Below are 57,671 nucleotides of genomic sequence, written 5' to 3' on the forward strand. Positions count from 1 at the left end.
GAACTCCGCAATTCGAAATATCCGATAGCCGTAGTGTGCAGGAGATTACGGAAATGCTATATACGAAGGGTTTGCAGCCCATTTTTAAAGACTGGGATATCCTGACCGAATCAACAACGTAACGCTTGTATTATCAATTATTAATCACTAAATGGACCCCTGCGAGATTCATGCGGAGGTCCATTTTTTATTGTATAGAGGGTGTTTAGTTTCCGGCAGAGAGCTCATCGAGAGACATTTCGAAACTCGGTGCCATATGAGTCAGAAAATAATCCACTTCCTGCAGGTCAAGCCCACGAAGTTTTGCTGCTGTCTGCTCCTTCGCGGCGGCAAATTCTCGGTTTCCTGCAGCAACTTCCCATACGCATTTCAAATAAGCATCCAGCCGATCAGCGGCTTTCACATAGCTGTGCAGCAGAATGTCCTCCGAATCGGGAGGGCTGTCTTCCGGCCGTATAAGCTGAGTGTAGATGCTTTTCAGCTCTGATGGAATCATTCCAGTTAAGCGATCAGCCGCAACTTTCTCCATTTCCCGGAAGCTGGTGAGCAAGCGAGGATTGTTGTATTTTACCGGCGTGGCGATGTCACCTGTGAACACTTCGCTGGCATCATGGAACAGAGCTATGGTTGCTGCTCGTTCCGCGTTTAGTGAACGTCCAAAATGAACATTACCGATGGAACAGAGCATATGTGTGAGCAATGAAACATGAAAAGAATGCTCAGCGACGTTCTCCGGTGCGGTGCTGCGCATCAAGCTCCAGCGCTGAATATACTGAAGACGATATAGATAGGCAGAAAAATGGTAGCTCAATTTTAAAGTAACCCCTTTCATGCGGTGCTAGGTATGATATTATTATACTAATTGTATCAAACTTTAGATAACCTGGAACTGCCGAGAGGAGCTTGAATGAAGATGCAGCATTTTGAAGACAGTATTTATAACCTTATCGTAGAAACTTCCACGAATTTGCCGGGAGATGTACGCCGGGCAGTTGCAAAAGGTCGCGCGCTGGAAGACAGGGCTACCCGGTCCGGTCTTGCTTTAACCACGATTGCGCAAAATATCGGAATGGCTGAGCAGCAAGTGTCTCCGATCTGTCAGGATACGGGAATGCCTACATTTATCATTCACACCCCTGTGGGAATCAATCAGATTGAGATGAAAAAAGATATTCATAATGCCATTGTACGAGCGACCAAGAATGGTAAACTTCGTCCCAATTCTGTAGATTCATTAACAGGTGAGAATAGCGGAGATAACTTGGGTGCAGGCACACCAGTCCTTCATTTCGAACAATGGGAAGAGGATAAAATAGACGTTAGACTTATTCTGAAGGGTGGAGGCTGCGAGAATAAAAATATTCAATACAGTCTCCCGGCAGAATTAGAAGGACTCGGCAAAGCGGGTCGGGATCTTGACGGAATCCGTAAATGTATTTTACACGCGGTATATCAGGCGCAGGGACAAGGATGTAGTGCCGGTTTTATTGGCGTGGGTATCGGCGGTGACCGTACGACTGGCTACGAGCTGGCTAAGAAGCAGCTGTTCCGCAAAGTGGAGGATGTTAATCCAATAGAAGACCTTAGTAAGCTGGAAGACTATATTATGGAGAATGCTAACAAGCTTGGAATTGGCACGATGGGCTTTGGTGGTGAAGTATCGCTGCTGGGCTGTAAGGTTGGCGTAATGAATCGTCTGCCAGCTAGCTTTTTCGTATCCGTTGCTTATAACTGTTGGGCCTTCCGCCGCCAAGGGGTGCTGGTTGATCCATCCGCAGGCAATATAGAGGATTGGTTGTATGAGAGTGGTACAGGGATATCTGTAGATGATGAAGGGGCACATGAATCTGAAGCGGTAATTGCTGAGGGAGCTAACAGCCCAGCCTCTGAGTCGCGGGAAGTACGTCTTACAACGCCGGTAAGTGAAGAGGATATCCGTAGTCTGCGTGTTGGAGACGTGGTTATTTTATCCGGTGAAATGCATACAGGCCGTGATGCTTTGCACAAATATTTAATGGATCATGAGTCTCCGGTAGATCTGGAAGGGGCTGTGATTTATCATTGTGGTCCTGTGATGATGAAAGATGAGGAAGGCTGGCATGTAAAAGCTGCGGGCCCAACTACGAGCATTCGTGAAGAGCCTTATCAAGGCGATATCATCAAAAAATTTGGAATCCGTGCAGTCATCGGAAAAGGTGGTATGGGTCCAAAAACGTTAAAAGCGTTGCAGGAGCACGGCGGGGTATACCTCAATGCGATTGGTGGAGCCGCCCAGTATTATGCTGAGTGTATTAAGAAGGTCAACGCTGTTGATTTTATGGAATTTGGTATTCCTGAGGCGATGTGGCATCTCGATGTGGAGGGTTTTGCAGCGATTGTGACGATGGATGCTCACGGCAACAGTCTGCATGCGGATGTGGAAAAAGATTCTGCAGCTAAATTGACTCAATTCAAGGAGCCAGTGTTTAAATAAATGGGGTTACAACCGGTGGATAAGTCATGAGGAGGGCAGATTCTCTGAATGGCTTTTCCATGGGTTTTAATCAAATTATAAGGATTTATATGTCCAGACTATAAATGATCCTTAAGGAACGCCGAAGGCGTTTTTACCTGTCTAAAGGAGGACAACGAATGGCACCACATTATATTAGAAATGGGTTTCTTAACGTTACGCCGTATTTTATTGCGGAAGATGCAGACCAATTGATAGATTTTGTTGTGCACTGCTTTGATGCCAAAATTATTGATATGCTGCGAAATGATGAGGGAAGGATTAGGCATGCCGAGGTCAGAATCGGTGATTCCATCATTGAGATTTCCGAAGCGAATGAAAAGTATTCACCGGTACAGCTTGCCATTCATCTTTATGTAAGAAATGTTGATGAGACCTACCGCAAGTGCCTGGATGCCGGGGCTTCTATTATTGAAGAACCACTGGATAAATCCTATGGAGAAAGAGGAGCAGGGGTTAGAGACCTTCAGGGTAATCAGTGGTTTCTTGCCACCCGTACAGAATAAACTCATGTGTTTTTACAAAAGTAATACAAAGTAACAGTCCAGAGTTAATCAACTCGGGCTGTTATTTTTATATAATCTACTCTGGGGGGCTTATGTCACGGTCATAGTCGTACTGGTATTTTGAAGAAAATGAAGTTAGGATAAAAGATACAATGATAAAGGGAGAGGCAAATTTCAGATGAAACCGTTTCGCGCTCGTCTTACGTTTATACTTATGGCCTTAATCGGTATTTCCATGATTGGTACTGGATTTACGATGGCTCATCTGTTTAAGAGCTCCCATATAACTGCTCTGGAAGAGAATATGTCCCGGGAAATAAGCTTGCTCTCAGGCACACTGGAATTTGTTGATATGAATTCTTCGAATGCGATCCCGTATTACACTGAACAGGCGGAGCATATTTCTAAACTTTTAGATTCTCGGATAACGTTTATTACAAAGTCGGGTAAAGTAATTGGCGATTCTGAGAAAAACCCCTTGGAAATGGACAACCACTCCAATCGTGAAGAAGAGATAGGGGCTGCGAAAGAGGGAACTGGACGGGCAATCCGTTACAGCGAAACTCTAAAGCATGAGATGTTATATGTGGCTGGAAAGGTAACTTCTGATCAGGGATTTGACGGCTATATTCGGGTCTCAATGGGACTTGATGCTGTAACGCAAGGTCTTAAGCATGCTTGGATGATCATGGCTGCAGGTCTAATTATCTTGTTCTTGTCAGCAACTATTGTGAGCTATAAAGTAGCTTCAAGCATGACTTCCCCGCTGGAGCAAATCACAAGAGTCGCCCGGCGGATTACCGATCTGGATTATGATGCCAGAGTTCATTTGAAGCGTAAAGATGAAGTTGGACAGCTGGCTACAGCGATTAATGCGATGGCAGACAGTCTTCAAGACCAGCTTAAGACGATTCGTGATAATGAGGATCTGCTGCAAAGCGTGCTGGATAATATGACGGGCGGCATCATAATGATCAATGCGGAAGAAGAGATTGCGCTGCTTAATCGGGCTTCAGAGCGAATGCTTGATGTCAGTAACGGTGAAATGGCGGGTCATTCGTACAAAGAGTTAAAACGGCATTATGAGCTAACCCGTCTGCTTGAAGAAGGGGTGTTAAGCCGGGAGCCGATTCATGAAGAACGAAGTATTTATAACCCAAGAGAGCGAATTGTACGGATGGACGCGGTTCCGATGATCCAGGATGGTACGTACAGAGGTATGCTTTTCCTATTGCAAGAGGTTACGGAAATTCGCCGTTTGGAGCGGATGCGTAGTGAATTTGTAGCTAATGTATCGCATGAACTCAAGACTCCGGTTGCAGCGGTCAAAGGGTTTGCCGAGACCTTACTGGGAGGCGGAGTTAAAGATGAGAAGACGGCGAGATCCTTCCTGCAAATTATTTATGATGAGAATGAGCGTTTAAATCGCTTGATTGGAGATATTCTGGAATTATCTAAAATCGAATCTAAACGGGTGCAGCTCGATTGCTCACCGGTTCATATCATTGAATTCTTTGATTCCGTGCTGGGAACCATCAGTAAAGTCGCTGAGAAGAAAAACATTAGTCTTAATGTAGAGGTTCCAGAGGAGCTATTCATTGAGGCGGATGAGGATAAGCTGCGTCAAATCTTTATGAATCTGTTCTCTAATGCGATTAATTACACACATGAAGGCGGAAACGTAAAGGTCTACGTTAAGAGTCTACTGAAACCAGACGGCTCCGAAAATGTTCAATTTACTGTTAGCGATACAGGTATGGGGATTCCTAAAAAAGATCTTCCGCGTATTTTTGAACGTTTTTACCGGGTGGATAAGGCAAGATCCAGAAGCTCCGGTGGAACGGGATTGGGGCTGTCTATTGTGAAGCATTTGGTAGATATGCACCATGGAGTGATTTCAGTTGAAAGTGATCTGGGAATCGGCAGTTCCTTTGTGATTGAATTGCCTTTGCTGCAGGAAGAAAAGACCGATTAGATTTTTGTAAATTCACTTTTTCAATTTTACACTAAGTTAACATTACGGTGATATGATGGTTTTGTTGCTGTTTTGTAAAAATCAAACTATATGGAAGACGGGGGAACCTATGGCTCAACGATTGCTTGTCATTGAAGACGAACCGACACTAGCCCGGCTGCTGTCCTATAACTTAACGCAGGAAGGTTACGAGGTGACGGTAGAGGATCATGGAACGGCAGGATATGATCGTGCGACGAGGGAACCTTTTGACTTGATCGTATTGGATCTGATGCTGCCAGGAATGAATGGCATTGACATCCTTGATAAATTGCGTGGACAAGGTATCCGCACACCTATTATCGTATTGACTGCTAAAAATGCTGAAGAAGATGTGGTTAGAGGGCTGAAATCCGGTGCTGATGATTATATAACCAAACCTTTTGGAGTATCCGAATTGCTTGCAAGAGTGAGCGCTGTATTGCGGCGGATTTCCGGTCTTGCTGAGGAGGCTCCACAAGAGACACCTATATCTGCTTCTACGATCATTCTGGGACAACTAGAAATCTATCCTGAGCGGTATGAAGTTTCCCTAGGTGGACATAGCATTAACCTGCGACCTAAAGAGTTCGAGGTATTGTTATATTTGGCTCGTAAACCAGGGGTAGTGCTGACAAGAGATGATCTTATGAACGCTGTATGGGGCTTTGATTATATTGGTGGACAGCGCACCGTTGATGTGCACGTAAGTTCACTTCGTAAAAAGCTTGAGCTAGATCCAGAATCTGTCCATATCGATTCCATTCGAGGTGTAGGTTATAAATTAGTTGTTAACAAAAAGAGAGCTCCGGTCATTTAGCATGACTGGAGTTTTCTTCTTTATCCCGTTCATAAACAAGATTCAGGTGAGATTACACGCCGAATTGTAGGGAATACTATCACGTGGACTAATTCATCTTCACCAATTTTACATTGCGTTAACATTTCTCTCCAACTGTATTTACATTAAAAGCTTATTATGGAGAACGAAGATGATGAGAAGGAGACGTAAATACTAATGAAATCCATCATTGACATAGAGAAACTTGATCTCTACTATGAGTCATTTCACGCACTGAAGAATGTGAATCTGCAAATTCCGGAGAAACAGGTTACTGCTTTTATTGGACCTTCCGGTTGCGGAAAATCCACTCTGTTGCGCACGCTGAATCGTATGAATGATATGATTCCTGGTACACGTATTGAAGGAACTGTAAACATCGGCGGCAAAAATATTTATAGTGACGAGGTAGAGGTAGAAAGCCTGCGTAAGCAGGTGGGCATGGTATTCCAACAGCCCAATCCTTTTCCGAAGTCGATTTACGACAATGTAGCTTATGGTCCTCGCCTGCACGGCATTCGTTCAAAGAGCGAACTGGATGAGATTGTAGAGCAAAGTCTGCGTCATTCCGCGCTGTGGGAGGAAGTTAAAGATTTTCTGAAAAAATCTGCCCTTAGCTTGTCCGGCGGACAGCAGCAACGGCTGTGTATCGCCCGAGCTTTGGCAGTACAGCCGGATATTCTGCTCATGGATGAGGCAACGTCTGCACTTGATCCTGTGTCTACGCTCAAGATAGAGGAGCTTGTACAGGAATTAAGAAGTAAGTATACAATCGTTATGGTTACTCATAACATGCATCAGGCGGCACGTGTATCTGGTCGAACCGTGTTTTTCTTGAATGGTGTAATTGTAGAGGCGGCGGATACAGAGGTGTTGTTCTCTACTCCTAAGGATTCCCGCACCGAAGATTATATTTCTGGACGTTTCGGCTGATACGGGCTACAAGGGCGCTCGTCCTTGGAAATGGCAAGCTGACCATACATTAATGAGGAGGATCGCTCTTACTATGATTCGCAGAAAAGAATTTGATAAAGATTTGGAAGAGCTGCGCAGTCTGCTGCAGCAGATGGGTGAACATGTAATAGATGCTCTTGGTGGAGCAATTGTTGCTTTACAGAATCTTGATACTGTGCGCGCTCAGGAAATCATTAAAGCAGATTTGCAGCTGAATGCCATGGAAGATAAAATCATGGAAATTGGCTCACGGCTAATTATTACACAGCAGCCTGTAGCAAAAGATTTGCGCCGCATTATCGTTGCTTTCAAAATATCTAGCGATTTGGAACGTATGGGTGACTTGGCTATTGATGTTGCGAAAGCAACTATGCGCATCCATGGACAGCAGCTGATCAAGCCGCTTGTAGACATTCCACGTATGGCGGAAATTGTGACGACCATGATTGATGAGGCTATCCAGTCTTATCTGGATGAGAACACGGATCTGGCTTATAGAATGGCACAAGATGATGATCAGGTCGATCAATTATATGGTTCGATGATCAATGAGCTATATAGTTATATGGTGGCAAAACCGGATTCTGTATCCCAAGCTATGTTATTAACGCTGGTAGGCCGTTATATTGAACGGATTGCCGATCATGCGACTAACATTGGTGAGAGTGTTGTTTATCTGGTCACAGGCAGCCGTCCGGACTTGAATCAGTAATTTGCACTTACACAGCTTTTGTTATATCTTTAGTTAAACTAAGTAGCCGCCCTTTTAAAAGGGCGGCTACTTGTTGTATATCCTTAACATATCAGCTTATCCCACTGTTTAGGTTGGTAAAGCCGTTTCTACTTGTACAGGGCATATGGTAAGATGTAAGGAGTAAGCATGAAAAAGGCGAGGTGCACTATGGACAAGTTGATACTTATAGATGGAAACAATATTATTTACCGTGCTTTTTTTGCGATGCCCCCGCTGACGAATACAGCAGGGCAACAGACAAATGCGGTGTACGGATTTACAACGATGCTGCTTCGTTTAATCGAAGAACATAAACCGACACATATGATTGTCGCTTTCGATGCAGGGAAAGTTACTTTTCGGCATGAAGGTTATCAAGATTATAAGGGCGGCCGGCAAAAAACACCGCCGGAACTCTCCGAGCAGTTCCCTTTGTTGAAGGAATTGCTGACTAATTTAGGTGTACCGCAGTTTGAAATTGGCAATTATGAGGCTGATGATATTATTGGCACCATTTCACGCCAGGCGGATGAAGCGGGACGGCAGGTTATGATCGTGTCGGGAGACAAGGATATGTTGCAGCTGGCCTCTGAACATACGACCGTTGCCTTAATCCGCAAAGGGGTCACCGAAGTTGAGCTTTATGGGCCGGAACAAATCCGGGAGAAATATGACCTAACCCCTGAGCAGATCATTGATCTTAAAGGGCTGATGGGCGATGCAAGTGATAACATCCCGGGAGTACCCGGCGTAGGTGAGAAGACAGCTTTGAAGCTGCTGCATCAATTTGGATCAGTGGAAGGTGTCTTAGCTGGAACCGGTGAGCTAAAGGGTAAAATGAAAGAGAAACTGGAAACCCATGCGGAAGATGCGGTGATGAGTAAAAAATTAGCGACCATCTATCGCGAAGTACCGCTTGAGCATTCGTGGGAAGACATGGTCTTCAATGGAATTTCAGCGGATACAGCCGGACCAGCACTTGCCAAGCTGGAATTTAAATCATTGTTGGAACGTTTGTCGCTTAGCGCTTATGCTCCTGTTGCCGAGGGTGAGGAGAGTGCAGCTGAAGTAGAAGCTGCGGCACTTGATATTACGATCGTAAGTGAAGAAGAACTTAAGGGGCTCAGTGAAGCTCTGGCTGGTATTTCGGCGCTGCATGTGGAATCGTATGGAGATAATCCGCATCGTGCCGAGGTAATCGGAATAGGATTGTCCTCTCTGGAGCGGCATTACTATGTGCCGTTTGAATTACTGCATAAACCGGCCGCTGCGAAGCTGCGTGATTGGCTAGGAGATGAAAAGGCTCCGAAAAGTGGATATGATCTTCACCGCGCTGATTTGGCTCTACACTGGCAGGGAATTGCTTTTGCAGGTGCAGCCCATGATGTGCAGCTGGCGGCTTATTTGCTTGATCCTACGGAGGCTAATCAGAATCTAAATGATCTCACTGCTAAATACGGCTTGCCGCGGCTCTCTCCTGATGAAGAGGTATTTGGTAAAGGTGCCAAATACAAAATCCCTGAGCTTGAAGTTTTAGGAAATCACGTTGCACGAAAGAGTGCAACGGTTCTTGGAATCGCACAGAAGCAACAGCAGGAGCTGGTGGAGACCGCAATGACAGGGCTATTCGAGGATCTGGAAATGCCTTTGTCACGGATTTTGGCGGATATGGAGAAACAGGGGATTGCAGTCAATGCTGGTGATCTTAAAGAGCTTGGAAAAGAATTCGAGGCGCAAATTTCCAAATTGGTCAGTGAAATATACGAGATTTGTGGCACTGAGTTTAATTTGAACTCACCAAAGCAGCTGGGTGAAATCTTGTTTGTAAAGCTAGGTCTGCCTGTCGTCAAGAAGACGAAGACGGGTTATTCCACGGATGCCGAAGTGCTTGAGAAACTGGCGCCATACCACGATGTGGTGCGTTTGATTCTGCAATATCGCACAATTGCAAAGCTGCAATCTACCTACGTAGAGGGGCTGCTTAAAGAAATTTCCCCGAACACAGGGAAGGTGCATACATTCTATCGGCAGACAATTGCCGCTACAGGACGGCTTAGCAGCCAATTCCCGAACTTGCAAAATATCCCGATTCGTCTAGAGGAAGGACGCAAAATCCGCAAGGTATTCGTTCCGTCCGAACCGGGCTGGTCCATCCTGGCAGCCGACTATTCGCAGATCGAACTGCGAGTGCTGGCGCATATTTCAGGTGATGAGCGGATGAAGGAAGCCTTTCTGCATGATATGGATATTCACACGAAGACAGCGATGGATGTGTTCGGTGTGACCGCGGAACAGGTGGACAGCAATATGCGCCGTGCCGCAAAAGCCGTTAACTTTGGGATCGTCTACGGGATCAGTGATTACGGTCTCTCGCAGAATCTGAATATTCCGCGTAAGGAAGCCGCGCAATTTATTGAACAGTATTTTGAGGTTTATCAGGGTGTGCGCCGCTATATGGACGATATTGTAGTGGAGGCACGAAAGTATGGTTATGTGACCACATTGCTCGAACGTCGCCGTTATCTGCCGGAGATTAATGCGAAGAACTTTAATCTGCGCTCTTTTGCGGAGCGGACAGCAATGAATACACCTATACAGGGAACAGCAGCGGATATAATCAAGCTGGCGATGGTGCATATGGACAAGGCATTATTTGATCGTGGGCTTAAGAGCCGTATGCTGCTTCAAGTACACGATGAGCTTGTATTCGAGGTGCCAGAGGATGAAATGGAGCTTATGAAGACGCTTTTGCCGGAAGTAATGGGTGGAGCCCTGAAGTTATCTGTGCCGCTTAAGGCAGAGGTCAGCTTTGGAAGTAACTGGTACGAGGCGAAATAGACTCCCTTTAAGGTGTGCATATCAGCTATAATGTAGTTGAGGTGAAGACATCATGCCGGAATTACCGGAAGTAGAGACAGTCAAGAGAACACTTAATGAGTTAGTTAATGGAAAGCAGATAGAGAATGTAACCGTCCGGTTGGCGCGGATTATTCAGCGTCCGGATGATATTCAGGCTTTTGCCCACCTGCTGGCAGGTCATAGCATTGTAAAAGTTGAACGAAGAGGAAAGTTTTTGCGTATTGTACTGGATGGTCTGGTGCTTGTGTCACATTTACGGATGGAGGGCCGTTACGGACTTTTTTCAAATGATGACCCACTGGACAAGCATACACATGTGATTTTTCATTTTACGGATGGAACTGAGCTGCGTTATACGGATGTTCGCCAGTTCGGGACGATGCATCTTTTTCAGATGGGAGAAGATCTTCAGCTGCCGCCTTTAAATAAGCTGGGGCAGGAGCCGCTGGAGCCTTCTTTTACACCGGAGAGGTTTAAGCAGATCGTGTCCGGTAAAAGCACCAAAATTAAATCGCTGCTGCTTAATCAGGAATATATCGTCGGCATCGGCAATATTTATGTAGATGAGTCGTTGCACCGTGCGGGTATCCATCCTGAAGACAGCGCCAAAGCGCTCACGGACAATCAATTGGACAAGCTGCATCATGCAATTGTAAGCACGCTGGCCGAAGCGGTTAACGCCGGAGGTTCATCTGTTAAGTCATATGTTAATGGCCAAGGTGAGAGCGGTACGTATCAGCAGCAGCTATTGATTTACGGTCGTAAAGATCAGCCGTGTAGTAACTGTGGAACGATGATTGAGAAGACGGTTGTAGGCGGTCGTGGTACGCATTATTGTCCAAATTGCCAGCGTCCGACTGTTCACTGAATTTGTTGAAATAATAAGGTTGGCACCCACTACTTGTCCCGCCCATATACTGTGTGAAGAATGCTTAATAGAGAACGGAAGCTGAAACGATAAAATTTCAGTTTTCCGGTTCTTCACAGGAGGGATTGCGGGTGCTCAGCCCATTATTTTCACTGCTATTGCTAGCGTTTGCCTTGAGTTTGGATGGTTTTGGTGTAGGAATTACATATGGGCTGCGTAAAATGAAAATACCACTGCTCTCCGTTCTGATTATCTCGCTCTGTTCGGGGGTAGTTATCTGTGTATCGATGCAGGTTGGGGTTTTGCTTGCCAAGGTAGTGTCTCCGAATGCAGCTTCTATAGTTGGTGCAGTTATACTTGTGCTAATGGGATGCTGGTCGCTTGTTCAGATGCTGATGCAAAAAGAGAAAGATGCAGATGGCGGACGTAAAGCTGAAACGGTAGATAAGGGCTCATTTTCCGAGCAGGCTTGGGCAGAGGTAGCTGCTGATTCTGAAGCGGGTACAGAACCTGTTATGAATGATGAACCGTTGAAATCAGCTGTTTTTTCACTTGAGCTTCGCCGTTTGGGGATCGTAGTACAGATCTTGCGTACCCCGTCTTCTGCGGATATGGATGCCTCAGGAAGCATCTCTTCGATGGAAGCGATGATACTGGGGATTGCGCTCTCTCTGGATGCTTTTGGGGCTGGACTTGGCGCAGCGCTGCTTGGCTTCAATCCGATATGGACATCACTTACAATAGCTTTGTTTAGTGGTACATTTCTATTGCTGGGTATGAAGACTGGACTTAGATTTGCCGGGAACTACTGGATGAAGCATGCTGCCGCATTACCAGCGTTATTATTAATTGCAATGGGAATACTGAAGCTATTATGAGGTGAGTACATGATTATAGGCTTAACCGGAGGAATCGCATCCGGAAAAAGCACAGTGTCTGCACTGCTTGTGAACAAGGGAGCGAGGCTGGTTGATGCCGATGTGATCGCCAGAGAAGTTATGCTTCCCGGGCATGAAGTGTTGGCTGCTGCTGCTAAGCAATTCGGAAAAGAGATCCTTTTTCCGGATGGAACACTGAATAGGGCCAAATTAGGTGAAATCGTCTTTCAAGATCCTGTGGCCCTGCAAACCTTGAACAATTTGACGCATCCTGCCATCCGGCAGGAAATCAAAGACCGTATGTACAGCATGGAGCAGGAAGAGCCGAAGCGGCTTATTATTGTGGATATTCCGCTTCTTTTTGAATCAGGGCTTGAGACCCTGTTCCATGAGATTGTAGTAGTGTACGTTCCCCGTGAAATGCAAATTGCTCGATTAATGGAACGTAATAGGCTCTCTTTAGAAGAAGCAGAAGCGCGATTGAATGCACAGATGGATATTGAACAGAAACGTAATAAAGCGGACTACATCATCGACAACAGTGGCGATCTTGCGTACACTGAGCAACAGGTTGCTGTGTTTTGGGACAGGCTGGGTTTATCATGAAATGGCTACGTAAAAAAAGAGTACTGCTTCTGCTATTTGTGGGTTTTACGGCAATATTGTTTCTGAGCACTAACTGGATGTCGTGGTTTTATCCCATCCATTTTAAAGATGAGATTCGCAAGCACAGCATCACTTATGAGATAGACCCGTTTCTTGTAACCGCGATTATTCGTGTAGAAACGAACTTCAAAACTGGACGAGAATCCAAAAAAGGCGCACTAGGGCTGATGCAGCTTATGCCGGATACCGCGAAGTGGGCGCTGGAAAAGGCCAAGCTTCCAAACGTATCTATGGAAGAACTCAAGCATGAGCCTTCGGCTAATATTGAACTGGGTACATGGTATCTTTCAACTTTATCCCGTCAGTTCGAAGGTAAACGTACAGCAATTATCGCAGCCTATAATGCTGGGCCCGGAAAAGTTCAACGCTGGTTGGACGAAGGGGTCTGGGATGGGACAGATGCAACCATTAAAGATATTCCCATTGGTGAAACCAGGCATTATGTACAGCGCGTTAATTATTACTATGATCAGTACACGGACATTTACAAAGAATTTTAATTTCTACCGTGTTATGTATAAAAAGAAGTATTAAACGACCTGTAGGTCGTTTAATACTTCTTCAAAAAGCTTATGTTGGTCAGGTTATTTGTATTGACCTGCCAGTTGTTGTTCTGCCAGGGTTACAAGACGTTTAGTGATGTAACCACCGATCGAACCATTTTCATAAGAAGTTTTATTGCCTTGGTAACCATCTGGGGAAAGCGTGATTCCTAGTTCTTGGGCAACTTCGTATTTAAGTTGTTCCAAGGCACCGCGGGAATTTGGAGCTACAAGGTTATTGGAGTTGTTGCTTTGGCTCATTGCTGTTCACCTCCTCTGTTGGTAACTGTATTATGTGCCGGACTTGCCATTATCATTACAAGAAAAAAACGGTGATTTCTGGAAATAATAAAAAAGCCGTTCAAAAGCCGGATTTATAACGTGCCGGGACCCATACCATTATGTAATAGGAAGTGATGAAGCTTATGAAATGCCCTTACTGCGATCACACAAATACTAAAGTGCTGGACTCGCGACCAGCGAATGAAAATAAGTCAATCCGTCGTAGGCGTGAATGTGAGCGTTGCAGCAAACGTTTCACTACTTTTGAAATGATTGAAGAAACGCCACTCATTGTAATTAAAAAAGACGGCAGCCGTGAGGAATTCAGTCGTGATAAAATACTCCGCGGTCTCATCCGTGCTTGTGAGAAACGGCCGGTTTCTGTGGAACGTCTAGAAAAGATCGTGTCCGAGGTTGAGAAATCTCTGCGCGGCATCGCCGTTGCGGAAGTGGAAAGCCAACAGATTGGTGAATTCGTGATGGAGCAGCTCTACCCAGTAGATGAAGTGGCTTACGTTCGTTTTGCGTCCGTATATCGCCAGTTCAAGGATATTAATATGTTCATGAAGGAACTCAAGGGGCTGCTATCCAAGAGTACGGGAGAATTAGAGGGATTATAGGGTTTTGTCCAGTTAGAGCGTTACAGCCAATCCTAGGGTCTGTTAGGAGTGCTTGTACTGGTTTGTTTCCTCTGAGTTTTGAGCGGGGAATTTGAGTGGAAAAATGAATTTTAAAAAAAGTGTTGACATAGAGGGCGATTTTTTATATTATATAGAAGTCGCCTACGACGCTTGAGTTTATCGGAACAACTCAATTACGACCAAACTAAAATTAAAAAATGTGTGATTTCATACATCTGAAATTTCAGTTTGGGGCCATAGCTCAGCTGGGAGAGCGCATCGCTGGCAGCGATGAGGTCAGGGGTTCGATCCCCCTTGGCTCCACCAAACTTCATATGGACTCTTAGCTCAGTTGGTAGAGCAGTAGACTCTTAATCTATTTGTCCAGGGTTCGAGCCCCTGAGAGTCCATCCTAAAGAAACGGCAGAAATGCCGTTTTTTTGTTGTTTGGGGAAGAGTGACTTTTTATTTGGTTTTGATCGTGGTATAGTTTGGGTAGATAAAACGTACAATGCAAAGAGAGTCGTGCGGAAACACGACTCCCAGTGCAATAGCCGCTTTTCAGGGCGGCGGCTTCGGAAGTTTAGTCAGGAAATAGACCGCATTCCTTTGCGAGAGGGCGGTCTATTTCTTTTTGAGGTAGTTGAGCAATGCAATAATGAACATGCCGAACATGAACATCAATGACAATTGCTGGCTCCAATTACAGACAATCCATATCTAAAGAAACAGCAAGATGCTGTTTCTTTTTTTGTTCCCATTTATTAATTATCATTAAATCCATTAAACTCCTGAAGCATTTGAATAAAGGTTTCAAGCTGTTGATTATCCCATTGAGCTATGCGCTCATAAAATATGAATTCCTTATCCTGCAGCGCATCAAAGGTTTTTTGTCGTCCAAGTTCAGTGAGTGTAAGAAGGATGGCTCGACGATCATTAGGAGAGTCTTCTCTTCTAACATAACCCAAATTTTCGAGTTGCTTGATGAGACGGCTGACTGAACTACGATCCATAGCCGTTGATTCTGCCAACACAGAGGCGCTTGTTGGTCCATAAGAGTACAGCCAACGGACTATATGGAAAGCAGCAGGCTGTATAGATGAATCGAAAGCGGCAGCAGTTCTGACATTTAGGGCATGCGAAGCGCTAATGAGAGCACTAATTTGTCCACCTAGCTTCAGTTCTAATTGTCCTCTCGACGTGTCTTTACGTTCGGCATTCATTGTTTTGACCACCTAACCTTGTATTTTAAAGTTGTCATACATCTATTTAGTTGACATATATCAATCATAATCATATAGTTGATATATATCAATTATATGATTTGGACAATACGCTGTCAAAATGAAATTGCCCCTGATGAATTCCTGATATAAAGGAGAATGTAGATGATGACAAAGCCGATTATTGTAATTACTGGAGCTACAAGCGGTTTGGGACAACTCGTTGCACTTGAAATGGCAAAGCAGGGTGCTCATCTTGTTCTGACTGCAAGGAGTAAAACCCGTTCGGAAGTAACTGAAAAAATGATAAAGGAGAGCGTACCAGCAGCCGAAATTAGTTTTTTCTACGGAGATTTATCTTCAATGAGGGATGTCACTAGGTTAGGACAAGAAATATCTAGTGTTTTTCCGAAGATAGACGTGTTAATAAATAACGCAGGGCTTCATGGGTTTGAACAGCGGATAACTGCCGATGGATTCTCAGAAATGATGGCTGTGAACTATTTTGCACCATGGTTATTGACGCAAACCTTAGAACGTTCTTTGAGAGCAGCAGGAAATGCAAAAATTATAAATGTTGCTTCGGAAGCTTCACGCCGGCATGGAGTACTAAAGTTGCCAGGAGATTTGCTCAATACAGCTTCCTTTACTTACAGGGGATCATCTGAGATTTATGGGAAAACCAAACTGTTAAACATTATGTTTACCAGTGAGCTTGCACGCCGCTGGGCGGGAACGGGAATCAGTGTTCATGCATTGAATCCGGGTTTTAACGTTACAGGTCTCGGGCGTGAACTTTGGTTTTCTTCGATGCTTAAGCACTTATTGAATTTCTTTCGTATTGGCGATCCTCGTAAAGGAGCGGAGATCATTATTCGTTTAATGAGCGATCCTAAGTATCAAGAGAGCAGTGGGGGATATTTTAACGTTGGGACAGGCAATCCCATTGTACCCGTCCAACCGGGAGGAGATAGGGTAATGGAAAATAAATTATGGAACGATACACGAGACATTTTGCAGCAGAAAGGTTTCTTTGGAAACTGATTTAATTAGTGAAACTAACCTCATGTCCGTTCGAATCACCCATTCATGATCCTGCGGACTGTATAGCTCTTATTTTCTTTATTTAGTGAAATTAGTCGAGTGATCGGACCGTAGCGCACTTATTTCCTCTCCAGTAGCAGTATTTTGTTTTGAAAAGACTAAATAAGTGCGTAGGAGTCCGATAGCTTGGGAAAATGCCCCATAATGAGAAAATAAGAGCACCTCGGTCCGTTGTATCTCAACATTCCGCCAGTCCGACATTTTATAGTACTACGATCAGAAATAGACCGATCCCTTGTGAGAGAGGGCGGTCTATTTTACCGTTCCCGTTAGTTACCGTATTCCTTCAAAAGCGTACCTCACCAACTGCTGCACATAAGCATCGTCTATGGGTTGGCCGGTCACCAGCAAGCGGTAGAATATCGGCCCGTAAATAAGATCGGTAACAACTTCAATATCGAGATTATCCTTCAATTCCCCGCGCTGAACACCCCGTTCCATAAGCAGCCGTGCCTCAAGCCGGCGAGGCTGGAAATATCGGGTCCGATAAGCTTCCGCCAAGCCTGAATCCATCTGTCCTTCGCCAATGATCTCCGTAATGATTTTACCCTCTCGACTAATCAGGAACCGGGATAAGTTCGTTGCATGCATGAGAATATCATCGAATACTGAACCTGTGTCAGGTACGGGCAGTCTGTCCGCAGCGGAGGATAGGAATCCATCCATCACCACGGCAGCCTTGTTAGGCCACCATTTATATATCGTAGCTTTGCTGACCTTGGCACGATCCGCTATTTTTTCCACCGTAACTGCTCCAAAACCATTTTCCAATAACAAATCATAGGAAGCGGAAAGAATAGACTTCTCCGTCTCAACATTACGCGGACGTCCTCGTTTACTCTCCATCTGAAATCACCCTTTCGTTAATCTGTCTCCAATCAAAATATAAACTATACGTTCAGTATACTAAAAAAATCTGGAAAAATAAATGACCATCGCCTATTTACAAAACGATACGTTCAGTATATTATTTAAACATGAATTAGTGAACTGAACGTATAGTATTTAAATTATTATGACCATCTGAGGAGGATTCACATGCAAAAAGAACAAGCGGCGAAAGAGAACCACATTTCAAGTTGGATGATGTTTATGTTAGCAGCGGCATGCGGGCTTATCGTGGCCAATCTTTATTATGCTCAAACCCTTGTCGGACCTATCAGTGTCTCGACAGGACTTTCTTCTACAGCCGCAGGCTTGATCGTCACTTTAACTCAAATCGGTTATGTTGTAGGTTTGTTATTTATCGTGCCGCTGAGTGACATTGTTGAGAATCGGCGTCTCACGATAATCACGTTAATGGTTGCAGTGGGTGCATTGCTGGTTGCAGCTTTCGCAGCTAATGCGCCTTTGTTCCTGACAGCATCTTTGTTTATAGGAACCGGTTCTGTGGTAGCTCAAATCCTGGTGCCTTATGCCACCTATTTAGCGTCTGAAGAGCAGCGTGGCCGTGTGGTTGGTAATGTTATGAGTGGACTCTTATTAGGTATTATGTTTGCCCGGCCCGTGGCAAGCTTTATCACCAGCATCTGGGGATGGCAAGCCGTGTTTATTTTTTCAGCGGTCGTTATCACGTTGTTATCCATTCTTCTGTCGCGATTTCTTCCTCAACGTAAACCTGCACCTTCGGTAAGCTATGGTAAATTAATTGTCTCTTTAGGCACCCTTTTAAAACAAACGCCTATATTGCGCCGACGTGCCTTATATCAAGCTTGTTTATTTGGAGCTTTTAGTCTCTTTTGGACGGTGGTTCCGTTGCGGTTGGCGGATGATTTTGGAATGTCGCAGCAAGGGATCGCTTGGTTTGCTTTAGTAGGTGTTGGTGGGGCTGTAGCCGCGCCGATTGCTGGAAGACTGGCAGATAAAGGTTGGAGTAAATGGTTAACCGGACTGGCCATGATCATTGCCACCTTGTCTTTTTTACTAATTCATCTTTTCCATAGCCACTCAACTTTTGCTCTCATTCTGCTCTTTATTTCCGCGATTACATTGGATATGGCCGTATCGGGAAATCTTGTACTCGGACAGCGTGTGATTTATTCATTGGGAAGTGAAGCGAGGGGACGTCTTAATGGGATCTTTATGGCGATTTTCTTCGTGGGTGGAGCCGTTGGATCATCTTTGGGTGGTTGGGCTTATGCCTATGGGGGATGGACCTTCGCCTCACTCATCGGAGTGATCCTGCCGCTATTGGCTTTGGTTTACTTTTTCACTGAAAAAAGATCAACTAAAGCTGTTGAATAAAGCCTTGCTTTAAGAGTGGGGGTTAGGCTTACGGCAGAATAGACCGCTACCTTTGGTTAGGGCGGTCTATTTCTTTTTGAGGTAATAACGCTTGATAAACGTTAGTTATGCTCCGCTAACTGCACCTCAAACCCGTCCGGGTCCAGGATATAAAAGAACCGCAGGTGGGGATTGGGTGCGATTGGTCCGCGCGCTACTGGGATACCTTGGCTTTTTAAACTCTCCATTGCTTCATCAAGTGACTCCACTTCGAAACCCACAGAAACGCCACATTCCGGCTTCAAAGCCGGGTCACTTCCCTGAATAAGCTCGATCTTGGGTTGCCCCTCCAGACCTAACATGACGATCTGTTTTCCACTGCTCTCAAATCTACGCTCAATGGGTAGCCCCAGTATCCGGTTATAAAAATGAAGGGAAGCCTCCAGATCGCGGACCCGAAGCGTAATCCAATTCATACTCAATTTCATGTATAGTCTCCTCTGATGAATATTCTATATCGTATATTATACGCTATCATCTTGCCAGGAAACAGGGAGAATGGGAAATCAAGAACGTTTAATGAGGATAAAAGCCCGCAAAATCAGCTGTGCAACCAGTGGTTGACAGTATGTAAGGGGAGATAGGTAGTCAATTACAGAACGTTATAATATGATGAGCATGAGGTGATGGCGAATGGACTTTGCAAATAAATTGCAAAGCTATAGGAAACAGAGAGGAATGTCCCAGGAGAACTTAGCGGAGGTGATTGGTGTTTCGCGGCAAGCCGTGTCTAAGTGGGAATCAGGTCAATCCTATCCCGAAATGGATAAGATGATTAGTTTAAGTGAATTATTTCACGTAAGTTTGGATCATCTGGTGAAGGATGCTTCAAGCGATACCAAAGCAGAGCATGTCGCAAGCCCCGTATATGTAGATCTGAATTCCTTGTTTCATTATGAGTACAAAAGTAAGAGAACATGCTTTGGAATTCCTCTGGTTCATATCCATATCGGGCGGGGGCTATACGTTGCCAAAGGGGTTATTGCCATAGGTAATGTTGCGATTGGTGCGGTATCCATTGGTATTGTTGCTTTGGGCGGATTATGTTTAGGTGCGCTTGCTTTAGGACTCATCAGTTTTGCAGGTCTGGCTCTAGGGCTTTTGTTAGCCGTTGGGGGCATTGCGGCGGGTACAATGGCCGTTGGTGGAATAGCATTGGGGATATTTGCTGTTGGAGGTTTAGCTGTAGGTATGTTCTCCTTGGGTGGTCTCTCTATCGCTTCCCATATTGCAATGGGTGGATATGCAAGCGGGCATATAGCTATAGGGGATACCGTAAAAGGTGCTTATACCTTTATTACTCAAGATAATAATTTCAACGATATCAAGGGGGAGGAGGTAAGAAAGTTAATTCAGCAAGAATATCCACATCTTTGGAAGCCCATTGTGCAGGGAATTATTTCAATCTTCAAATAGCTGATTAATTTGCGGAAATTTCTTTACGGTTGTTTCATATGGATATAATTTGGGTAATAAACGATTGGCGTTTGTCATATATTGATCCGGCAAAAATACTTGTTGCTCAGCAACAAGTATTTTGATTTTGTGTTGGATATTTGTGAAAATATAAAACCTGATATTAGATGTTTTGCTGAAAACCGAAATTTTTACAGAGGAGTATTTATTTGAAAAGCATTCATAAGCGCTTATTATTCTTGCTGCTTGTGTTTATAATTCTACCGTATTTTTTATCCGTGTTGTTGATCTATCGGCAGACGAAAGAGAATGTGGAACGACATGAACTTGAGAACAGCCAAGAGCAAATTCAGCAGGCGTCAGCCGATATAGAGCAATATTTTGATGAAATCATTAATCTTCCATATATTTTATACCGAAATCCAGACTTATTCAGGGTGTTTGAAGAAGGGTTAGAAGAAGATTTTTATTACAAGCAGCTTGAAATTAATAAGGGTATGACTAACTTCTATCTCATGAGGAGTGAAATTCGTCAGGTCCGTCTATTCATAAACGAAGGGAAAAGCTCATTTACAGTTTATAATGCCATGTTAAGTTCCCGTAAAAGGAATCCGGATTTATTACAGCAAGCTTCCATTCAGAAGCTGATGAGCTCTAATAGCAATGATCTTATTGAAGCTCCGCATCCGATTGAGAACTATAACGATACCTCCATTATGCCTCCTTCGGATAAAACGATGGTCTTGACGGTTCATCACAAAATTGTGGATGTCCTAACACAGGAATTTCTGGGCGTCATCACTATAGATATTGATTTGGACAAGATTGCTCATATCGCTAATCATTTTCTACAGAAAAATAAAGAGAGCGTATGGCTTTCCGATGCGGAGAATCATGTCATTTACGCAAGTGATGAAACATGGATAGGCAAAACCGTTCCCGATGAACTGCAAAGGAAAATAAGTCCAGCACAGGCAGCTGCTAATTCTCCAGAAGGAGATATTGTGTTTACTAGAACATTGCAGGAACCGATAAAAGCGTGGCATTTTGCTAAGGTAACCCCGAGCTCTTTTTTATTTGAAGATGTAAGGAAAACTGCCTATACAAACATCATCGTAGGTGTGGTTGTAGGTGGACTGGGCTTGATAATGATAACAATCATTTCTTATGGATTTACACGGCCGATAAAACTGCTTAGTCAAAAAGTCCAGCGTATCGAGGGGAGGAATATGAATGCCCCATTCGACGATATGCGGGAGGACGAAATCGGTATTCTAGAAAGACATATCAAGGAGATGATGAATCGGATCAACCGTCATATTGACCGGGAGTATAAGCTTGAGATAGAGAACAGGAAAAATCAGCATAGGGCGCTAAAGTCGCAAATCAATCCGCACTTTTTATTTAATTCTTTACAATCCATTGCTGCTGTTGCCCTACTCTCTGAATCTCCAAAAGTATATCAACTGATTACCTCTTTATCCAAAATGATGCGGTACTCGATTCGTGTGGATCAGAAGGCGACGGTTCAAAGCGAAGTGGATTATGTCCAGGCTTATTTGAATCTTCAAGCGGAACGTTTTCAGACTGATTTTAGCTATTCCATTGATGTACCTAAAGATATTCTTGATATTCCGGTTCCTAGTATGATCTTGCAGCCGCTCGTTGAGAACTTTTTTAAGCACTGTTATGACGAGGGCTATGAACAAGCTTACATCCATATTTATGGTGAAATACAAGGTGAATATTTGAATCTAGTCGTAGAAAATAACGGAAACAGCGTGACGGATGATGAACTTGAGGCATTAAAAAATAATCTCTACACATCGGTTAACGAAGGCAATCCTTCTTTTGCACATATCGGGTTAAAAAACATTCATGATCGCTTGGTTCTTCATTTCGATCAGACAGCGGGAATCAAACTAGATTCGATGCAGGGACAAGGGTTCACTGTACGGCTAGTAATTCCACTCTACCTAAAGGAGAAGTAACGTTTATGAAAGCTCTTATTGTAGATGATGAGTCTAATGTTAGAAAAATCATCCGTTTTTTGGGACGGTGGGAACAATACGGGATTACCGAAGTGCTGGAAGCCAGAAATGGTCTCGAGGCTAAGGCGTTAATTGAGCAGAAATCTCCAGAGATCATAATGACAGATGTCAAAATGCCCAAAAATAGCGGGATGGAGTTAATCGAGTGGTTGGCTGCTAAAGACTACCCGGGAAAAGTGATTATGATTTCAGGGTTTGACGATTATTGTTTTATGCGTAAAGCGTTTAAGCTGGGATGCTTTGATTATTTGATGAAGCCAATTGAAGAGAAAATGCTGAATGAAACTTTAGAAGGGGCGTTGAGAGCCTGGGAAAAAGAAGAGGGAGAACGTCGCAATATGGAGTCCGGATTTTATGAAGAGGTAAAAATGTTTCGCTTAAACAGGGAGATTACTGCTGCTTGTAACGGTGAAGCTTTTGATGCAGGCGAAATTGCCTCGGCTCTCCCACAGGCAGACGTATACGACTTCACCATGATGTATTTTTACCAATCTCATTATTCGGAGCCATACATTCAGCTTTTGACCGAAGAACTGGCTACACGGGAGTGGGGAAATGCATTTACACTTCAAAATGATCCTAATGTCTGTGTGATTCTGTCCCTTCATGGACAGTTTTTCCCGATAGAGGAATGGATTACCCAGCATTTTGATATACCTGTTCGTTTGGTTAGTGGCCCCTCCATCCAATCGCTCGCAGAGATATCGTTATCTTTTCAATCTGCACAAAGGTCTATGGCTGAACAAAATTTTAGAGCAATCCATCGTTTGGCGGATTTAGATGATGTTAGGCGTATGAATGATATTGTCGCATTTGTTGATGAGCATTATATGGAAGAGCTAAGTTTGGACAAATTATCCACCCGTTTTTTTCTGAGCCGAGAACATATCTCGCGGAGATTTAAGCAAGAAGTAGGGATGACTCTTACGAACTACGTCATTCATTTACGAATAAATCAAGCGAAACAGTGGTTACTAGAATCGGATGAAAAGATGTACTCGATTGCCTTAAAGCTAGGGTATCAAGATGAGATTTATTTCTCTAAGCTATTCAAAAAAAACGTCGGTATGACGCCTGCTGAATATCGTAATTCACAGGGAGCAAGAGGAATAGACTCGGAAGTCAGGATAGCCAATACATAAGTTCATTGTTGAATGCATCTGGGGGAATTATGAAAATAAAAAGGGTTCAAATGATTATCGTGGGGTTGATTACGCTAACGCTTTCTTCATGTGGTGCGCATACACGTCCACTGAAGGAAGCGGATTTGAAGGTAGCGGATAAGACAGTCACTTTGGAGGTACTGAATCCTAAAGTGGAAATTTCTATAGAATTCGAGCAGATGGTTAAGGAATATGAAAAGGAAAACCCGAATATTAACGTGGAAATTCTAACCTTTGGCGGAGGAGCTAACTACCTTGATGAGCTAAAGGCGAGGTTTGCGGCCAATGTTGGTCCGGATATTTTTCCAAATGGCGGTTATGAAGAAGCGAAGGCATGGAGTAGATATCTTGAGGATTTATCGGATCAACCTTGGGTGGAACAGGCTTATGACAAGGCGCTAGAACCGATGAAGATGGACGGGAAAATATACGGGATGCCGATCAATTTTGAAGGCTACGGTTTTATTTATAATAAGGATTTATTCGCAAAGGCTGGGATTACTCCTCTCCCAACAACGTTTACGGAATTAAAAGAGGCGGCGAAAAAGCTGAAGGCTATAGGTGTGACTCCTTTTTCTGTTGGGTATTCCGATCATTGGTTCTTTGTCCTCCTGTTGAATATTGCTATTGCACAACAGGAGGACCCGGATGCTTTTATTCAAGGGTTAAACAACGGAACACAATCTTTTCGAGCGAATAAGGAAGTTAAAGATGTCATTCGGATGCTGGATTTGACCGTACAATATGGTAACGAAAATTTTTTGACAACAGATTATAATTCGGAAGTTGAGTTATTTGCAACAGGGAGAACGGCGATTCTTAAACAAGGGAATTGGGTTCAGTCTAAAATTGATCAAATATCGCCGAATATGAATATCGGTTTTTTACCCATGCCTATTAATGATGGTTCCGAAAACAATGCGTTGCCAGTAGGGGTATCTAATAATTGGGCTGTTAATAAAGAATCTTCGCCAGAAAAGAAGAAGGAAGCCAAAAAGTTTTTGAATTGGATGGTTTCCTCGGAAACAGGGAAAAAGTTCATGAAGGATCGCTTTCATTTTATTTCAGCTTTTAAAAATATAGAGACGGACCGTTCGGGAGCGCTTGTAAAAGATCTTATGCGATACGTCGATGAACAGAAAACTTTATCTTGGAATTGGTTTAAATTCCCTCCCAGAGTAAGAGAGGAGTTTGGCTATCTTATGCAAGCTTATGTAGGAGAGCAAATTAATCGGGATCAATTGCTTCAAGAGCTTCAAAAATCGTGGGATACCCATGTGAAGTAATAAAACCAAATCAATATAACCCTGTAAATGCATCAATTTACGACATACTCATAACGTCTACTCTTCATTAGAATTTAAAAGGGGAACAGCACAAAGGAAGATCGAAACCCAAATTTAAAGTATAAGAGGAGTTAGATGATGAATTTCAAGAAAATGATTAAACAAACAACAATCCTAACCTTTACAGCTGCTTTAATGTTAGGTGGAGCTACTCAAACCTTTGCGAAAGGAAATAACAAGCCGAACAAGCCGGAGTACAATGACTATGGTTTCTCTCATATCACTCGCGCTGACATGTTAAAATTACCCAAACAACAAAATAGTAAACAATTCCAAGTCCCAAAATTTGATGCTTCAACGATTGAGAACATTCCTGCAGCCATTAAGTTCGATGAGAATGGAAACAAAATTGAAATGGATGTTTGGGATACTTGGCCGCTGCAAAATGCAGATGGAACTGTAGCCAGTTATAAGGGGTATCAAATTGTTTTTGGTCTGGCGGGCGACCCTAATAATGGATCAGACACATTTATTTATTTGTTCTATAAGAAAGAAGGAGACAACTCTATCAGCAGCTGGAAGAATGCCGGCAGAGTGTTTAAGGATAGTGACAAACTTGTTCCTGATGATTATGTTTTAAACAATCAAGCCGAAGAATGGTCCGGTTCAGCAACCATGACATCTGATGGCAAAGTTCGCTTGTTTTACACTAATCGTCATCCTTGGGATCCAGATCGCGGATTTTACGGGAAACAAACTTTAACTACAGCTCAAATTAATGTCTCTGCCCCGGATGGGGATACCCTTAAGATTGATGGCGTAGAAGATATGAAATCCATCTATGACGGTAATCAAGGTGAAATTTATCAAAGTGTTGATATCACCGGTTTTAGCAAAGGCGATTACGACGATAATCATACCTTAAGAGATCCTCACTATGTGGAGGATAAAGGCCACAAGTATCTTGTATTTGAAGCAAATACAGGGACAACTACGGGTTACCAGGGTGAAGAATCTCTTTTTAACAAAGCTTATTATGGTAATAGCAATGCCTTCTTCCAAGCGGAGAAAAAGAAACTACTAAGCAGTGCTGACAAAACATCTGCGGAAACCGCGAATGGTGCGCTCGGTATCATTGAATTAAATAATGATTATACATTCAAAAAAGAAATGAAGCCGCTACTTGCCTCCAATACCGTGACAGATGAAATTGAACGTGCGAACATATTTAAATTGAATGGCAAGTGGTATCTGTTCACAAGCTCAAGAGGTTCTAAAATGTTCATTGATGGCATTGATGATGAAGACATCTACATGCTCGGGTACGTATCTAATTCTTTAACCGGACCCTATAAACCATTAAATGGTACAGGACTTGTCCTCCATCAAGATCTTAATCCTTATGATATTACCTGGACTTATGCTCACTTTGCGATTCCGCAAGTGAAAGGGAATAATGTAGTCATCACAAGTTACATGACGAATAGAGGTTACTTTGGGGATCATCATTCCACTTTTGCCCCAAGCTTTGTGCTGAATATTAAAGGCTCCAAGACTTCAGTTGTACCGAACAGCATTTTGGAACAAGGGCAATTGACGCTTAAAGGTAACAAACCGTATTAATCATTTACAAAGTAAATGCCAATGTAGTTGGCGTTTACTTTTCTTTTTATAAGCTGAGATTAGCAATGTAAAAAAGCGAGGTATATTTTGAATAAGAAAAAAATGATAGGAATCACTATATTAATCCTTTGTTTAATTTGTTTTGTGACGATAGTATTAGTAACTTATGACGCTGGAGAGAAGAAGAAGCCGGGGACCGACGTTCCTGATCATAAACCTACCACTCGGGCTAGCTATCATTTCACTGTACCTGAGCATTGGAAAAACGATCCGCAGAAACCCATTTATTTTGATGGTAAATATCATTACTATTATCTCTATAATGCTGATTACCCGGATGGAAATGGTACAGAATGGAGACATGCCACATCAACGGATTTGGTGAGCTGGACAGATGAAGGCGTTGCGATTCCAAAATATACAACACCCAATGGCGATCCCTGGTCAGGATCTGTTGTTGTTGACGATAGCAATACAGCAGGTTTTGGCGAAGGGGCTATTGTGGCGATTTTAACACAGCCCTCTGCAGAGACGGGGAAGCAAGAACAATATTTATGGTTCAGTACGGATCGTGGGCTGACGTTTAAATCTTATAGTGATGATCCTATTTTGCCAAATCCGGGCACAGAAGATTTCAGAGACCCGAAGGTAATATGGGATCAACATTCTCATAAATGGGTGATGACGCTAGCCGAAGGTACGAAAGTGGGCTTTTACGAGTCTGACAATTTAAAAGATTGGCACTATACAAGCGGCTTCGAAACAGAAAATATCGGAATTGTAGAGTGTCCTGACTTCTATATGATGCGGGCGAATGATGGCACTTATAAATGGGTTCTTGGGGTCAGTGCAAATGGTAAGTCGATAGGTAAACCTAACACGTATGCCTACTGGACTGGAAATTTTAATGAGAATGAATTTATCGCGGATCATCATGAACCACAGTGGCTAGATTATGGATTTGATTGGTATGGTGCTGTAACTTTTGAAGAAGGAAAGGACAAGGATCAATACAATCATCGATATGCTTTGGCCTGGATGAATAATTGGGATTACCCTCATGTTACCCCCAATCTTAACGAAGGTTTTAACGGAATGGATTCAATCGTGCGTCAAATAAAATTAACACGAGATGAAGAGCAGTCGTATCAGTTAGTATCACAGCCCATCGAAGCATTAGATCAAATGGTAACTTCAACGGATTCCTTGCAACAAATAAAAGTGAACGGCTCGTCAACACTTGATATCACAGGCGAAAATTACCAGCTCGATGCAGATCTATCTTGGTCAGAGAATACCAATGTAGGCTTAAGACTTCGTGAATCCGCAGATAAGACGCGCCACGTGGACGTAGGAGTGTTTGTTGAAGGACAATATTCTTATGTTAATAGAGCCTTCACTGGACAACCTGATGAGAGTGACAGATATCTTGAAAGCAAGGCCCCCTTTGATGTGAACAAGAAAAAAGTGCATCTGAAGATCCTTGTGGATAGAACAAGTATTGAAGTTTTTATAGATGATGGTGAAATTGTATTTTCTAATGAAATCTTCCCGGAAATAAAGGATCAAGGCATTACCTTGTTTTCTGAAGGTGGCACCGCGATTTTTAATAATGTTGTAATTAAGCATTTTGACAAAGATTAGAATGAATAGACAGAGTTTTTCTAATTCTTGCGCAATAAGAGGGCACTCCAACCTATGGATGTCCTCTTTTTTTATTATAAGTACGTAATATTAAACCTAATTCACGAAGGAATACATAATTGTTAAACGCTATCTTGAATTCTAGAATGATGTTATTGGCATCACGTTACTTTTTTGGTTTCAAAATCATTCTGGGAGGTTGTCCTAATGAAGCGAAGGCCTATTTATGTTGTTCTTATTCTGTTTATTGTATTAGGTTCATGGTTGCTGCTGAATCACCGGGAAAATAAAAGCGCCTCTGAGAAGCAAGTGCAGGAAGTGCTGCCTACGAGTACTGTTGATACTAACACAACAATGGCTAACGTTACTGTAAATAACAGAGAAACTCCGGTGCAGTACTTGGATCCCGCATATAAAGTTACAGTGAAACACGATATTTTGTATGCAAGTAAGAAAAACGAGACGGATGCTGAAGAACCGCTGAAGCTCGATTTGTACCAGCCCATTGGAGATGAAACCAAGCAGAGGCCAGTATTTATTTTTATTCATGGCGGAGGTTATACCGGAGGGGATAAGTCTGATGCAGCAGATTTTTCCGAAGGCCTGGCAAAACGGGGATATGCTGTTCTCGCTATTGATTATAGGCTAAAAAAAGATCCGTTTTTCAATTTTACTCGCACACTTAATGATGCTAATGAGGATATAAATGATGTGATCAAATGGATTAATCAGCATGCGGAGACTTATGGATTGAACAAGGAACGTATAGTTATTGGCGGAGATTCAGCAGGAGGTCATCTGGCCATGAACTTTGTGAATCTATCCTTAGCAAAAGATCCCTCCCTGGTTAAGTCTGTATTTTCCATTATAGATATTTATGGTGGTGAACTGGCAAGAAGTGCTGACAACAAGCTGCCGCCTGTCCTAATTATTCATGGAACGATAGATAAAATGGTGCCGTACCAGCAAAGTATTGACCTAGCCGCTCAATTGAAAGAGAAAGGTATTTATCATAATCTGCTCACGCTGGAGGGAGTCGGACATGATTATAAAAATGAAAAATATATCGATGAAATTATGGAGACGACAGCACATTTTCTGTGGAATGTCATGAACAGTTCGGACCTTGCGAGTCTTCCGGAAAATTCGGGGATCACGGTTGCTTCTGGTTCTACTTTTGATATTAAGCTGCCTGAAGCTTATCGCAGCGCATCGAAGGAGCCGCTTAATATCGATTTGCCAGAGGGATGGCTGCTTAATGGAGAAGAAGAAGGTTCGCTGCGGATACAGGTTCCGGAAAGCTTGGTGCGCGGAAACGATTCGCTGTTCGTCTCTCAGGGTGCAGATCCTACAGCGGCATCAAGCTTCACTATGAATATCAACGTAATCGACCCGCTGGCAGTGTATTACGAGACCTTTTATGAGGAGTCTGCCAAAGAGATAAAAACCCATATGGATGTTACTAATCAATCTACAAGCAATTTCAGCGGTTCAGTGGAAGCTGATTATGAGACGGGACGATCTACCCGAGGTACTTATGCTTCGACTGTGGAAAATCTGGAGCCGGGTAAGAGCGTTCGTCTTGAGATTCCTGAGCTGGCAAGAGGCCAGCGGTCGCTTAAAGTTTTTAATGATATAGGTACCTTATTGCAATCGACAGTTGATTCTTCTAACGTGCTTCTGTTGCCGAAACTCAGTCCGCCTGTCCAAATCGATGGCAACTTGTCGGACTGGGGGAATCAAGCTCCCTTTGATGTGAAGGATGTCAAAATCATGGGCTGGCAAGGAGAGCAGGATCTCAGCGCCAAGGGTTCCTTAGCATGGGATGCCGACAATCTTTACCTTGGGGTAGAAGTTATCGATGATTATCATGCACAGTCAGCATCAGGAGATGCCATCTGGAGTGGGGACAGCATCCAGATTGGAATTGGCATTGCCAACGGGGATGGAACGGTGCCTTCTGAGTACCATGAACTCGGTGTGGCTCGCGGAGATACGGGCGAATTACTCAAATGGTGCTGGTTGGCACCAAAGGGGTTTAATTTGGGTGATGTTATAGAATTACAGTATGCCGTGGAACGTAAAGATTCAAAAACCAGCTACGAACTAGCCATTCCCTGGCCTGAACTAAAATCCGACGATGTACAGGTGAAGCCAGGAATGAAGCTGAAATTTTCGTTATTGGTCAATGACAATGATGGTGAGGGGCGTAAGGGCTGGGTGGAATATAACAGCGGCATTGGTTCGGCTAAGGATGTTGATGCTTTTGGTGATCTATTTGTGCATTGACATATTCTGCTGTTAACACTATGATATGAATGAAAAAATAATTATTCATTCACGGAGAGACGAAAAGTGGAAGACAAAAAAACAAAGATATACGAATGTGCGAAAGAGCTATTTAGCAATAAAGGCTTTAAAGACACGAATGTTTCTGGCATTACCACAATGGCTGGAATAGCTGTAGGAAGTTTTTACAACTATTATCCCTCTAAGGAAAAGCTTTTTATGGATATTTTTTTAGAGGAAAACGAAAAGCTCAAAAAAAGCTGTATGCAATCGCTCGATATGAGCCAAAGCCCATTAGCACTAATACGGCAGATGATGGTGCTTAATTTGGAAGGTATGATAGCCAACCCCATTCTTAAGGAATGGTATAACAAAAGTGTTTTCGCAAAAATCGAACAGCTGTACCGGGAAGAAACCAACATTCAGGTAAATGACTTCTTGTATGATAGCTTCCATGAAATCATTAAGCAGTGGCAAGCCGATGGTAAAATGCGCAGCGATATGGATAGTAAAATGATTATGATGATCTTCGGCGCAATGATTAATGTGGAAACCCACAAGGAAGAAATCGGGCTGGAGTATTTTCCACAACTTTTGGACAATATGCTGGAACTAATTATGAAGGGTTTGACAGACTGCCCCTAATACACTTATGGTGCAGTTTTTTTTTTAGTGAAATGAATGAATTATAAAATATTCATTCAAATTTTAAATCAAAAGGAAGGAGGCAAGCAGGTGAGTAAGAGAAGAGGAAAAAAGCGAAAATTCAATAAATGGATTATTGTTCTCAGCATTCTATGCGGGATTACAGTCATAGGTTGGATAGGTGGTATTCTCTTATCTGCTCCGGGAAGGCATGAAGTTCAGCAGCTTACTATCCACGCCATAGATATACAGAAACTGCGGGAGGGCAGCTATGTGGGGGAATACATTGGCATCAAAGATCATTCCAGAGATACCATGGTGAAGGCCACAATATCTGCTGGACGGCTGTCAGATATCAAAATACTCAAAGGTGCCTTGGACAAAACAGGGAACCCTGCTGAACTGAAGGGTGGGCTAAGCATTGGTGATTTGTTTGGTCATGTGATTGAATCGCAGTCTCTTCAGGTGGACGTTATCAGCGGGGCAACGCTTACCTCTAAAACACATCTTAAGGCACTCGAAAATGCCCTACTGCAGGCGGAGACGAAATAATTCATTTTAAGGAGAATTTATATGAACATTGCAGTCATTTCGTATTCATTCACAGGTAATAATGAAGCATTAGCAAGGAGTGTGGCGAAAGCGTTGTCGGCTGAATATATCCGAATCTCGGAAGCTAAACCCCGAACACTCGGTAGGATTACCTTTGATATGATTTTTGACAGGATACCGTTGGTTCAACCGAAGCCTGAGCAAATAGGAAAATATGATATTATCCTATTTTTTGGACCGGTTTGGATGGGGAAAGTGGCCACACCGCTCCGTGCCTATTTAGAGTACTTGAAGAAAAATCCGCAAAAGTATGGTTACCTTTCAATCAATGGTGGAGCTGACGGTCCAAATCCGAAGGTGCCAGGGGAGCTTAGAAAAAGAACTGGAGCAGACCCTGTTGTATTCATCGAGCAGCATATCGCAGATCTGATATCAGCAGATCACAAGCCTGCACGTAAAGATACCTCAGCTTATAAGTTAAATGAGGGCGATATTAATCAATTAACTGGAAAAATAGTGAAGAAAGTAAGGGATATGATCTAGCTTTTAAGCTCCAGCGAGACGAACAGAGAAACGGCAAAGCTGCCGTTTTTTTTGTTTTCTCTGCAATCTGGTAGAAATTGTTCTATTATAAAGTGTTCCTTCAATTCGCTAGATGGTATGATAGGTATGGGAGGGAATTATAAAATGAACAATGAGACGACTAATGAAAATGAAATAACAAATGAGAATGAGGAAGTAAATGATAATACAGAAATGTCTGAAGAGGATATGGCGCAGCTGCTAAAGGCTGTTCACCATAACGGCCTTGTAGCATTGAGAGTACACTTTAAAGATGTTGAAGGACAAGTATTGAACATGGAAGCCTACGGCCCTGTTTTTGTTTTTCACGTGAAAACTGAATTAGATCAGGTGTATTCCTGCGGATTTTTTCTGCGCGAGTTAATTGCAAGATTCCAGTCGGGTAAGGATCCGGCAGCATGGATGGCCTCATTCTTCGTTGAGCTGATGAAAATTGAGGGAGGCAAAACACTTCCAAAACCACCAGCAAGTGAAGAAGAAGCAAAAGGGATTATTGACAATGTGTTAGTTCCGCTTTGTATTGAGGAAATTACCCAAGAATTTGCTCCAGAAAAAGTGCATGTCGGGCTAGCATGGAACGAGAAATTGGGACCAGTCTTCGAGGCTGGATTTCCAGCTATCACCGATGGGAATAACGTATGCGCATTCCCGCTTCATCTGTTGCTGACTCATTTGCAATTGAACCGGGATCCATCCGAACTGCTTGTTCAAGGCATGTATAACATCCGCAAAGAACATGGATTGGAGTAAAACAGGCTCTGAGTCCTGACCATCCATAACCCAAAGAAACGGCAGAAATGCCGTTTCTTTTTCTTTTGACATTCAAAGAGTAGATCCTTGCTTGATGAATTCATTCATATCTACTTTGAACTGATAGCTTTAAGCTGATAACCTGCTGCTTGAAGGTTTCGTTCACATCATCTACGGACTGTATAGCACTTATCTTTGCTTTTTAGCTCCATTTACCGAACTCGCGGACCGTATAGCCCTTATTGTCTGTTTATTGCCTATAAAAGTAGGAGGATTAGCCAAATAGTTGCATCTCAGTCCGTTAACACAAGAATTCTCTTGAAAATGAACCAATAACGTCTCCTCGGTCCGATAGGCCTTGGTGTTGCTGGTTTATATAAAGAAACTGTCAATACTTTTCAGATAGTTTAGGATAAAATTTCATTTAAGGAATACGTTTGCGGACCAAGCTATATGTACAGCACCACTATACTTTTTTAGAAAAATAAACGAAGGCGTGGTAACAAGATGAAATATCTAGTTTCAATACTACTAATTGCTGCAGTGATAGCATCTGGTTGTTCCAATTCCACTCCAATTCCTCATCCAACCTCTAATCAGGAAACTTCTCCTTCTCCTGATCCTTCAGATAACCGCAGAGGAGATACTGTGTTCCTCAACAAAAATATAGGTTGGAAAGCAGTCTATCCTTTTCAAGGAATGTCACGTGAAGATATGGAGCTTTATACAACTAGTGATGGGGGAGAGACTTGGAAGGAGATTGGGGATAGCTTACAAGCAGGAAGTACTCTTCCTAGCGGGGTGAAATCGGGACTTACTTTTGTTAACGAAAAAGAAGGCTGGATTACAACGAATGCTCCATGGGAGGGAAAGGTTGGTTTATATAAAACAATGGATGGTGGAGTTACCTGGAGTGAACAGACTGTCACAGTGCCGGATGAGTTAGTAAACTCGCAAATCTATGCTTATCCTCCCCTCTTTCTTACGAAGGATCAAGGAATCTTAATTACTCGGCCCGCTGAAAATGAACATACATTGTTATATATAACGATAGACGGGGGACAACATTGGAAATCATTCCTTGACCATCATAAGGATCAGTATGCTGGTATCGCATGGACGCTCTCAGAGAGTATGGCGACGGTAAAAGACGCAGAGAAAACCTGGACATTAAGCATGCAGAACTATGGAAAATGGTCCCTTTAATCGAAATGTTGGCATATTGCGTTTAGAAAAGACGTACACATCAAATGAAGCGAGGCGTTAACCTGACTCTGGCTGTTATAGCTGTTTATGGGATAACGTTTTGTTTTATCCATTATTCGAAACCGGTTTCAAATGTGCGAGCGCGCCGCGCAATGAAATCAGTAGGAGGAAAAGACGATGTTACGAAAAGGAAAAATGTTAAGTCTATTTCTGCTGTTCACCCTCTTAATTGCTTGGGTACCTACAGGGAGTTCAAGCGCGGCATCAAGCTGGAATCTGGCATGGAGCGATGAATTTGATGGGAATTCTCTGAACACTAATAATTGGTCGGCGGAAATAGGTACGGGTAGCGGGGGGTGGGGAAACAATGAGCTTCAGTATTATACCAGTCGTCCGCAGAACCTGCAGGTAACGGGTGGGAATTTAGTGATTACTGCACAAAAGGAGTCGTACGGGGGGATGAATTATACCTCTGCACGGATCAAAACACAGGGACTCAAAAGCTTCACCTACGGAAAAATCGAAGCTAGAATCAAATTGCCTTCAGGACAGGGACTCTGGCCAGCATTTTGGATGCTTGGGGCGAATATTGATTCCGTGGGTTGGCCGAAATCTGGGGAAACGGACATTATGGAGCGTGTGAACAATAATGCTTTTGTTAACGGGACGGTACATTGGGATGCCAATGGGCATGCCGAGTACGGTCAGGTGTCTGGTAACCTCGATTTCTCACAGTACCATGTGTACAGCGTGGAATGGGATGCGAATTATATAAGATGGTTTGTAGACGGCAACCCATTTAATGCTTTTTATATTGAGAACGGAACCGGAAATACGGAGGAGTTCCAGAAACCTTTCTTCATCCTGCTAAACCTTGCCGTGGGTGGAAATTGGCCGGGAAGTCCAAATGCTTCAACTGCTTTCCCAGCTCAAATGCTGGTTGATTACGTACGTGTGTATCAGGCTGCGCCTACCTCAAGCATCGTTAGTGGTGGGATTTACACTTTAGCTGACAAGGCTAGTGGCAAGGTTCTGGACGTAGTGGATGTATCCACAGCAAGCGGGGCGAAAATGCAGCAATGGACCAATTACACTGCCAATAATCAGAAATTTAAAGTGGAGAGTACAGGCGACGGTTATTACAAGCTTACGGCAGTGCATAGTGGAAAAGTGTTGGATGTGCCGAACTCATCAACCGCGAGCGGTGTACAGCTGCAGCAATGGGATGACAATGGTACCAACGCTCAGCGATGGAGCATTATTGATGTTGGAGGGGGCTATTATAAGCTTATTTCAAAAGTGAGCGGATTAGCCATGGATGTATCCGGAGCATCAACAGCCGATGGTGCAGCAGTTCAGCAGTGGACGGATAACGGGAGTGATGCTCAGAAATGGTTTTTTACAAAAGTGAACTAAAGAAATGCCGCCCCATATCAAATGGGGCTTTTTCTAATCGGTCTAATCGGTCTAATTTGTTTTAAATCGGCTAAAAGAATAGGGGTTAAGTTCAACTGAACAATTTTTATTTTCGGCTTGTTTCTTTTTCGGGTGAGGTGTGGTTTTAAAGGGCTGCTTTTCCGTTTTCTTCGTCTGATTTTGGCTCTGGTGATTCTCCAAGGGGTTAGCTTTAGGAATTGCTGATATAGGGATGAACCTGCGGAATCTTTATTCCAGCATTTATCATCTCCGGCAAAATGGATGATTTTGTTAGTGAAATCATGGTCCGGAATGTTTGTGTTGAACGAATTAAAACGGATATCGAGGGGGAGGTAATTCCCACCAAAAACTGCATTCAGAACATCCTGATCTGGCATGGTGACATCAGGAAAGGTACGTAGGAAGGTTAGCATTTCTTCGTACCAGTTGGTATTCTGGCGGATATTATGCAAAGAAAATAAAATCACTCCGGAATTAAAATAAAGATCAGGATTTAATCCCTTAGCGCTCACAATATGAGCAACCTCTCTAATTCCCTGGTCCCAAATTGCAGCCAAATACTTGTCATTCAGTTCAACCTGCCATAATTCAGTAATGTCCATATTCACTAATACATCGCAGTCCAGATAGATGATTTTGTCCACGGGTATTAGTGCAGGAAGAAGCAATCGATACATACATGCCTGCGTCCATACATTAATGGAGTTAACATTGGCTAGCACCTGAGTTAGATCATCAGGCATAGTGATTGAATAAAAGCTAAGGGTATGATTATGTTTTGTAGTTAATGCGCTAAGCCTGCGCTTATTAGTTTCACTTAAAGAAACATCATGTAAAATATGAATATGAATTGGGGAACTCGTATGATGAAAAATTGACGCTAGAACGACTCCGGCATGTTCAGCATATTTCCCATCCTTATCTTGAAAAGCCAAGGCGATATCGATCATTTGATTTATCCTCTCTTCACGTTTGTGTACGAATGTACCACAGTATACGTTCGCCTTGATCAGAGGACAGAGACATTAAACCCAGAATATTCACCCAATTTCATGTGAACACCAAAAAACCAAGTGCTGAATCTCAGCAACTTGGTCGGCTAAGGACTTCAATCTTTATTTTCGCAGCTTAATTTGATCTACGTGATGATTGTTGTCCTTATGCATTATAAGATCCGCACGATTTCGGGTGGGCAGAATATTTTGCTGCAAATTAACGTAGTTTATTTCTTTCCAGATCCGCTTTGAGATTTCAATAGATTCCTCTAGAGACAGCTGTGCATATTTTTTGAAATAAGATTGTTCATCTTGGAAGGCAGTATCTCTGAGCTTAATAAACCGATCAATGTACCATGTCTCGATATCGTTCACATCAGCATCCACATAAATAGAAAAATCAAAGAAATCAGATACAAAATAGTTAGGCATATTATGATTATTTGTAATCGCAGTCTGAAGAACATTTAAGCCCTCAACAATTAGAATATCCGGATTCTCAATCGTAATATATTCATCTGGCACAATATCATAAGTTAAGTGAGAGTATACAGGGCTTTGGACCCGCGGCATCCCAGACTTCACATCCGTTAAAAAAGAAATTAAACTACGCGTGTCGTAGCTTTCAGGAAAGCCCTTTTTCGTCATTATACCGCGCTTTTCCAGCTCTGCGTTGGGATGTAGAAACCCATCAGTCGTAACTAAATCCACTTTTGGATGGGAAGGTAATTGTGAGAGGAGTTTTTGTAGGAGTCTGGCCGTAGTGCTTTTACCAACAGCGACACTTCCCGCGATACCTATGATAAATGGACCTTTTTTTAGATCATTGTTTAGAAAGTGATTTATAGACTCATTAAATTTATGAGCAGATAGAAGTTGCAGATTTAGTAAATTGGACAGAGGAAGATAGACTTCGTTAACATCCTCGCTGGAGATTTTTTCATTAATACTTTGGACTTCCATAAGTTCTTCTTCTGATAATTGGATAGCGGTGAAATCGCTTAGTTTTTTCCAATCCTCACGTAAATAAAGTGTATATGCTGAATTATTCACCATTAAATTTTCCACATCCCTGAAGTTTTTAGAGATTTCTTATGCACTTAGGTATTATAACCGTTCATACAGCTTCATTCCATTCATTGTAATCGACATTATTATGGACATTAAGGAGATTGCATTTCAGTAAATGGGAAAATCAATTAAAATATAGAATATTAGGAAAAATGGGGTGGGGCAATGGGAGTTTTTCGAAAAGTTGAATTATTGAAGGATTACACACGCACGGAAACGTTCCAAGAAGAGTCAGAGGGAAGGAAAATAGTTATAAGTATTTATTATCCGGATACAGAGGGTGTATTAAATAAAAACGCATCTGCAATGAAATATATGGAGCTTTTCGGGCCCTGTCAACAACAGGCGAGAGAGCTTCTACAAGATATTGGCATGAACATGGAAATCATAAATACATTATCTACCTCAATCAGCGATCGGACCTTTCAAAGCAAATCCAAACGCTCCTATCCAGTCATCATCTACTCACCTGCATTAGGTTTAGATAGAGATATGTATATTTATAATATAGAAGCGCTGGCCAAGCAAGGTTTCATCGTGGTAACGGTCAGTGCTGCGTACGAAGCTATGTTTACTGTTTGCCCTAGTGGAGAATTTATTAATCAATCCGAAGCTATGAGGCAAATAAAAGCTGCGGATTATACCGATTTACATAACTTAATTTCCATTCGAAAAAAAGATATTCAATACGTTCTGGATCACCTGTCCACGCTTAATTCTATGGATAAAGATGTGAAGGGCTTATTTGATATGAATAAGATTGGTATTATCGGCCATTCCATCGGCGGTGCTACTGCATTAGATTTAACTATGGAAGACTATAGAATTAAAGCTGCTATTTTATTAGATGCAAGCATGCACTTATATATTGAGAATGAAGAGAAGAACAATACTGTGCCGCTTCTTGTATTAAGGCAAAAGGCCTCGACCTTAAAATCCTTAAGTAATATATTACAGGAGAAACTGGCAAATGATTTCATCAAAGGACAAGAGGCGCTTTTTCAGAATTGGAACGGATATAAATCTTTTCTAAAAATACGAAAGGCTACACATATGTCATTTAGCGATCTGCCCCTTTATGAGGAAGGAGAGAATTTAAAACAAAGAACCTGTGAAATTCATACTTGCTTAAATGAGCTTATAAGTAAGTTCCTTGTGGAGCATCTTTTAGATCAGGGGCAAGGTTATTCGGCATTAATTAGTAGGGTTCATAAAGATTTTTGTGAGATCCATGGTAGTGGAGAAGAAATTCTGTAAATTAGCAATAAACTCTCCTTTGTTTATACCGATAAACATATATAAGGGAGGAATTATGAATGCATTCTGCTCAGTCTAATGAGAAAATATGTAATCATATTGAAAAATACATAGGTGTTATTGATAATGTTTTTAAAGAAATTATTTCAGGTGTTCTGTCGATAGATATTCTAATTCTTGATCCGACGCCTGAGCGGAACTTCTATACTTTAATTACCTCTGGAATGAGCGAATTACCGATGACGGTGCCAGAAGGTGCAGAAGAATATCAATATGCTGAGCTAATGATTTGTCTCCCTCCTACCTGGAAGCTGTCGGATGAGGCTTTTAAGGATGAACGGAATTATTGGCCGATTCGAGCCCTGAAAACAATGGCTAGGTTTCCGCATGAATATAATACATGGCTTTATATGGGGCATACGCTTGTGAACGGGAATCCCGCCCAGCCTTATAGTGAGGATACAGGATTTCAAGGGATGTTCGTTTGGGTTCCAGATGTAAAAGATAAAGCCGGTTTCTTTAATTTAGAAATGACCCATGAGAAAGTGGTGCACTTTTATACGTTAATTCCGCTCTATGGGGAGGAGTTAGATTATAAAATCAAGCATAGCGAGGAAGAGTTACTACACAAGTTAAATAAGATTGGGGTTACGGATGTTTTGGATCCTTCCCGTAAAAATAGTTGTAAGAAGTTATGGGGACTCTTTTAAATACAAGAAAAAACGGCTGAGAGCCGTTTTTTTATTTTTTGATTCCAAAAGCAATCCAGCGACCATCCACATCTTCGATCACAAATTCCTTGTTATTATAATCGGTGTTTGATAAAGAACGAACAATATGAACACCGGCGGCTTCGAACTCCTTCTCCAACTCTTGTTGCTGCTTCGTAATAAAATAGGCATCGTATCCATAACCGTACAACTCTCGATTGGGAATGACCTTTTGTCCATGGGATTGCGTAAGGATAATCTCTGTATCGTCACGATACAAACAAAGATGTGGTTCTTGTGTATCTAAATAGGGTACAGCTTTAAAACCTAAGTACTGGCTGTAGAAGGCAGCTGTTTGCTCAATATTCAACGTAGGGAAAATACTATGCGATTGTAAGAGCTTTTTGTCCACGAGTGAGGTCATCCTTTCAAAGAAAAAATAGATATCCATATATTACCTTAAGATAGAAGTTTCAACAATACACGGAGTTTCCATTTAGCAGAAGATTATTTACGGTTGACATCATCGCTATTCTATAATAATATACATGCATGAGCATGCATTTATAAATATTTTATATAAGATGAACTTAGAAACTCATGTTCACTGGAAGCATTGATCATACTATACTTAGTTTTTTATAAAGAGGAGAGATATCATGAAGGACTTATTCACCCCGTATGAATTGAAGGATTTGAAGCTGAAGAACCGCGTGGTTATGCCTCCAATGTGTCAGTATTCAGTGTCTAACAAAGACGGAATTGCTACGGATTGGCATTATAATCATTACGTAAGCCGCGCTGTTGGCGGAACTGGATTAATTATTATTGAAATGACGGACGTGGAGCCTGATGGCCGGATTACTGATTTTGATCTTGGTATTTGGTCTGATGAGCAAATTCCTGCACTGGCTAGAATCGTTGAAGCTTGTCATTCTTATGGCGCTAAAGTAGGTATTCAAATTGCACACGCCGGACGTAAAGCAGAAGATGCAGCAGTTCCTGTATCCTCCTCTAACGTTCCTTTTGATGCTGACTCCAAAACACCACGTGCCTTAACAACTGGAGAAGTGAAAGCTATGGTTGAGAAATTCCGGTTGGGCGTGAAGCGGGCGATACAAGCGGGATTTGATGTTATCGAGCTTCATGGAGCGCATGGTTACCTTATTCATCAGTTCCATTCCCCTCTAACCAATCAAAGAACAGATGAATATGGCAAGGATTTAACACTGTTTGGTACAGAAGTCATTCGCGCAGCAAAAAGTGAAATGCCGGAAGGAATGCCATTGATTATGCGTATCTCCGCTCAAGAATATGTTGAGGGCGGGTACGGTATCAAAGAAAGCTTGGAATTTAGTAAAGCTTACAAAGAAGCAGGCGCAGATATTTTCCATATCAGTGCAGGTGGTGAAGGTCCTATCGCAGCTGCCGGGAAACCAGGGACGCATGCAGCTTATCAGGTTCCTTTGGCCAGAAAAATCAAGTATGGCTTGAATGTTCCGGTTATTGCGGTTGGCAGATTGGATGAGCCTGTACTTGCTAATGCCGTGATTGGGAATGAGGAAGCTGATCTTGTTGCCGTGGGCCGGGGCATGTTGAGAAATCCATACTGGACGCTGGAAGCAGGGGTTGAGCTTCAGAAAGATGCTGGTATTCCCAGACAATATTCTTTCGGGTTTCCAAGAAATAATGGGTAAAGACTAATTTAAATAGTGTGAAGTCTAAACAAAATAATTGTAAAGTGTGGAGGGGCCGGCTTCTTGGAGAAACGGTCTCTCCTTTTTTTAAAAATAAAATAAAGTATAAGTATCGAACCTATACTTTATGTATGGTTGTGGATTGTAGTACTATTATATAGAAGGAAAAAATCATGAAAAGCCATACACCCGGGAGATGAATAATAAAATGGGCGACATTCTTAACAATGAACTTATAACGAGTTGGTTGACGTTAACGCATATACAAATGAATGTGACGAATGAATTGGAAGCTAATCTACAAGCCAAACATGGCTTATCCTTAAAAGAATTTTATTTGCTGTTATTTTTGTCGGAAGCGCCGGAGAAGAAACTGAAATTGCAGAAACTCGAAGCTATGGTGGGTTTAAGCCAGAGTGCAGTTTCCCGACTGGTTAGTCGGTTTGAGGCCAAAGGCTGTGGCGCTTTAGAAAGAAAAGCGTGTGATGCTGATCGCAGAAGTATCTATACTGCCTTGACTGCCATTGGCGAAGACAAGCTCCTCCGTGCACAAGATACCTTTCAAGAGACCCTGCTTGCAGCTTTTCCAGAAAAAGATGTGAAAGAGCTTTTGGATCAAATGCTTCGCATGAAGCAACAGTCATGAATTCACAATAAAACCTCTGCTTTGGTAAATGGACCGAATCTCCATTTCCCATACAGAGGTTTTTTAGTGTGGGGCGCTATTTACATCCTACCTGTTCATTCTACTGTTGCTGGGAAAGCCGGTAATAATTATAGTCTTGATGTTCAATTGTAATCTCGTCAAGAAGCTCGAAACCACATTTTTGAATGACTCTATTAGACGGGATATTGTGTTTCAGAGCAATGGCGTTTAATACATCGGTAGAGCTATTATCAAACAAATACTTAATTAATCCCTTGGCAGCTTGAGTAGTGTAGCCTTTACCGCGATGATCCTTGGATATGGCATACATAATCTCTCTGTTAGGAACGGGCAATTCATCCTTAATTCCTGTACAACACCAACCAATAAACTCACCGGACTCTTTTAAAATAATGCCTAAACGAAGACGAAGCTCTCCGATATCTCCGCCCGCTGAGATCGCTTGAAGAAACTGCTGGTTCTCTTTTATTTCATAGTTTATTAACCAGTCCAACCGTTGTTCTTTAGGAACATTCCAATCCGGCAAGAATTCAATAATTTCAGGCTGTAGAGTAAGCGCATGAAACTCCTCTAAATCCTCCACGCTATACTCCCGCAGAAAAATATCTTTACAATCAATCGTAAATAAATCACTAGAATTGGCCTCTTCATTCACAACCTCGCTCAACTTTCACCACTCCTTTATTAACTAACAGATATTTTACCATGAAACAATTGATTGATTTGGTAATATTTGATTATAAAAAATGTTTTCTTTTATTTCACATAAATATTAATTGGTTAATATATTAATTGACTATAAAATATGTTATTATGTTTCGTATAAACGGCAATGAACTAATTTGGTTAGGTTTTTAAGATTTCTACTATAAAGATAACAGGTGATCTTCTATGAAAAATGACAACGGTAACAAATTTATTAATGGTAGTCTAATTGCGCATTATAAGTTTGATAATCCAGAGGATGTAGGTCAAGATTTCTCGGGGAACGGCAATGATGGAACCGCTTCAGGTACGAAGCTGCCGGCTATTAAATCCGTAGCAGGTAGACAAGCTGTTGCGCTTGCTGGGGGAGAACATGGCACATCCTATATTTCATTACCTAACGATCTGCTTAAAGAGGTCAGTGACCATACAGGAATTACGATTTCGACCTGGATGTATGTAAGCAAAGCTTCAAGCTTATGGGAAAGAATTTTTGATTTTGGTAAAGGTGAAACAGGACCTTATCTTTTTGTAACCCGCAATTTACGGGGCACTTGTTTTGCAGGGGAAGACTTAATTGCAGATCCAGGGAAATCCTTTGCGACTGATGAATGGGTACACGTTTCCTTTGCAGTTACAGGCACAAAAGGTGGAACACTAAGCAGTGCAGGTCCTGTGATGTATGTAAATGGTGAAGTAGTTGCGGATGGAATGATCAGCCAAACCTCGAGTGGCACATATGCTAAGCTGCGCACATGGTTTGCTACTTTTGAAGACCAACTGAATTATAGCAATAATACAATCGGGAAATCCCAGTACGCGGCAGATGTTGATTTTGGCGGCTATATTTCGGACTTCCGTGTATATAAAGCAGGCTTAACTCAAGATGAAGTGATTGAAATTATGTGCGAATCTTTGACGGATGAAGATATCGTTAAGCTTGCAAAAGATAAATACTTAACCTTCCCAAGCTCGATTATTACCAAAGATATCGAATTGCCAGCTTCGCTGATGGGCGAGAAAGTTGACGTATCTTGGGTATCCAGCGATACCAAAGTCATTTCTAATGAAGGCGTTGTGAATAAAGGAGTTCAATCTGCTCAAGGCGTAACACTTACAGCACATTTGAAAAAGGGAGCTAGTACAGTAGAAAAGTGCTTCACTGTGTCTGTGCTTCCGGAAGATTTGCCACCTTACACCTTAACGATTGACGGCAATCAGGAGATTTTGGATGTTAGCCAAATTCTATATGGTTTATTCTATGAGGACATTAACAATGCAGCAGACGGTGGGATCTATGCAGAGCTAGTGCAGAATCGCTCCTTCGAATCTTTTGCTTTTGACAGCTATTCGCATGTATGTGGTGTACATGGTGCTTCCACTGGAAGAAATTATACACCTCTTCACGCATGGTCTGGGGATACAGACCAAATGACTGTCCATAATACAGGCGGATTAAACGATTTCTTCGGCATCGATGATAAAGATATGAATGCGCATTATGTGACGGTAGCGGATGGCGCGACGATTAATAATAGAGGTTTTGCCGATTCCAATCAGCACTGCTCGATGTTTATTCAGGAAGATGCCAAGTACAACTTCACGATTTGGGCGAAGGCAGAAGCAGCGGGCACAATTACCTTGCAATTGCTCGACAAAGACGGTAAAGCCATCAGCGATACTGCAGTTGTTGAAGTAAACGGTGACGGCAGCTGGAAGAAGTATGGTGTCGATTCAAAGCTTGTATTAACAGGATCTGAAACTGTGCTTGGTCAGCTGGCTTTAACCTTTAACGGTGAGATCTCCATTGATATGGTTTCCTTAATTCCTGATGACGTTTGGGGCGCTGGTGAAGAGGAACGTTCTGCTACAGCTCATGCTAACTATAAAGGAAATTCAAACTATAGATTGCGAAAAGACTTAGTGAATGCACTCGTTGATCTTCATCCTACCTTCCTGCGTTTCCCTGGGGGTTGTATTTCTGAAGGTTCTCACATTTGGGAGAACGTGTACGATTGGAAAGAGTCCGTCAACGATATCGAATTGCGCAAAGAGAACTATAACGTATGGGGCTACATGATGACCATGGGTCTTGGATATATGGAGTATTTCCAATTAGCCGAGGATTTGAACGCAACACCACTTCCGGTTATGGCCTGCGGCGTACTCTGTCAAGCTCGTTCGGATTATGCGAATCCAGCTGGCGGTGCGTTAAGAGATTATTATGTGAAGAACTTTACGGATCTGATTGATTTTGCGATTAGCATGGATTTTGACAATAATGAGTGGGCTGCATTGCGTAAAAAGATGGGCCATGAAGCAGCGTTTGATCTGCGTTATTTGGGTGTGGGGAATGAAAACTGGGGTACAGAGTTTTTCGCCAACTTCGAATATTTTAAAACAGTGATTGATGAGTATATGGTGAAGAACTATCCTGATCATGAATTGACTATTCTCTCTACCGTGGGTGCACAGGCAGATGATGATGCTTACCAGCAAGGTTGGAAATTCCTAAGCGGAAATTTACAGGGCTCGGAAAAAATCAGCTTTACGGATGGTACATCGAGCATCGAAGAGACTGTTACCTGGTACGAAAAACAAAAGAACTACATGGATACCATTGCGGATGAGCATTACTACCGTTCCAATGAATATTTGTTAGAGAATGCTGATCGTTACAACTACTATTACAGAGCCTATAAGGAAGACGGCAGCTTGGATGAGGCTGAAACTTCAAAGGTTTTTGTGGGTGAATATGCTTCCACAGATAAAAACACATTGGCAGGAGCTGTTGCTGAGGCGGCGATTATGTCCAGCTTCGAGAATAACTCTGATGTGATTAGATTGGCGGCAACGGCACCGTTGTTCAACAAGGTTCTGACAGATGGCACCTATAGATGGACACCGGATTGCATCTGGTTCGATGATGAAACCGTATGGTACACACCGAACTATTATGTTCAGCAGCTGTATGCTAAATACCTGGGAACCAAAGTGGTTGGCACCTCATTTTCGACTTATCGCAACGGGGAGAAGGTAGACCTCATTCCTCATGGAGGAATTGAAGTGGCTGCCGGGAAATCAGCTGTGATCGTGAAACGGGTGAAAGTGACTTCGAATGTAGATGGCAGTGTATGGTTGGATCAAGATTTCACGCAGCCGCTGGATGAAGCTTGGAAAGTGATTCCTGGCTCTGCCGGATATACGATGGATCCTTCCAAAGGTCTGGTATTGAAAGCGCAGAATGGCGGATTGAATGGATTGTATATCCTTAATGATGCGTGGACTAATTATAAAGTAGAGGTTGTAGCTGAAAAAGCTTCTGGCGAAGATGGCTTCTATGTAGGCGCAGGTCTGACAGAAATCTCACCGGAAAATAAAGATGTTATCGAATATGCAATTGGCTATAATGGCGATGCCACAGGAGTCAAGGTGTACAAGCAAGGGATTGAGGCTTATACTCTCGGCGATTATTCCTCTAGTACCGCTGCTGGTAACCTTAGAGCCAGTTGCTATGAAGAGCTTGCGGATCATACGGAATATACCATCACCGTTAATTATGGCGGAGCAGATGGCAAACATTTGATTTGCTCTTATACAGATGGCAAGGTAACAAGCAAAGTACTGGATTATAAGCTTGAGGCTTATAACAGAGAGGTATACAATTCCGTAACTAAAGATGATAAGCATCTCTATGTGAAGCTTGTAAATGCGGATGGTGTAGAAAAAGCAACGAAGCTTGATCTAAAAGGCTTAAAAGTAGCTGCTACGGGTAAACGGATTACCTTAACCGGAGACGCCTCGCTGGTTCACACACCTAATGTGAACAGAAAAAATGATGAGAAGGTTACACCAGTTGAAACGGAAATCGTAATTGATAAAGACACGGCAATTGTGAAGCTAGCTGCCAATTCCGTGAATGTGATTGTTCTGGATCTGATTTAATAGAGAATATGCTGTTCAACACGCGCCGATCTTTTTGTTCGGCGCGTGTTGTTGTTTAACAAGCCTCTAAATCGGTTGATGATTATATAGAGAGAACTGCCCACTTGCTTGATGAATCTCAGAATCTATCTTACACTGGTGAAAGTACAATCACCGACTGACCCTCCAGCCCGCGATCCTCCCAGATGTTTTATCCACAGTTGCCTTCATTACTCCAGAATACAGTGCATACCCTAGCCCCTAAAAAGGAGAACGATAAAATGATGAAATCATTCAAAACGGACTGGAAAGCAAATCTGAAAAATCCTCAAACGATTATGGCCTTGTTTACTTATCGTTATGGAAATTGGGTGTATTATCGAGTGAAGAATGGCATCGTGCGAAAACCTTTGTGGCTTTTGTATCGGATAATGGATGTGCTTTTTGTCCGTATTCTTGCGAATGGCGAGCTTCACGCTCAAGCTCAAATTGGTGACGCGCTTCATTTACCGCATGGTTTAAATGGGATTATCATTAGTCCTAAAGCGGTGCTTGGAAGCCATGCTACTATTTTTCATCAAGTGACTATTGGCGGGAGAAATAACTTAGGAGAGCCAGTGATTGGAGACAGAGCTTTTATTGGAGTAGGCTCCAAGATTCTTGGACCGGTTGTCATTGGTAACGATGTTAATATCGGGGCCATGTCTGTCGTGGTAAAGGATGTGCCGGATAACGCTTCGGCTGTAGGTATTCCTGCTAAAAATATATTGCGGAGTGAACCGAAACCAGAGAATACAAGATAAAGACGTTAGGTTCTAGTACATAGGGTACGCGTGCGCTTTATTTTAATATCTTACAGGGTATAATTAAAGCATCCAAGTAATCTTGTAATAACCTTCTAGAGATCGGAGTAATGAAATGAAATATAGCAATTTAGAAGAGTGTGTTAATGATTTAGAGAAACACGGACATTTAGTTCGTATTCATGAAGAAGTGGACCCTTATCTAGAGATGGCGGCGATTCACCTAAAGGTTTATGAGGCTGGTGGACCTGCATTATTATTTGAAAATGTAAAAGGCTCGAAGTTTCGGGCCGTATCTAACCTTTTTGGAACGATAGAGCGCAGTAAGTTTATCTTTCGGCGTACTTGGGACTCCACACATAACGTAATTGCCCTTCGCAACGATCCCGTAAAAGCACTCAAAAATCCATTTAAATATGTTGGTACCGGATTATCCGCGAGAAAAGCATTGCCTGTTAAAAAGCCAGGGGGTCTGCCAAGCGGTTTTCAGGAAATTAGTATCTCTGATCTTCCGCTAATCACACATTGGCCGGGAGATGGTGGTGCTTTTGTAACCTTGCCGCAGGTGTATTCAGAAGATCCGGACAAGCGGGGCATTATGAACTCCAATCTGGGAATGTACCGTGTGCAGCTGACTGGAAATGAGTATGAATTAAATAAAGAAGTGGGCATTCATTATCAAATTCATCGCGGCATTGGCGTACATCAGGAAAAAGCGAACCGCCAAGGACAACCGCTTAAAGTGAGTTGTTTTATCGGTGGACCACCCGCTCACTCTTTATCGGCGGTTATGCCTTTGCCTGAGGGAATGAGTGAGATGATCGTTGCAGGATTACTTTCAGGACGCCATTTCAGCTATAGCTATGTGGATGGTTATTGTATAAGCAATGATGCGGACTTTGTAATAACAGGTGAAATTCACCCTGGTGAGACGAAGCCGGAGGGGCCTTTTGGCGACCATTTAGGCTATTATAGCTTGGTTCACCCTTTCCCAGTAATGAGAGTACATAAAGTGTACGCCAGAAAAAATGCAATCTTTCCATTTACGGTTGTCGGCCGGCCGCCACAAGAGGATACCGCGTTTGGTGAGTTAATTCACGAGCTGACAGGTGGGGCTATCCGCCAAGAAATTCCGGGCGTCAAAGAAGTTCATGCAGTCGATGCTGCGGGTGTTCATCCCCTGCTGTTCGCCATTGGCAGTGAACGTTATACGCCTTATCAGCAAGTAAAGCAGCCAGCGGAAATTCTGACCATTGCTAACCGGATTTTAGGGACGGGTCAGCTTAGTTTAGCTAAGTTTTTGTTTATTACAGCAGAAGAGAATCAGCCTATCAGCACACATAATATCGAGGATTTCTTGACGTATATCTTAGAGCGGATTAATCTTCATAGAGATATTCATTTCTATACCAATACCACGATTGATACACTTGATTATTCCGGCACAGGATTAAACAGCGGAAGTAAAGTGATCTTCGCAGCAGTAGGGGATAAGAAAAGAGAGCTATGTACAGAGGTGCCAGGCCTGCTGAAAGAATTACAGGGATTTGAACATGCACGAATGGTGATGCCTGGTCTTGTTGCCCTTCAAGGCGCTAAATTCACAAGCTACGCTGAAGCAGCACTGGAAATGAACAAGCTTAGTGAAGCTATTCAGGAGCAAGGGTCACTTCCTTCTTGCCCAATGATTATTTTGTGTGATGATAGCGAGTTTTTGAGTGAAAAGATCGACAATTTCCTATGGGCGACGTTCACCCGAAGTAATCCATCTCATGATATCTATGGAGTGAACAGTTCTACTGAGTATAAACATTGGTCCTGTGACAACGTGATTATTGATGCTCGGGTAAAACCCCATCAAGCCCCGCCACTGATCCCGGACCCAACCGTTCAGAAGCATATCGAACGATTATTTGCGTCAGGTGGCAGTTTAAGCAGAGTTAAGATATAGAGAAACATTCATCGGCCTTCTTGGGAATCCAAGGAGGCCTATTTGCTGTTTGTGAAATGATTTTGCTCATATGAAATAAAAAAGGAATAGGGGTATTATGGGGTGTATGGTATATATTTACTATTAATATTGGGGAAGTGTTGTTCTGATGGAAATTATGGAAACCGAACGTTTATGGATTAGAAGGTTCTCAGCAGAGGATTGGAAAGACCTTCATGAATATTTGTCGCAAGAAAGTGTTGTGAAATATGAGCCCTATTCCGTGTTTAATGCAGATGAATCTCGCACTGAGGCGCTCAGACGGTCATCGGACCGTGCTTTTTGGGCAGTCTGTCTTAAATCTACGACAAAAATGATCGGCAACTTATATTTTCAAGCGAGCGAACCAAAGGTTTTTGGCGTTTGGGAATTTGGATATGTTTTTAACCCTGATTTTCAGGGAAGCGGGTATGCTACAGAGGCTTGTAATCAATTGTTAAACTATGGCTTTGATAATCTGAAAATGAGACGTGTGATTGCGAACTGTGATCCCGAAAATACACGCTCATGGAAACTGCTTGAACGATTGAAGCTTCGTCGAGAAGGACATTTTTTGCAGACGGGTTATTTTAAATATGATAGTAATGGAGAGCCAATCTGGCATGATACTTATTCCTATGGATTGCTCAGAAGCGAATGGTTAAGGATGAAGGAATAGCAAAACTGTTGTCGTGATCTCAAAAGCGGGTGTCCCCTCACTGATTCTTCTGTCCTAACTTCTTCCCAAATCGTAGGTTTTTATAACTATAGGCGAAGAAATTGAACGGTTTAGTGTATGATAAAATCTGTTTTTTAAATGTTCAGAGTGACACTTAGGTGGTAGTATCGTGTTGGATATGAGTGAAACTGGAATCATCTACCATCCAGCTGCCTGAGCAAAGAGGAGGGGATACGCGCACGAAGTGAACTTATATTTGAAGAACGAATGACAACGAAGCTTATTGTAAGCGTTTACTACAACGGGGCTAGATGCGTACTAAGTTCTTTCAATCATAAGAAAGCGGGTGAAGCACGGAAGATGAAGAGGAATAAGCTTGGAAATAAAATATTTATGGTGTTATTGTCGTGGATCTTCATTTGTTCATCAATACTTCCATCTACAACATTTGGGGGGCAACAGGCCAGTGCAGCTTCAGGCCCAATAACCTTGCAATATGATTTTGGAACAGCAACAAGTCCTGTTATGAGTGGTTATACAGGCGTGCATGAATCTGAATTATATACGAATGAGCTAGGGTATGGTTTAGATCAGGCGGTTGCTTCGAGGAATCGCTCGGGTGGAGACGATATGACCAACGATTTTGTATTGGGACTGTCCTATTCTTTTTTGGTGGATCTTCCTAATGGGGATTACGATGTGACTGTATACTCAGGAGATTTACTAGCGGGTACAAGTACAACCAAAACTACGATTACTTTGGAAGGTAGTACGGCTGGGTCGATAAGCAGCAAGCAAGCTGTAAATCAAGCTACCTACCGGACGACTGTTCAAGATGGTCAACTGACCGTCGGCATTACGGGTACAGGGGTTGGCGGATATTTAAATGGACTAATTATTCAGCAGATTGTACCAGGTCCATTGAAAGCCCCTGAGGGATTAGTGTTTCATAATATCACTCCCACTGAGGTATCTCTGGGGTGGAGCAGCGTGACAGAAGCAGTCTATTACAATATTTATCGAACGGTTCTTTCTAGTGGAACCCTTCAAGCCATAGGTCAAGCTGCTGCTAACAGCTACGTGGATTCAGATGTAAATGAAGGCAGTGGTTACATTTACAATGTGTCAGCTGTAAATGGAAAGGGTGAGGAGTCTGCTTTGAGCGCATCTGTGACCGTAGACAAAATTCCGGGGGTAGAGGTTCCCGCAGCACCAACCGGTCTTTCAATTGTCAGTGTCGGTGTAAGTTCTGTTCAACTGAATTGGAACAGTGTGGCTGGAGCTAGCCGCTATACGATCTTAAGGTCTGATTCAGCAGATGGAACATTCCATGAGATTGGTCAGTCAGAGAAGACGACATTTACGGATGCCTCAGCGGACACCTCAAAACAGCAATATTATGGGGTGAAGGCAGCCAATGACCAAGGCGAATCAGAGCTATCTAACAAGGTGGAAAGCGCCGTGTATACGCCTCCTGGAACTTTGCCAGAAGGGGATGTTTATTCCTTTGATTTTGGTCCGGGTGCTGTGGCTGAAGGTTATCTTAAGGTAGATGCAGGGGTATCTTATTCCTCTGAGGTTAAATATGGATTTACAGATATATCGAGAGTAACTGGGGTAGACCGAGGAACCTCAGATCCTTTGCGATCAGATTTTGTGGTTCCTAAGGATGCAACTTTTAATGTAGATTTACCGAATGGCGATTATACAGTGTCACTTATCGCTGGTGACAGCGCCGGAGATACAGAGATTGGCATCAAAGTCGAATCCATTCAAAAAGTTCAACAGACGAGCAAAACAGCAGGCCAGTATTTGGAAATGAGCTTTGACATTGCTTTAGTGGATGGACAAATGAACTTGGTGTTCTCTGGCACTAAGCCAAATATCAATGCACTGGTGATTACTAAGCAGCCAGACCGTCCTGCTAATGAATTGCCAACGGTTTATATTGCGGGTGATTCAACCGTGCAGACTTATGATCCTTATTGGATACCACAAGCAGGCTGGGGACAAATGATTCCTGATTTCTTTAGTGAGGAAGTAACGTTTAAGAATCACGCTATCGGAGGCCGCAGTTCTAAGTCATTTATTGTCGAGGGAAGGCTGGATGAAGTGCTGCGTAAGATCCAACCGGGTGATTATTTCCTGATCCAGTTTGGTCATAATGACGCAACGATTAGCGTTCCAGACCGATATGCTTCTCCAGCCGATTACAAAGTTTATTTAAAAACATATGTCAATGGAGCTAGGCAAAGAGGAGCAATTCCGATTCTGGTGACCCCCATGGGGCGCAGAGATTATAATGCTGCGAGCGAAAAATTCAATGTGAGCTTTCCAGAATATGTGCAGGCTATGAAAGAGGTAGCAAGTGAACTTGATGTTGATTTGGTCGATCTTAGCGCACTCAGTGTAGCTTTTTACAATTCTATCGGTTTTGCAGCTACACGCTCTGTATTCCTTCACCTCGATGCAGGGATATATGGTGCTTTCCCAAATGGCTCGACAGACGATACTCACTTTCAAGAATACGGAGCCATTCAAATGGCCCGTCTGCTGGCCAAAGGAATAGGGGAATTAAATATTCCACTCTCCAGCTTTGTGCAGGACATCAAACAGCCGGAAACGGTGCCTGTGAAGCCTGAAGGTCTTGTAGCTGGGAGTATCAGTAATGCAGGTGCAGTATTGAAATGGAATAAAGTAGAAGGTACAGATATCTATAAAATCTATCGTAAGCTAGCGGTAGAAGCCGAATCTGCTTATACATTAGCGGGAACTTCAACTGTCCCTTCATTGACATTAAGCGGGTTGGTTGAAGGTCAAAGCTACTCGGTAAGAGTGACTGCAGTGAACGGGCTAGGAGAGTCTGAGCCTTCAGATGAAGTGAAGCTGACTACGAAATCCGCTCAGTATCGTTATGATTTTGGACCTGTTGGTTCACCCGTTGCTGCGGGTTATACGGAAGTGAATGTGAATGTCCTGTATACCCCAGAACGTGGATATGGTTTGACCTCGAGTGCAGGGATGATTGATCGGGATCGGGGAAATGCGACGGACGATCTGCGCAGAGATTTTGTGATTTATTTTGGAGGATCGTATGAATTCAAAGTTGATTTACCCAATGGTTATTACTCTGTTAAGACCTATACAGGAGATTGGATTGGATCTGCCAAGACGAATGTAGCCATTGAAGGCAAAGATTACGGAACAGTCTCCTCAGGTAAGGAAAATATTGCTGAGAAGCTGTATAACCAGATTGCTGTCAAAGACGGGCAGATGAATCTTGTCTTTAGTGGCACAACCGCTCATCTCAATGGGCTGGAGATCACACCGTTATTATTAGCCCCAACGAATCTGAAACTGGGTAGCCTGGATTTAAACAGTGAGCCTATCACTGCTAATCTTTCTTGGGATAGTATGGAGGGTGCGCTGAAATACCGTGTATATCGTCAGGCTACGGTTGCGAATAGTGCAGAGCTGCTGGGCGAAACAACAGAGCCGCTCTACACAGATACCACTGCGGATATTGGTATGGAATATATCTATACGGTAACTTCGGTCGACAGCACGGGACTGGAATCTGTAGGCTCCAATGCGCTAAAAGTGTCTATGATTGACCCCTCCGTAGCAAAAGCAGCCGTACCTAGTGGTCTAGCGGTACAATCTACGAACAAAAATGATGTGACCTTTACTTGGAATGAGGTACCGGATGCACGGATGTTCAACATTTATCGTGCGAAATCCGCAGACAGTGAGTTCATCCTGATCGGCAAATCATTCGAAGCTTCGTACACAGACACGACCGTTCTGACTACCATTCCTTACTATTACAAAGTAGCCTCGGTAAATGCAGGCGGCATCTCTGATCTATCCGCTACGTTGGAAACCTCAGCGGTGACAACATTATACCGGAAGATGGAGGCGCTGGATCGTGCGCCTGTAGCGGTTAAGACAGATGAGGGTGTTTATATCAGCTGGCGGATGTTAGGTCTGGATCCGGAAACGATAGGATTCAATCTGTATCGTGGCGATAAGAAACTTAATGATTCGTTGATTACTCAAAACACGAACTATCTCGATACTAAAGGCACGGAGGATGCCAAATATAGAATCACATCAGTAATCAATGGAGTCGAGAAATCTGCTTCGGAACCATTCAGCGTATGGCAGAAGCAATATCTATCGATCCCTTTGCAAAAGCCAGCAGATGATTACACCAAGGATGGTCAACCGTATACGTATAGTGCGGGAGATGCAAGTGTAGGTGATTTGGACGGTGATGGTGTATATGAAATCATCATGCTGTGGTCACCTTCGAACAGCAAGGATAACTCTCAAGCTGGGTATACTGGACTTGTCTATATGGACGCTTATAAATTAGATGGAACTCGCTTATGGCGGATTAATTTAGGGCCTAATATTCGTGCCGGCGCACACTATTCTCCATTCCTGGTATATGATCTGGATAGTGATGGACGTGCCGAAATTATGATCAAGACGGCAGATGGCACAGTGGATGGTCAAGGAAAAGTCATCGGCAATGCCAGTGCAGACTATCGTAACAGTTCGGGTTATGTGCTGCTGGGCAATGAATATTTAACGGTGTTCGAAGGGGCAACAGGCCGGGCATTGGATACCGTTGATTATGATCCGCCACGTGGAGATGTTGGCGCTTGGGGGGATACCTATGGTAACCGTGTAGACCGCTTTTTGGCAGCTGTAGCTTATTTAGACGGCGAGCAGCCAAGCGTGATTTTTAGCCGCGGTTATTATACTAGAACCGTACTTGCAGCTTACAATTATCGCGAGGGCAAGCTCGAGAAAGTATGGCGTTTCGATTCTAATGATGAAGGATATGGAGACTACGTTGGTCAAGGAAACCACAATCTTTCTGTAGGCGATGTGGACGGCGACGGCAAGGACGAAATAACCTTCGGCGCGATGGCAATCGACGATGACGGATTGCCGCTGTATAATACAAAGCTTGGCCATGGTGATGCAATTCATTTCGGAGACCTTGATCCTACCAGACCCGGGCTGGAAGTCTTTGATGTTCATGAGCATACCGATTCGAAGTATGGGATTGAAATGCGTGATGCAGCTACAGGAGAAATATTATGGGGTGTATTCACGGGGATTGACACTGGGCGGGGAATGTCAGCAGATATTGATCCGCGATATGCTGGCGAAGAGGTATGGGCTGCAACGATCACCAATGAGGAGCATATACCTGTTACGGGCCTATACAGTGCGCAAGGGGAACTAATCACTAAAAAACTGCCTTCCTCCACGAATTTTGGTATTTGGTGGGATGGTGATCTTTTACGTGAATTACTGGATGCGAATCGAGTGGATAAGTGGGACTATACCAATCAGACAACGGTTAACTTATTCACGGCTGTAGGTGCTTCTTCAAATAATGGCACCAAGGCGAATCCAAGCTTGCAGGCAGATCTGTTCGGGGATTGGCGTGAAGAAGTGATCTGGCGGGCAACGGACAGTTCTGAACTACAGATCTACACAACAACGGATATGACAGATTATCGTATTCGCACATTGATGCATGATCCGATCTACCGCCTGGCAGTAGCTTGGCAAAATGTAGGCTATAATCAACCTCCGCACCCTGGATTCTTTCTTGGTGAAGGGATGGAACAACCAGCGGCTCCAAAAATTCAATATGTAGGCTCACCGGGAGAAACTGAAGATACTACACCACCTACGATTTCTGGTTTACCTTCTGCTCAAATGAGTGAAACGGATGTATTGAAGGTGCAGGTCGTAGCGGAAGATCCAGAGTCTGGTATTCGCAGTCTGGATATTACTTTTGATGGTAAACCTGTCGTTTATGGAGATGAGATTCCACTCACAGGGCTTGCGGGAGCGCATACGTTCATCGCAACAGCCATTAATAACGCTGGACTTTCGACGACAGAACAAGTGATTGTGTTCGTAAGTGGACCTCAGAAGGCTACAGGTGTTCCGGGGCAATGGGTTCTATCCAATAATAATGGGCAGGATACAGGACTTTTGGACGGGGATTACCAAATCACAATGAATATGTGGTGGGGCAATAATGGTACGGTCTACAAGCTATATGAGAACGGTGCCTTAATCGACACGCAAACCTTACGTGATGATTCCCCAGCTGCACAGACTGCAGTGACTAATATTACCGGAAAAGAAAACGGAACCTACACCTATACGGCTGAGCTAACCAATTCTTTTGGCACAACGGTGTCTGCTGCTCATGTGGTTATCGTGAAGGATGCTGCACCAGCTAAGCCGGTGTTGTCCAATGACAACTGGGATGGTGATGGAGAGTATAAAGTGACTATGAATTTATGGTGGGGGATGAACGGCAAAGAGTATCGCTTGTATGAGAACGGAATACTGATCGATACTCAGACTTTAACAGCGGGTACCCCAAACGCACAAACGGCTTCTACTTCTATCACTAACCGTTCTCCAGGCATCTATGAATACCGGGCTGAACTGTTGAATGATCAAGGGGTAAATGAGAGTGCGATCATGAAAGTTACGGTAAAATAACTGAATATTTGTTAAAAAAGCGCCTAAGTCGGTAATATCCGGCTAGGCGCTTTTTTTAGATTATCTAAGATTTAAAGGATTCTGCAAGACTAATTCTCCTATCAGCCTCATATGAATCTAAACAACGAATGATAGGGGGGATTGTAAATATGGATTTGACGCATATGATCTCAAAGCTTGTGGTAGTTATACATGTTATAGCATCCATAGTGGGAATTGGACCAGCTTTTGTGCTGCCAATACTGACAAGCTCAGCCAAGACAGGCAGTCAGCTTCGTTTTGTATTTGGTCTTATGAAGAAAATAAACAGATTCCCTAAGACAGGTGGGATCACCCTGATCGTTACAGGTATTTTGTTAATGATCATAGATAAAATGGGCTTGTCGGTGTTGTGGTTAAATCTGTCGTTATTATTTTTTATCGTGATCGAAGTGATTATTATTGGAATGGTTGAGCCCCGATTGAAAAAGCTAACCCAGCTCGTAATGACCAGCGAAGGGGAAGAAATTCCTGATGGTTACACTACCGCTATGAACAAGATCGCTCCGCTAGAAGCGGCAGTTCATGTACTTACTATCGTCATTATTATATTAATGGTAGTAAAGCCGGTATAAGATCATAACGCCTATTCTCAATGATCTCTTCATAATCGCGGATGAGTCCATCAAAAATATTCTCCCAAGAGCGGCCGAGTGCCAGCTGTCGACCTTCATGCCCCATAGCAGCTAGCTTTTGAGGGTGCTCTACATATGCACAAATCTCACGAATAAAAGCATCCGGGCAGCGGGGCTCGACAATTACTCCTGTGCGGCCGGGTGTGACCAGATCCTTCACCCCACCTTCATTTACTGCGAGGACAGGCAGTCCTGAGGCCATAGCCTCTAAGACAACATTACCGAAGGTTTCTGTACTGGAAGGGAAGATGAACAGATCTGCGGAGGCATATAATTGGGCAAGCTCGTCACCATGTTTATAGCCTGTAAACGTGACATTATGCGGCGCCTGTGCCCGCATTTCCGGCAGAAGGGGACCGTCTCCAACGACCAGCCAATGAACCTGAGATTGCGTAGATTCGGGCAATTGCTGCATGGCGAGAGCAAGCGTCTGTATATCTTTTTCAGGGGCGATTCTTCCCAC

At 43.0% G+C, this 57,671-nt stretch carries 49 protein-coding genes and 2 tRNA genes (2 of these 51 cut by a window edge); 40 read left to right on the forward strand and 11 right to left on the reverse strand.

The features are described from left to right. On the forward strand, positions 1-122 hold the end of the coding sequence (gene thiH, locus MHH89_RS00915) for a 2-iminoacetate synthase ThiH (RefSeq protein ID WP_339190338.1). Its footprint begins 994 nt before the window's first position; the window shows 122 of its 1,116 coding nt (coding positions 995-1,116); its start codon lies beyond the left edge, outside the window; it ends in the stop codon at positions 120-122. An 83-nt stretch (positions 123-205) separates the two neighbouring features. Here the strand turns inward: thiH and yfbR are convergent, their stop codons facing one another. Beyond that, positions 206-811: a 5'-deoxynucleotidase gene (yfbR, locus tag MHH89_RS00920; RefSeq protein WP_341086073.1), complete on the reverse strand. Its 606-nt coding sequence runs from the start codon at positions 809-811 to the stop codon at positions 206-208. 102 nt (positions 812-913) lie between these two features. On the opposite strand from yfbR, the gene MHH89_RS00925 reads away from it, so the two are divergent. The 11 genes from MHH89_RS00925 (at position 914) to MHH89_RS00975 (ending at position 13,310) form a co-directional block, all read left to right on the forward strand. Further along, complete coding sequence (locus MHH89_RS00925) at positions 914-2,473, forward strand: fumarate hydratase (RefSeq protein ID WP_341088775.1); 1,560 nt, start codon at positions 914-916, stop codon at positions 2,471-2,473. Positions 2,474-2,631: 158 nt separating this feature from the next. Further along, entirely contained in the window at positions 2,632-3,018 is a 387-nt protein-coding gene (locus tag MHH89_RS00930) for a VOC family protein (protein ID WP_076220032.1), read from the forward strand. 178 nt (positions 3,019-3,196) lie between these two features. Next, entirely contained in the window at positions 3,197-4,993 is a 1,797-nt protein-coding gene (pnpS, locus tag MHH89_RS00935; RefSeq protein WP_076124920.1) for a two-component system histidine kinase PnpS, read from the forward strand. A gap of 109 nt (positions 4,994-5,102) precedes the next feature. Further along, positions 5,103-5,831, forward strand: a complete 729-nt coding sequence (locus tag MHH89_RS00940; protein ID WP_036678951.1) for a response regulator transcription factor — start codon at positions 5,103-5,105, stop codon at positions 5,829-5,831. A 198-nt stretch (positions 5,832-6,029) separates the two neighbouring features. Then, positions 6,030-6,785: a phosphate ABC transporter ATP-binding protein PstB gene (gene pstB / locus MHH89_RS00945; protein ID WP_036678954.1), complete on the forward strand. Its 756-nt coding sequence runs from the start codon at positions 6,030-6,032 to the stop codon at positions 6,783-6,785. A 73-nt stretch (positions 6,786-6,858) separates the two neighbouring features. Beyond that, positions 6,859-7,518 carry a phosphate signaling complex protein PhoU gene (gene phoU, locus MHH89_RS00950; RefSeq protein WP_036678957.1) on the forward strand — a complete coding sequence of 220 codons (660 nt, stop codon included), beginning with the start codon at positions 6,859-6,861 and terminating at the stop codon, positions 7,516-7,518. 189 nt (positions 7,519-7,707) lie between these two features. Then, entirely contained in the window at positions 7,708-10,377 is a 2,670-nt protein-coding gene (polA, locus tag MHH89_RS00955) for a DNA polymerase I (protein WP_076278583.1), read from the forward strand. 52 nt (positions 10,378-10,429) lie between these two features. Beyond that, positions 10,430-11,266, forward strand: a complete 837-nt coding sequence (gene mutM, locus MHH89_RS00960; RefSeq protein WP_076124923.1) for a DNA-formamidopyrimidine glycosylase — start codon at positions 10,430-10,432, stop codon at positions 11,264-11,266. A 131-nt stretch (positions 11,267-11,397) separates the two neighbouring features. Further along, entirely contained in the window at positions 11,398-12,144 is a 747-nt protein-coding gene (locus MHH89_RS00965; RefSeq protein WP_076124925.1) for a manganese efflux pump, read from the forward strand. Between the two features lie 9 nt (positions 12,145-12,153). Next, positions 12,154-12,750 carry a dephospho-CoA kinase gene (gene coaE / locus MHH89_RS00970; protein WP_076220141.1) on the forward strand — a complete coding sequence of 199 codons (597 nt, stop codon included), beginning with the start codon at positions 12,154-12,156 and terminating at the stop codon, positions 12,748-12,750. Continuing rightward, positions 12,747-13,310, forward strand: coding sequence for a lytic transglycosylase domain-containing protein (locus MHH89_RS00975; RefSeq protein ID WP_076124928.1), 564 nt, complete (start codon positions 12,747-12,749; stop codon positions 13,308-13,310). The genes coaE and MHH89_RS00975 overlap by 4 nt, the downstream gene beginning before the upstream one ends. 84 nt (positions 13,311-13,394) lie before the next feature. Here MHH89_RS00975 and MHH89_RS00980 read toward each other — a convergent pair whose 3' ends face one another. Then, a complete protein-coding gene (locus MHH89_RS00980) occupies positions 13,395-13,613 on the reverse strand; it encodes an alpha/beta-type small acid-soluble spore protein (RefSeq protein ID WP_036678974.1) in 219 nt (72 codons plus the stop codon). Between the two features lie 164 nt (positions 13,614-13,777). Here MHH89_RS00980 and nrdR point away from each other — a divergent pair, with 164 nt between their 5' ends. From nrdR to MHH89_RS00995, 3 genes are all read left to right on the forward strand, one after another. After that, entirely contained in the window at positions 13,778-14,254 is a 477-nt protein-coding gene (gene nrdR, locus MHH89_RS00985) for a transcriptional regulator NrdR (protein ID WP_036678976.1), read from the forward strand. A gap of 251 nt (positions 14,255-14,505) precedes the next feature. Then, positions 14,506-14,581 (forward strand) — tRNA-Ala (locus MHH89_RS00990). Between the two features lie 10 nt (positions 14,582-14,591). Next, a tRNA-Lys gene (locus MHH89_RS00995) sits at positions 14,592-14,664 on the forward strand. Positions 14,665-14,878: 214 nt separating this feature from the next. Here the strand turns inward: MHH89_RS00995 and MHH89_RS31265 are convergent. Together MHH89_RS31265 and MHH89_RS01000 are read right to left on the reverse strand one after the other, a co-directional pair. Beyond that, entirely contained in the window at positions 14,879-14,944 is a 66-nt protein-coding gene (locus tag MHH89_RS31265) for a putative holin-like toxin (protein WP_367946865.1), read from the reverse strand. A gap of 74 nt (positions 14,945-15,018) precedes the next feature. Further along, positions 15,019-15,477: a MarR family winged helix-turn-helix transcriptional regulator gene (locus MHH89_RS01000; protein WP_076220140.1), complete on the reverse strand. Its 459-nt coding sequence runs from the start codon at positions 15,475-15,477 to the stop codon at positions 15,019-15,021. A 165-nt stretch (positions 15,478-15,642) separates the two neighbouring features. Between MHH89_RS01000 and MHH89_RS01005 the strand changes: the two genes are divergently transcribed. Continuing rightward, complete coding sequence (locus tag MHH89_RS01005) at positions 15,643-16,521, forward strand: SDR family NAD(P)-dependent oxidoreductase (RefSeq protein ID WP_076220139.1); 879 nt, start codon at positions 15,643-15,645, stop codon at positions 16,519-16,521. 333 nt (positions 16,522-16,854) lie between these two features. Here MHH89_RS01005 and MHH89_RS01010 read toward each other — a convergent pair whose 3' ends face one another. After that, on the reverse strand, positions 16,855-17,427 hold the full coding sequence (locus tag MHH89_RS01010; protein ID WP_076184291.1) for a TetR/AcrR family transcriptional regulator: 573 nt from the start codon (positions 17,425-17,427) through the stop codon (positions 16,855-16,857). 192 nt (positions 17,428-17,619) lie between these two features. Between MHH89_RS01010 and MHH89_RS01015 the strand changes: the two genes are divergently transcribed. After that, complete coding sequence (locus tag MHH89_RS01015; protein ID WP_076124936.1) at positions 17,620-18,825, forward strand: MFS transporter; 1,206 nt, start codon at positions 17,620-17,622, stop codon at positions 18,823-18,825. Between the two features lie 101 nt (positions 18,826-18,926). On the opposite strand, the gene MHH89_RS01020 is transcribed toward MHH89_RS01015, so the two are convergent. Next, the gene (locus MHH89_RS01020; protein WP_051491055.1) at positions 18,927-19,292 is read right to left on the reverse strand and encodes a VOC family protein; all 366 of its coding nucleotides are present in this window, start codon (positions 19,290-19,292) and stop codon (positions 18,927-18,929) included. Between the two features lie 205 nt (positions 19,293-19,497). Between MHH89_RS01020 and MHH89_RS01025 the strand changes: the two genes are divergently transcribed. The 13 genes from MHH89_RS01025 to MHH89_RS01085 all read left to right on the forward strand — a co-directional run bounded on the left by MHH89_RS01025 (position 19,498) and on the right by MHH89_RS01085 (position 35,487). Continuing rightward, positions 19,498-20,280 carry a helix-turn-helix domain-containing protein gene (locus MHH89_RS01025; protein ID WP_036679206.1) on the forward strand — a complete coding sequence of 261 codons (783 nt, stop codon included), beginning with the start codon at positions 19,498-19,500 and terminating at the stop codon, positions 20,278-20,280. Between the two features lie 209 nt (positions 20,281-20,489). Then, positions 20,490-22,271 (forward strand): cache domain-containing sensor histidine kinase, encoded by a 1,782-nt coding sequence (locus tag MHH89_RS01030; protein WP_341086080.1) that lies wholly within the window; start codon positions 20,490-20,492, stop codon positions 22,269-22,271. A 5-nt stretch (positions 22,272-22,276) separates the two neighbouring features. Continuing rightward, the gene (locus MHH89_RS01035) at positions 22,277-23,473 is read left to right on the forward strand and encodes a response regulator transcription factor (RefSeq protein WP_341086081.1); all 1,197 of its coding nucleotides are present in this window, start codon (positions 22,277-22,279) and stop codon (positions 23,471-23,473) included. Between the two features lie 29 nt (positions 23,474-23,502). Beyond that, positions 23,503-24,780 (forward strand): ABC transporter substrate-binding protein, encoded by a 1,278-nt coding sequence (locus MHH89_RS01040; RefSeq protein ID WP_341086082.1) that lies wholly within the window; start codon positions 23,503-23,505, stop codon positions 24,778-24,780. Between the two features lie 138 nt (positions 24,781-24,918). Beyond that, positions 24,919-26,403 (forward strand): glycoside hydrolase family 68 protein, encoded by a 1,485-nt coding sequence (locus tag MHH89_RS01045; protein ID WP_076179086.1) that lies wholly within the window; start codon positions 24,919-24,921, stop codon positions 26,401-26,403. An 87-nt stretch (positions 26,404-26,490) separates the two neighbouring features. Then, a complete protein-coding gene (locus MHH89_RS01050; protein WP_341086084.1) occupies positions 26,491-28,047 on the forward strand; it encodes a glycoside hydrolase family 32 protein in 1,557 nt (518 codons plus the stop codon). A 207-nt stretch (positions 28,048-28,254) separates the two neighbouring features. Next, entirely contained in the window at positions 28,255-30,336 is a 2,082-nt protein-coding gene (locus tag MHH89_RS01055; RefSeq protein WP_341086085.1) for a prolyl oligopeptidase family serine peptidase, read from the forward strand. Positions 30,337-30,402: 66 nt separating this feature from the next. Beyond that, the gene (locus MHH89_RS01060) at positions 30,403-30,981 is read left to right on the forward strand and encodes a TetR/AcrR family transcriptional regulator (protein ID WP_076124944.1); all 579 of its coding nucleotides are present in this window, start codon (positions 30,403-30,405) and stop codon (positions 30,979-30,981) included. Positions 30,982-31,071: 90 nt separating this feature from the next. Next, the gene (locus tag MHH89_RS01065; RefSeq protein ID WP_076124946.1) at positions 31,072-31,533 is read left to right on the forward strand and encodes an FMN-binding protein; all 462 of its coding nucleotides are present in this window, start codon (positions 31,072-31,074) and stop codon (positions 31,531-31,533) included. A gap of 21 nt (positions 31,534-31,554) precedes the next feature. After that, positions 31,555-32,076 carry a flavodoxin family protein gene (locus MHH89_RS01070; protein WP_076124948.1) on the forward strand — a complete coding sequence of 174 codons (522 nt, stop codon included), beginning with the start codon at positions 31,555-31,557 and terminating at the stop codon, positions 32,074-32,076. 144 nt (positions 32,077-32,220) lie between these two features. Next, positions 32,221-32,865, forward strand: coding sequence for a hypothetical protein (locus MHH89_RS01075; protein ID WP_076107537.1), 645 nt, complete (start codon positions 32,221-32,223; stop codon positions 32,863-32,865). Positions 32,866-33,372: 507 nt separating this feature from the next. Further along, positions 33,373-34,071, forward strand: coding sequence for a WD40/YVTN/BNR-like repeat-containing protein (locus MHH89_RS01080; protein WP_341086086.1), 699 nt, complete (start codon positions 33,373-33,375; stop codon positions 34,069-34,071). Between the two features lie 177 nt (positions 34,072-34,248). Next, positions 34,249-35,487 carry an RICIN domain-containing protein gene (locus tag MHH89_RS01085; RefSeq protein WP_036679228.1) on the forward strand — a complete coding sequence of 413 codons (1,239 nt, stop codon included), beginning with the start codon at positions 34,249-34,251 and terminating at the stop codon, positions 35,485-35,487. A 17-nt stretch (positions 35,488-35,504) separates the two neighbouring features. Here MHH89_RS01085 and MHH89_RS01090 read toward each other — a convergent pair whose 3' ends face one another. Both MHH89_RS01090 and coaA read right to left on the reverse strand, forming a co-directional pair. Next, positions 35,505-36,458: a glycosyltransferase family 8 protein gene (locus MHH89_RS01090; protein WP_341086087.1), complete on the reverse strand. Its 954-nt coding sequence runs from the start codon at positions 36,456-36,458 to the stop codon at positions 35,505-35,507. 165 nt (positions 36,459-36,623) lie between these two features. After that, positions 36,624-37,559: a type I pantothenate kinase gene (coaA, locus tag MHH89_RS01095; protein WP_341086088.1), complete on the reverse strand. Its 936-nt coding sequence runs from the start codon at positions 37,557-37,559 to the stop codon at positions 36,624-36,626. 180 nt (positions 37,560-37,739) lie between these two features. On the opposite strand from coaA, the gene MHH89_RS01100 reads away from it, so the two are divergent. After that, positions 37,740-38,831: an alpha/beta hydrolase gene (locus MHH89_RS01100; RefSeq protein WP_341086089.1), complete on the forward strand. Its 1,092-nt coding sequence runs from the start codon at positions 37,740-37,742 to the stop codon at positions 38,829-38,831. Between the two features lie 59 nt (positions 38,832-38,890). Beyond that, positions 38,891-39,541, forward strand: coding sequence for a suppressor of fused domain protein (locus MHH89_RS01105; protein ID WP_076184305.1), 651 nt, complete (start codon positions 38,891-38,893; stop codon positions 39,539-39,541). A 31-nt stretch (positions 39,542-39,572) separates the two neighbouring features. Here MHH89_RS01105 and MHH89_RS01110 read toward each other — a convergent pair whose 3' ends face one another. Further along, positions 39,573-39,953, reverse strand: a complete 381-nt coding sequence (locus tag MHH89_RS01110) for a VOC family protein (protein ID WP_076191215.1) — start codon at positions 39,951-39,953, stop codon at positions 39,573-39,575. A gap of 247 nt (positions 39,954-40,200) precedes the next feature. Between MHH89_RS01110 and MHH89_RS01115 the strand changes: the two genes are divergently transcribed. Next, positions 40,201-41,238, forward strand: a complete 1,038-nt coding sequence (locus MHH89_RS01115) for an NADH:flavin oxidoreductase/NADH oxidase (RefSeq protein WP_341086090.1) — start codon at positions 40,201-40,203, stop codon at positions 41,236-41,238. Positions 41,239-41,446: 208 nt separating this feature from the next. Then, the gene (locus MHH89_RS01120) at positions 41,447-41,884 is read left to right on the forward strand and encodes a MarR family winged helix-turn-helix transcriptional regulator (RefSeq protein WP_081386204.1); all 438 of its coding nucleotides are present in this window, start codon (positions 41,447-41,449) and stop codon (positions 41,882-41,884) included. A gap of 100 nt (positions 41,885-41,984) precedes the next feature. On the opposite strand, the gene MHH89_RS01125 is transcribed toward MHH89_RS01120, so the two are convergent. Then, complete coding sequence (locus MHH89_RS01125) at positions 41,985-42,572, reverse strand: GNAT family N-acetyltransferase (RefSeq protein WP_341086092.1); 588 nt, start codon at positions 42,570-42,572, stop codon at positions 41,985-41,987. A gap of 224 nt (positions 42,573-42,796) precedes the next feature. Between MHH89_RS01125 and MHH89_RS01130 the strand changes: the two genes are divergently transcribed. The 6 genes from MHH89_RS01130 to MHH89_RS01155 all read left to right on the forward strand — a co-directional run bounded on the left by MHH89_RS01130 (position 42,797) and on the right by MHH89_RS01155 (position 57,148). Further along, positions 42,797-46,555 (forward strand): alpha-L-arabinofuranosidase C-terminal domain-containing protein, encoded by a 3,759-nt coding sequence (locus MHH89_RS01130; protein WP_340034246.1) that lies wholly within the window; start codon positions 42,797-42,799, stop codon positions 46,553-46,555. A 260-nt stretch (positions 46,556-46,815) separates the two neighbouring features. Beyond that, complete coding sequence (locus MHH89_RS01135) at positions 46,816-47,337, forward strand: serine O-acetyltransferase (protein ID WP_036679239.1); 522 nt, start codon at positions 46,816-46,818, stop codon at positions 47,335-47,337. Positions 47,338-47,452: 115 nt separating this feature from the next. Then, a complete protein-coding gene (locus MHH89_RS01140) occupies positions 47,453-49,288 on the forward strand; it encodes a UbiD family decarboxylase (RefSeq protein WP_340034247.1) in 1,836 nt (611 codons plus the stop codon). Between the two features lie 148 nt (positions 49,289-49,436). Beyond that, positions 49,437-49,985, forward strand: a complete 549-nt coding sequence (locus MHH89_RS01145) for a GNAT family N-acetyltransferase (protein WP_175618910.1) — start codon at positions 49,437-49,439, stop codon at positions 49,983-49,985. A 360-nt stretch (positions 49,986-50,345) separates the two neighbouring features. Further along, positions 50,346-56,534: a rhamnogalacturonan lyase family protein gene (locus MHH89_RS01150; RefSeq protein WP_341086095.1), complete on the forward strand. Its 6,189-nt coding sequence runs from the start codon at positions 50,346-50,348 to the stop codon at positions 56,532-56,534. A 149-nt stretch (positions 56,535-56,683) separates the two neighbouring features. Then, positions 56,684-57,148 (forward strand): DUF2269 family protein, encoded by a 465-nt coding sequence (locus MHH89_RS01155; RefSeq protein ID WP_232061246.1) that lies wholly within the window; start codon positions 56,684-56,686, stop codon positions 57,146-57,148. On the opposite strand, the gene MHH89_RS01160 is transcribed toward MHH89_RS01155, so the two are convergent. After that, positions 57,120-57,671, reverse strand: partial view of a glycosyltransferase family 4 protein gene (locus tag MHH89_RS01160; RefSeq protein ID WP_340034248.1) — the end only. It continues 609 nt past the right edge of the window; the window shows 552 of its 1,161 coding nt (coding positions 610-1,161); its start codon lies off the right edge, out of view; it ends in the stop codon at positions 57,120-57,122. The genes MHH89_RS01155 and MHH89_RS01160 overlap by 29 nt on opposite strands.

Origin of the sequence: Paenibacillus sp. FSL H7-0323 (assembly GCF_038002725.1) — a bacterium.
GTDB lineage: Bacteria > Bacillota > Bacilli > Paenibacillales > Paenibacillaceae > Paenibacillus_AQ > Paenibacillus_AQ odorifer.

Coding starts and splice junctions, on each gene's coding strand:
- MHH89_RS01085 (WP_036679228.1), top strand. CDS start 34,249: ATGTTACGAAAAGGAAAAATGTTAAGTCTATTTCTGCTGTTCACCCTC.
- phoU (WP_036678957.1), top strand. CDS start 6,859: ATGATTCGCAGAAAAGAATTTGATAAAGATTTGGAAGAGCTGCGCAGT.
- MHH89_RS00930 (WP_076220032.1), top strand. CDS start 2,632: ATGGCACCACATTATATTAGAAATGGGTTTCTTAACGTTACGCCGTAT.
- coaE (WP_076220141.1), top strand. CDS start 12,154: ATGATTATAGGCTTAACCGGAGGAATCGCATCCGGAAAAAGCACAGTG.
- MHH89_RS01080 (WP_341086086.1), top strand. CDS start 33,373: ATGAAATATCTAGTTTCAATACTACTAATTGCTGCAGTGATAGCATCT.
- MHH89_RS01045 (WP_076179086.1), top strand. CDS start 24,919: ATGAATTTCAAGAAAATGATTAAACAAACAACAATCCTAACCTTTACA.
- MHH89_RS01140 (WP_340034247.1), top strand. CDS start 47,453: ATGAAATATAGCAATTTAGAAGAGTGTGTTAATGATTTAGAGAAACAC.
- MHH89_RS01025 (WP_036679206.1), top strand. CDS start 19,498: ATGGACTTTGCAAATAAATTGCAAAGCTATAGGAAACAGAGAGGAATG.
- MHH89_RS00975 (WP_076124928.1), top strand. CDS start 12,747: ATGAAATGGCTACGTAAAAAAAGAGTACTGCTTCTGCTATTTGTGGGT.
- MHH89_RS01020 (WP_051491055.1), bottom strand. CDS start 19,292: ATGAAATTGAGTATGAATTGGATTACGCTTCGGGTCCGCGATCTGGAG.
- MHH89_RS01145 (WP_175618910.1), top strand. CDS start 49,437: ATGGAAATTATGGAAACCGAACGTTTATGGATTAGAAGGTTCTCAGCA.
- MHH89_RS00925 (WP_341088775.1), top strand. CDS start 914: ATGCAGCATTTTGAAGACAGTATTTATAACCTTATCGTAGAAACTTCC.
- MHH89_RS01070 (WP_076124948.1), top strand. CDS start 31,555: ATGAACATTGCAGTCATTTCGTATTCATTCACAGGTAATAATGAAGCA.
- MHH89_RS00980 (WP_036678974.1), bottom strand. CDS start 13,613: ATGAGCCAAAGCAACAACTCCAATAACCTTGTAGCTCCAAATTCCCGC.
- polA (WP_076278583.1), top strand. CDS start 7,708: ATGGACAAGTTGATACTTATAGATGGAAACAATATTATTTACCGTGCT.
- MHH89_RS01055 (WP_341086085.1), top strand. CDS start 28,255: ATGAAGCGAAGGCCTATTTATGTTGTTCTTATTCTGTTTATTGTATTA.
- MHH89_RS01010 (WP_076184291.1), bottom strand. CDS start 17,427: ATGGAGAGTAAACGAGGACGTCCGCGTAATGTTGAGACGGAGAAGTCT.
- nrdR (WP_036678976.1), top strand. CDS start 13,778: ATGAAATGCCCTTACTGCGATCACACAAATACTAAAGTGCTGGACTCG.
- MHH89_RS01120 (WP_081386204.1), top strand. CDS start 41,447: ATGGGCGACATTCTTAACAATGAACTTATAACGAGTTGGTTGACGTTA.
- MHH89_RS01035 (WP_341086081.1), top strand. CDS start 22,277: ATGAAAGCTCTTATTGTAGATGATGAGTCTAATGTTAGAAAAATCATC.
- MHH89_RS00940 (WP_036678951.1), top strand. CDS start 5,103: ATGGCTCAACGATTGCTTGTCATTGAAGACGAACCGACACTAGCCCGG.
- MHH89_RS01150 (WP_341086095.1), top strand. CDS start 50,346: ATGAAGAGGAATAAGCTTGGAAATAAAATATTTATGGTGTTATTGTCG.
- MHH89_RS01105 (WP_076184305.1), top strand. CDS start 38,891: ATGCATTCTGCTCAGTCTAATGAGAAAATATGTAATCATATTGAAAAA.
- mutM (WP_076124923.1), top strand. CDS start 10,430: ATGCCGGAATTACCGGAAGTAGAGACAGTCAAGAGAACACTTAATGAG.
- MHH89_RS01135 (WP_036679239.1), top strand. CDS start 46,816: ATGATGAAATCATTCAAAACGGACTGGAAAGCAAATCTGAAAAATCCT.
- MHH89_RS01130 (WP_340034246.1), top strand. CDS start 42,797: ATGAAAAATGACAACGGTAACAAATTTATTAATGGTAGTCTAATTGCG.
- MHH89_RS01090 (WP_341086087.1), bottom strand. CDS start 36,458: ATGATCGATATCGCCTTGGCTTTTCAAGATAAGGATGGGAAATATGCT.
- pnpS (WP_076124920.1), top strand. CDS start 3,197: ATGAAACCGTTTCGCGCTCGTCTTACGTTTATACTTATGGCCTTAATC.
- MHH89_RS01115 (WP_341086090.1), top strand. CDS start 40,201: ATGAAGGACTTATTCACCCCGTATGAATTGAAGGATTTGAAGCTGAAG.
- MHH89_RS01100 (WP_341086089.1), top strand. CDS start 37,740: ATGGGAGTTTTTCGAAAAGTTGAATTATTGAAGGATTACACACGCACG.
- pstB (WP_036678954.1), top strand. CDS start 6,030: ATGAAATCCATCATTGACATAGAGAAACTTGATCTCTACTATGAGTCA.
- MHH89_RS01000 (WP_076220140.1), bottom strand. CDS start 15,477: ATGAATGCCGAACGTAAAGACACGTCGAGAGGACAATTAGAACTGAAG.
- MHH89_RS01075 (WP_076107537.1), top strand. CDS start 32,221: ATGAACAATGAGACGACTAATGAAAATGAAATAACAAATGAGAATGAG.
- MHH89_RS01015 (WP_076124936.1), top strand. CDS start 17,620: ATGCAAAAAGAACAAGCGGCGAAAGAGAACCACATTTCAAGTTGGATG.
- MHH89_RS01040 (WP_341086082.1), top strand. CDS start 23,503: ATGAAAATAAAAAGGGTTCAAATGATTATCGTGGGGTTGATTACGCTA.
- MHH89_RS01155 (WP_232061246.1), top strand. CDS start 56,684: ATGGATTTGACGCATATGATCTCAAAGCTTGTGGTAGTTATACATGTT.
- coaA (WP_341086088.1), bottom strand. CDS start 37,559: ATGGTGAATAATTCAGCATATACACTTTATTTACGTGAGGATTGGAAA.
- MHH89_RS01005 (WP_076220139.1), top strand. CDS start 15,643: ATGATGACAAAGCCGATTATTGTAATTACTGGAGCTACAAGCGGTTTG.